This is a genomic window from Pseudomonas sp. IT-93MI4, from assembly GCF_949767635.1.
Classification (GTDB): Bacteria; Pseudomonadota; Gammaproteobacteria; order Pseudomonadales; family Pseudomonadaceae; genus Aquipseudomonas; species Aquipseudomonas putida_A.
The window spans coordinates 344,439-402,109 of the sequence record NZ_CATKPP010000033.1 but is presented as its reverse complement, the minus strand read 5'-3'; the positions used below and the strand labels follow the sequence as shown (position 1 = coordinate 402,109).

Below are 57,671 nucleotides of genomic sequence, written 5' to 3'. Positions count from 1 at the left end.
GCTGATCTGCAACTGGGGATCATGATCGAAGTACCGTCCGCCGCATTGCTGGCGCCGGTATTGGCCAAGGAAGTCGACTTCTTCAGCGTCGGTACCAACGACCTGACGCAATACACCCTGGCCATCGACCGTGGTCACCCGACACTCTCGGCCCAGGCTGACGGCCTGCACCCGGCGGTGCTGCAACTGATCGACATCACCGTGCGCGCCGCACATACCCATGGCAAATGGGTCGGCGTGTGCGGCGAGCTGGCGGCAGATCCGCTGGCGGTGCCGGTGCTGGTCGGCCTCGGTGTCGATGAGCTGAGCGTGTCCGGTCGCAGCATCGCCGAGGTCAAGGCGCGCATCCGCGAACTCAGCCTGACCCAGGCGCAAACCCTTGCTCAACAAGCCCTCACCGTGGGCAGCGCGAACGAAGTGCGTGCATTAGTGGAGGCCCTGTAATGGCCAAGATTCTCACCCTGACCCTCAACCCGGCGCTGGACCTCACGGTCGAGCTGCCACGCCTGGAGGCCGGTCAGGTCAACCGCAGCGACGAGATGCACACCCACGCCGCCGGCAAAGGCGTGAACGTCGCCCAGGTACTCGCAGACCTCGGGCATCAACTGACGGTCAGCGGCTTTCTCGGCGAAGACAATCTGCAAGCCTTCGAGACTTTGTTCGCCAAGCGCGGCTTTGTCGATGCGTTCATTCGCGTGCCGGGGGAGACGCGCAGCAACATCAAGGTCGCCGAGCACGACGGGCGCATCACCGACATCAACGGCCCGGGGCCGGTGGTCGACGCGACGGCGCAGCAGGCGTTGCTTGAGCGTCTGCTGCAGATCGCTCCGGGGCATGACGCGGTGGTGGTCGCCGGCAGTCTGCCGCGTGGCGTCAGCGCGCAGTGGTTGCGTGAGTTGATCGAACGCCTGAACGGTCTCGGCCTGAAAGTCGCCCTCGACAGCAGTGGCGAAGCTTTGCGCGCGGCCATTGAAGGGCGTCCGTGGCTGATCAAGCCGAATACTGAAGAACTCGCCGATGCGCTCGATTGCGATGTGGTTTCGCACGCCGCCGAAGCTCAGGCTGCGGCGTGCCTGCACGCCAAGGGTATCGAGCACGTGGTGATCTCCCATGGCGCCGACGGTGTGAACTGGTTCAGCGTCGGCTCGGCGCTGCATGCCACGCCGCCGAAGGTGACTGTTGCCAGCACGGTAGGGGCCGGTGACTCGTTGCTGGCCGGCATGCTCCACGGTCTGCTCAGTGCCGATACGCCCGAGCAGACCCTGCGCACGGCCACGGCGATTGCCGCGATGGCGGTGACGCAGATCGGTTTCGGCATCAACGATGCGGCGCAACTGGCGCAGCTCGAACAGGGCGTACGCGTGCGTCCCCTGACAGAACAATAAGAGGGTTTGTCATGAAATTAGCCATTGTCACGGCCTGCCCGAACGGCATGGTCACCAGTGTGCTGTGCGCCCGTCTGCTGGACGCGGCGGCCCAGCGTCAGGGCTGGAGCACCAGCGTTGAAGTGGTCGATGCGGCGCACCCGGAACGTGAATTGTCGGCCGCCACCATTGAGGCGGCGGAGTGGGTGTTGCTGGTCGCCACCGGTGATGTCGACATGCGCCGTTTCGTCGGCAAGCGCGTGTTCCGCATCGCCCCGGCGCAAGCGCTGCAGGATGTCGAAGCGGTGCTGCGCCGTGGTGCGCAAGAGGCCGAAGTTTACCTCGCCAGCGAAGCCGTCCCGGTTGCCGCTGCGCCACGTGCGCCACGCATCGTCGCCATCACTGCGTGCCCGACGGGTGTTGCCCACACCTTCATGGCGGCCGAGGCGTTGCAGCAGACGGCCAAGCGTCTGGGCTATGAACTGCACGTCGAAACCCAAGGCTCGGTCGGCGCGAAAACCCCGCTCAGCGCAACGGCGATTGCCGAGGCTGACGTGGTGTTGCTGGCGGCCGACATCGAAGTCGCCACCGAGCGTTTCGCCGGCAAGAAAATCTACCGTTGCGGCACCGGCATTGCCCTCAAGCAATCCGAAGCGACACTGAAAAAAGCCCTCGCCGAAGCTCAGGTCGAGAGCGCTGCGAGCGACGGCAAGGCGCCGGCCAAGCAAGAGAAAACCGGGGTTTACAAACACCTGCTGACCGGTGTCTCGTTCATGCTGCCGATGGTGGTGGCCGGTGGTCTGATGATCGCGCTGTCGTTCGTCTTCGGCATCACCGCGTTCAAGGAAGAAGGCACGCTGGCGGCAGCGCTGATGCAGATCGGCGGCGAAACCGCGTTCAAGCTGATGGTGCCGCTGCTCGCCGGGTACATTGCCTACTCGATCGCCGACCGCCCGGGCCTGGCGCCGGGGATGATTGGTGGCTTGCTCGCCAGCACGCTGGGGGCAGGGTTTATCGGCGGGATCGTCGCCGGGTTTATCGCCGGTTATGCGGCCAAGGCCATCAGTCGTTATGTGGCATTGCCGCAGAGCCTCGAAGCGCTGAAACCGATTCTGATCATTCCGTTGTTCGCCAGCCTGATCACCGGTCTGGTGATGATTTACGTGGTCGGTAAACCGGTCGCCGGGATGCTCGCGGCGCTGACGCATTTTCTCGACAGCATGGGCACCACCAACGCGATCCTGCTCGGCGTGTTGCTCGGCGGCATGATGTGCGTCGACCTTGGTGGACCGATCAACAAAGCCGCGTATGCCTTCTCGGTGGGGCTGCTGGCTTCGCAGAGTTACGCGCCGATGGCCGCGACCATGGCCGCCGGCATGGTGCCGCCAATTGGGCTGGGCATTGCCACTTTCATTGCTCGCCGCAAGTTTGCCCAGACCGAGCGCGAGGCCGGTAAAGCGGCGCTGGTGCTGGGGCTGTGCTTCATCTCCGAAGGGGCGATTCCGTTTGCCGCGAAAGACCCGCTGCGAGTGATTCCGGCGAGCATCGCCGGTGGTGCATTGACCGGCGCGTTGTCGATGTACTTCGGCTGCAAACTGATGGCGCCGCACGGTGGCTTGTTTGTGCTGGCGATCCCGAATGCGATCAATCATGCGTTGCTGTATCTGCTGGCGATTGTCGCGGGGAGTCTGTTGACTGCTGTTGTCTATGCGACGGTCAAGCGTCCGGAAGCCGTTGAGTTGGCGATGGAACCGGCGAAGGCCTGACGGGCAACGCAGATCCCCTGTGGGAGCGAGCCTGCTCGCGAATGCAATCTGCCAGCGACATGTATGTTGACTGGCACATCGCTTTCGCGAGCAGGCTCGCTCCCACAATGGTTAGTGGTGTCATGGCGAGTTCATATAGCCGTGCTTAAGTTTTCCTTTTTTCAGGGAGAACACGCATGAGCGATTTCAATATCGGTCGCCGACGGGTCATGCAGGTGGTCGGTGCCGGGCTGCTGATGCCGGGGCTGGCGCCGGCGGTGATTGCGTCGGTCAAGGATCGGCCGCAACTCACCGACGGCGTGCAGTCCGGCGACTTGCAAGGCGACCGCGCGATGATCTGGAGCCGCAGCGATCGCCCGGCACGGATGGTGGTCGAGTGGGACACCCGTAGCCAGTTTCGCCACCCGCGCCGAGTAGTCTCGGCACTGGCCGATGCGCGCACCGACTTCACCGCCCGCGTCGAACTCACCGGGCTGCCCGCTGATCAGGCGATTTTCTACCGGGTGTATTTCAAGGACGTACAATCCGGCGTCGCCAGCGAGCCGTGGCTCGGCCATTTGCGCAGCGCTCCGAAGGCGCGGCGCAATATCCGTTTCGTCTGGAGTGGCGACACCGTCGGCCAGGGCTTCGGCATCAACCCGGACATCGGCGGCATGCGCATCTACGAATCCATGCGCCTGCGCCTGCCGGACTTCTTTATCCACAGCGGCGACACCATCTACGCCGACGGCCCGGTGCCGGCGCAACTGACCACCGAAGGTGGACGTATCTGGCGCAACCTCACCACTGAGGCCAAGAGCAAAGTCGCGCAGACCCTTGACGATTATCGCGGCAACTACCGCTACAACCTGATGGACGAAAACATCCGCCGCTTCAACGCCGAAGTACCGCAGATCTGGCAGTGGGACGACCACGAAGTGGTCAACAACTGGTCGCCGGGCAAGCAGCTCGACGAACGTTATCAGGAAAAAGATATCCACACCCTGGTCGGCCGTGCACGCAAGGCCTGGCTGGAATATTCGCCGATGCGTTTGCAGGCGGCCGACGGCGGCGGGCGAATTTATCGCAAGCTCAGCTACGGGTCGATGCTCGATGTGTTCGTGCTCGACATGCGCAGCTATCGCGGGGCCAACGACGACAACCTCGGCGCGGCCAAACCGTTTTTGGGGCGTGAGCAACTGGACTGGCTCAAGCGTGGCTTGAAGCATTCCAAGGCGCAGTGGAAGGTAATCGCCGCCGACATGCCGATCGGCCTCGGCGTGCCTGACGGTGAAGTCAGCCCGGGTGTGGCGCGCTGGGAGGCGGTGGCCAACGGTGATCCCGGCCCGGCTCAGGGACGAGAGCTGGAAGTCGCCGAGTTGCTCGGTTTTCTGCGCGCGCAGCAGGTGCGCAATTTCGTGTTTCTCACGGCGGACGTGCATTACTGTGCGGCGCATCACTACCACCCGGACCGCGCGGCGTTTCAGGACTTCGAACCGTTCTGGGAGTTTGTCGCCGGGCCATTGAATGCCGGGAGTTTCGGGCCTAATCCGCTGGACAAGACCTTCGGCCCGGAAGTGGTGTTCCAGAAGGCCCCACCCACGCAGAACGCTTCACCGTTTGCCGGCTTTCAGTTCTTTGGCGAGGTGAACATCGAAGGGCAGAGCGGGGAGATGAGTGTGGTGTTGCGGGATTTGAATGGGGTAGCGGTTTTCGAGCAGAAATTGCAGCCAGTTTAGACGCTGAGAACCTGTGGGAGCGGGCTTGCTCGCGAAGACGGTGTGTCAGCGAAGTCGATATCGACTGGCACGGCGCCTTCGCGAGCAAGCCCGCTCCCACTGGGTAATGATGGGTGTCAGTACACGTCGCGGCGATAGCGGCCCTGTTCGATCAGACGTTCGACTTCGGTGGTACCGAGGATGTCGTTGAGTGCCTGATCGACGCCGGCGGCCATGCCCTGCAGGCTGCCGCAGATGTAGATCACCGCACCGTCAGCCAGCCATTTCTTCAGTTCGTCAGCGGATTCGCGCAGACGATCCTGCACGTAAATCTTTTGCGCCTGATCCCGCGAAAACGCCAGGTCCAGCCGCGCCAGATCACCATTGATCAACCACTCTTCCAGCTCCGCCCGGCAGAGGAAATCGTGCTGACGATTGCGCTCGCCGAACAGCAGCCAGTGACGCTGCTGACCGTCGGCGATGCGTGCCTTGAGCAGACTGCGCAACCCGGCGAGGCCGGTGCCGTTGCCCAGCAGAATCATCGGCACCGGTTCGTTCGGCAAGTGGAAGCCACTGTTGCGCCGCACGCGCAGGCTGATGCTGCCGCCCACGGGCGCATGCTCGGTCAGCCAGCCGGAGCCGATGCCGAGGCTGCCGTCGCTGTGTTGTTCCTGACGCACGATCAGTTCCAGCACGCCGTCGGCGGCAATCGAGGCGATCGAGTATTCGCGCATGGCCAGCGGCACCATCGCATCCACCAGCGCTTGTGCATGCAGGCCGACCAGATGCGCGCGATGCTCGGGCAACTGGCGGCTGGCGAGGGCGACTTCCAGTGGCTCTTCGAGGCCGTTGATCTTCACCGTGGTTTCGCCACGAATGCCGAGGCCGTCGAGGAAGTGTTCGATAGCCCACGGGCAGTTGCGCGGCAGCACTTCCACCAGATCACCGGCCAGCCAGCTGCTGGTGCTCGGCGCCCTCAGGCCCAGCAGGTACACCGGCGCGCCGCTGCTGTCGGGGTTCATCAGCTCGCGGCTGACCAGCGTCCAGTTGTCGTAGCTCGGCGCTTGCCAGGTGTCGACCGGCGCTTGCCCGGTCAACTGTCCGAGCTGGGTTTGCCAGTGACGCAGGGCGTAGGGGTCGCCGCTGTCGACTTCGACCGGGGCAAACAGGGTCTTGCCGCCGTGCTCGCCCAGCCACTGATGCAGGCGTCGGGCGAAGCCGCAGAAATTCTGGTACTGGCGGTCGCCGAGGCCCAACACCGCATAGTTCAGGCCGTCGAAGCTTGCAGCGTTGCTCAGCACTTTGCGCTCGAAACCACGCGCGCTGTCCGGTGCTTCGCCGTCGCCGAAGGTGCTGACCACGAACAGAGCGTTATTCGATTCACGCAGATCCTGCGCGCTGACGTTCGCCAGCGGCTGCACCTTCACCGGCAACCCGGCGGCTTGCAATTGCCCGGCGGTCTGCCACGCCAGTTGCTCGGCAAAACCGCTCTGGCTGGCGAAACCCACCAGCCATGCCGGTGTATCTGCGTTCGGTGCCTGAAGACCTTTGCGTGCGTCCTGAATCTGCTTTTTCTTGCGACGGCGATCCAGATACAGCAGCCATCCGGTGATGAAAAATAGCGGCATGCACACCGCCGCGAGAGTGACGATGATCCGTCCGACGAGGCCGAAATAGCTGCCGACGTGCAGCGCGTAAATGCTGGTCAACAGCTGCGCCTTGAAGCTCTTGTCAGCGTAGCGGTCGACACGTTTGACCACGCCGGTGGCCGGGTCGAGGGTGATCTGGTTCAGCGCGCGATCATGCGGCGAGCTGTCGAGCAGGTAGAACACGGTCGCTGGTTGCCCGGCCACAGGCGGCATGCGGATGTTGTAGGCCGACAGGCCCGGGCCGGCGGCGCTGTAGATGCTGCTCCACATCGCCGCATAGTCGGCGGTCGGTGCCGGACCTTCCGGCGCCGGCCCGCGACCGCCGCGCACACGCTCGTTTTGCGGCGTGTCGGAAAGCAGTCTGGTCAGGCCCTTGTTGTACCACTCGTACGACCAGGACAACCCGGTCAATGCCAGCAGCAGATACACCAGCAGGCACCAGGTGCCGGCCACCGAGTGCAGATCCCAGTTGAAGCTGCGGCCCTTTTTCTTCCAGTCGAGGGTCAGCCACACGCGCCAGCTGTTCCACTGGCGTGGCCAGCGCAGGTACAGCCCGGAGAGGCAGAAGAACACCAGGATTAGGGTGCAGGCGCCGGTGATGTTGCGCCCGGTATCGCCCATGGTGAGGAAGCGGTGCAATTGCAACATCAGGCCGAAGAAGTCTTGGCCCACGGCGTCGCCCATGAACTCGCCGGTGTACGGGTCGAAGTAGCGCATCTCGCCACGACGTTCGCCTTTGGGCGGGGTGAAGTAGACGCGTGCAGCGTTGCCGCTGTCGGTCTCGACCCAGAGCATCCCGACTTTCTTGCCGGAGTTCGCTTCGATGTGTTCCACCAGCTCGACGGGGGGCAGGACGCCAGCGACCTGTTTTTCCACCTGCAACACCGACGGGTTCAGTGCCCGCAGGATTTCGTCCTGGAACGAGTAGGCGGCACCGGTAATGCCCATCAGGGCCAGCACCAGCCCGGCAGTGATGCCGAAAAACCAGTGCAACTGGAACAGGGTTTTCTTCAACACGTCGCTCGCCTTGTCCGTTCGAAAATTGTCATCACGGCGCGCATTATGCCGTGGGTTGTCGAGAGCTTCTTTGATTACGCACAAAGGCCCCGTTCAATCTAATGAACGGGGCCGGATCTGCTGATTGCATTAACTGTGGGAGGGGGCTTGCTCCCGAATGCGTCGTGTCAGTCGATATCTATTTCACTGACACATCGCCTTCGCGAGCAAGCCCGCTCCCACATTTACCGCATCAATCAGAAGTGGAAGTTGGTGCTCAACAGCGCCGTACGGCCCGCCGCCTGGTTGGCGAAGTGGGTCGAGAAGGCTTTGTCGTAGTAGGTTTCATTGGTCAGGTTTTGCACGTTGAGTTGCAGGTCGACGTTCTTGCTCAGCTTGTAGGCGGCCATCGCGTCGTAACGTACATAGGAATCGACCATGGTGGTGTTGGCCACGCTGCCGTAAACGTCGTCGACGTAGAACGCGCCGCCACCGAGGGTCAGCTTCGGTGTGACCTGATAAGTGGTCCACAGGCTGGCGCTGTTTTTCGGCGTGTTGGGCAACTCGTTACCGTTGTTGATTTTGTTGGCTGGCAGGTCACCGCCGTCCACCTGTTCGCTGTCCATGTAGGCGTAGCCGGCGAACACTTGCCACTTGTCAGTGATCTTGCCGCTGGCCGACAGCTCGATACCTTGCACGCGGGTCTTGCCGGCGTTCTCGTAGGAGGTGGTGTCGACTTGTACGCGAGCGTTTTCTTTCTCGGTGCGGAAGATGTCAGCGGTCAGCGACAGGCGATCGTTCAACAGATCCCACTTGGTGCCGATTTCGTAGTTCTTGGTGGTTTCCGGCTCCATGTCGCTCTTGAGCAGGTTGCCGTTGCGATCCGGGGTGCCGCCCAGCGGGTTGCCTTCCTGGCCTTCACCGAGGGTGTTGCCCGGTGGCGTCGCGGAGGTCGCGTAGGAGGCGTAGATGCTGCCGTTCGGTGCCGGTTTGTAGACCACGCCGAACTGACCGGTGACGAATTCGCTGGTGTCATCACCCTTGGAGGTGGTGGTGCCGGCGTTGTTGTAGGTCTTGTAGTCGGTGTCGAAGTGGTCGTAACGCAGGCCCATGTTCACCAGCCACTGCTCGGACAACTCCAGGGTGTCGAACGCATACAGCGCGTAAGTGTTGGCCTTGGTGTCGGTGCCGGCGTAGTTGCGCGAGATCGCGCCGTTCCACGGATCGTTCGGGTTCGGGTTCGACAGCGAGGTGCAGTTGTAGCCGCTCGATGCGCCAATCATCGACGGGGTGCAATTGGTGGTCGCAGCGCTGGTGCGCGGCGTGGTGTCAGTGTTGACGTTGTACGAGGACTTCTGGCCTTCCTCGCGGGTGTATTCGACACCGGTGGAGAAGCTGTTCTTGAAACCGGCGACGTAGAAATTGCCGAACAGGTCAGTCTGGTTGGTGGTGGTCTCGGTGTTGCTGACTCGCGTGTTGGCACGGCGCCAGACGCTGCCATTGTTGACGTTGCCCTTGCTGTCGTCCGGCTGAGTCAGGATGTAATCCTGCATGCTGGTGCCGTGGCGCAGGGTGTTCTTGATGGTCAGCGAGTCGCTCAGGTCATGCTCGATGGCGAAGGTCGCGGTGTCGGTGCGGCCCTTGCGGAAGTCGCGATCCAGACCGTAGAAGTTGCTGTGATCACCACCGGCGTACGGCTTGTCCGGGTTGGACTTGGTGCGTGCTGCCGAACCGCCAGCCGGAATGGTGTAGGGAATGCCCGAGTCCGGGGTGTCGTTGCTTTCCAGATGGTAGTAGTCGAGGTTGACGCGGGTGTCGGTACCCAGGCCAAACGCCAGGGACGGCGCGATACCCCAGCGATCGTAGTCGACCTTGTCGCGACCGGCGACATTGCTCTCGTGGCTCATCAGGTTCAGGCGGCCGGCAGCGGTGTCGCTGAACTGGTAGTTGCCGTCCAGGGTGTAACGCTGGGTCTGGTCGGAACCCCAGGTGAAACCACCATCAAACGAATTGCCCAGGTGCGCTTTCTTGCTCACCAGGTTGATGCTGCCGCCAGCCGCGCCGCGACCGCCGATGGCGGAGTTCGGGCCCTTGCTGACTTCGATGTTTTCCACGGCAAAGATTTCGCGACTTTGCGAACCGGTGTCGCGCACGCCGTCGAGGTAGGTGTCGCCCTGGGCATCGAAACCACGAATGAACGGGCGATCGCCCTGCGGGTTGCCGCCTTCACCGGCACCGAAGGTGATGCCCGGCACGGTGCGCAGCGCGTCCTGCATGTTCAGGGCGCCGGTATCTTTCAGGACTTGTTGCGGAATGACGGTGACCGAGCGCGGCGTGTCGACTAGCGGCGCGGTGTACTTGGGCGAGGAGGCTTTTTCGACCTGGTAGGACGTCGAGTCCTGCGCTTCGCCGGTGATGGCGGTAGCGTCCAGAGCGATGGCATTGCCGGAAGCTTTGCTGTCGGTCTTTTCCGCGGCGAAGACCATGTGCCCAGCAGAGCCGGCGGTGATGGCAACACCAATGGCCGAAGCAAGCAAACGTGGTGAACTGACCGGCAATTGAACCTGTTGACGTGACATTTTTATTCCCCTCCCCAAGGATTTGAGGTCGCGGAATATAGGGTAAACAGGTATTCGTATCAATTGCGAAACATTGTTATTCGCGACGAATTTACATTCTTTACAATTTAACCTTACGGTTTTTGCCGATTCATCCGTCGTGCGGGTTTTACACAGCCAATAAGAATCAATACCATTGGCATCCCTTTACCATCAGGTACGATCGCCATGCTGCTGCACATCCCCGGCCTGTTCGCCAAAGCAGAAGTGCAGCGCATCCGCGAGGCGCTGGAGCAGGCGGATTGGGCCGATGGCAAGATCACCGCCGGCTATCAGTCGGCGAAGGCCAAGCACAATCTGCAGCTCCCGGAAGGCCACCCACTGGCCAAAGAAATCGGCGCAGCGATGCTCGAACGGTTGTGGAAAAATCCGCTGTTCATGTCGGCCGCGCTGCCGCACAAAGTATTCCCGCCGTTACTCAACTGCTACACGGCGGGCGGCAGTTTCGACTTTCACATCGACAACGCCGTGCGTCAGCCCAAAGGCAGCATCGAGCGGGTGCGCACCGATCTGTCGGCCACACTGTTTTTCAGCGAACCCGAGGATTACGACGGCGGCGAGCTGGAGATCCAGGACACTTTCGGCACGCAACGGGTGAAACTGCCCGCCGGCGATATGGTGCTGTACCCCGGCACCAGCCTGCACAAGGTCAATGCCGTCACCCGCGGCGCGCGTTATGCGTCGTTCTTCTGGACGCAAAGTCTGGTGCGCGAAGACAGCCAGCGCGCTCTGCTGTTCGAGATGGACGGGGCGATCCAGCAGCTCACTCAAGACATGCCCGATCACCCGTCGCTGATCCGCCTCACCGGCACCTATCACAATCTGTTGCGGCGCTGGGTCGAGGTATGAGTTTTCAACTGCGACGCGAAGAAGTACTCGACGGCGCCCAGCTCAACGCCATGCTTGAAGAAAGTCCGGCGCGTGCGGCGCAGGCGATTCTGCTCGCGGCCGGCCAGGGCATTGTTGAAGCGCAGGCGCTGCTCGGGCAGATCCTGCTCGATGGCCGTGGCATCGCCCAGGATCAACCCTTGGCACTGCGCTGGTTTGGTATCGCTGCCGGGCAAGGGCACTTGATGGCGCGCAACATGCTGGGGCGTTGTCATGAACATGGCTGGGGGTGTGTGGCGAATGCCGCGATTGCCGCGCAGCATTATCGAATCGCCGCTGACGCGGAGCTGGATTGGGCGATGTACAACCTGGCCAACCTGCTGGGTACCGGGCGCGGAGTGACGTTGGATCATGCTCAGGCCCTGGGGTTGTATCAGCGCGCCGCTGAAGCCGGCCACGCCAAGTCGATGAACCTGCTGGGGCGTTATCTGGAAGAAGGGCTGGTCTGTCGGGCCGACCCGGTCGCCGCGCGCGACTGGTACCGACGCTCGGCCGAGGGCGGAGATTTTCGTGGGCAGTTCAGTTATGCCGCAATGCTGGCTGATGCTGGATTGATCGAGGACGCACTGGGCTGGTTGCGCAAGGCACTGGCTACAGGGAACGTGAATTTTCTGCGGGTGAGCATGGGTTCATTATCGAGCGCCCGTCATCCGTCGATTCGCCAGATGGCCGATGCTTATCGGCAGCGGCTTGGGGAATTGCTCGTCGCTTGAGTCATTAAAAAGTCTTTCGGTTGGCCACTGGTTAGTTGGCTTTTCTGCTTCTTGTATTTAATTTTAATAGTTAATAACTTGGCGAATTAGTTGTATCTGCCTACTGTCGGGTTCGATGTTGTTCAAGTGATTGGAAGTTTCTTGTCGACATCGAAAATAAAATAGCCGTTATTAATATCCACGGAAGACAAGGAGTCTTTGATGGAACTCAAGTTAAATGACAAGGTGGTCGAGGCCGCCGCGAAAGCGCCTCTGGCATTTGTAAATGCCTCGCTGGGCGTGGGTGAGGAATATAACCGGGGTACCGGTATACAACTGACCAAAGAGCAAATTATCAGTCTCAGGAAGTATGAAGTTCTCGGCCTCTCGCTGCCCGTCCGGTTGCAAGATGTTATTGCCTATCTAAACTATGGTGCGGGTGATGAAGGCGGCGTGGGCCTGAAAGCGGGAGATTTCCTGCGTACCTTCAGCATGACCTATGATCACGCCAAACGCTGGTCGCCATTGCGCGAAAAGATCATGTTGACCGGTAACGATCTGAGAATCTTTGCTGGCAGTATTATCCGCACGGGTAACGCCATTGTTGAAGTGTATGAGGATCTCAAGGCCTCGAGGTATCTCGAAGAGCACAACATCAATACGCCTGAGGAATACCTGAATCTGCAACGGCAGATTCCGGGTCTGCCTGATCTTGACCTGTCTTCGGAAGATATCCTGGATATCAAGGCGTATCTCAATGACCTGTTGGCTAAAGTAGCGCATTGTCATCAGGAAGCCGAGCGCGTTCGGGCCCTGCTGGACAGTTTTGGCGCCGATATGCGTGAAAAGGTGCTGCCGGAAATTGCCTTGCGACTGCAGTTCGTCTCCAGGAACACTTATCAGAACGATACCAAGGCGCTGCAGGAAGTCATTGATCAGCGCGCAAAAGAAATTGATGAACTGAACAAACAGTACGATCAACTGGTGCAGGAAGCGATCAAGTCGGCGGCCACCCTGAATATTGGCGGATTGATTCTTGGCATTTACCAAGGCGTCAAGGCCGAGAAAATCCGCTCTGAACGTAATCGCCTGAAGCAACTGCAGCAGGTCGATAACCAGAGTATGGCAAGCAAGAACCAGACGCTGAGTTCGTTGAACAAGGTTCGAGATGATTTGCAGAATTTGAGTTACGTGGCGATTGAAGCCGAGGTCGCGACTCAGAACCTGATGCTGGTATGGAATGCCCTCAGTGATTACGTCGAGGCGTCGTTCAAGGAAGTTGACGGTATTTTCGAAGCGACTTCGCTACGCCGTTTCAAGATTCAATTACTGAGTATCATCGATCCCTGGGAGCAGATAAAAGTCAGCTCTGATCAGTTGCTGAAAGTGTTTGAAGAGGCTGACAGGGAATATGAAAGAAGTGGGCTGGTTGTTCGGAGTGGGTCAATGATGTCTTTGCTATCGGTTAGTTCGGCTGTACCCGCATTCAACATGCCCCGCCTGCGTGAGCATAATGCGGGTGTGCAGGGTCTTAATACCACGGCTCAGATGCTCTTCGAGCAATTCGATTACATGCCTGGAACTGTCGGGGCCATGAACAATCTGGCGCTCGCCATCAACAAGGCCACCTACGATCTGCGGAGTCAGGCACAGGCCACCAGCATTTACCTGGAACGCGCCGATAAAAAACTGCGCAGCTATCAAGCTGAGCTGGAGTATCCGGACGACGCGGACGAAGTTCGCGAGGATATGGAGGTCGAGCTGAAGAATATCTTCAACAAGGTGGCGGTGCAGAACGAAGATCTGAAAGCTGTGCACAAGAGCATCAGCGCTTATTACGATCGCAGCGCCTCGGCCGAGTGGATCGTGACGCTCAAGGCCGAGCGTGTCACCACGATCGAGCTCAAGGCCAGATCCGACAAAAAACTCGCAGACCTGACGATCGAAATGAAGTCTGTTTCCGAGGGTATTGATCTGATCGCCAAGGCTGGCATCGAGAAAATTGGCGAACAAGCGCAGTTGTCTCTGGAAAACCTCAAGGCATTGGGACTGGCGCCACCTCAGGTGCAAGTTGCCCTGCTGGCTATCGAGACGCTGAAGAAACTGATTTCCGGCATTGGCGAGGCCGTTTCCTTTCTCAATATGCTGGCAGCGTACAACCGGCTGAATGAACAGGCAGGTGATCTGCGCACACAGATCAACAAATACAGCAAAGACCTCGCGCGCATTGAAGGCCGGATCGAGCTGGTCGAAACCCTGGATCAACTGGACGACGGCCGTGCGGCTTACGCTGGAGAGTTCAGCGTTCTGATCGATGACTTTACCCGCTTCGCCAATGATTTCAGACAGAACACTGCGCTTCCCGTTGAAACCCGGGCGCAAGCAGCGATTGATCGAGTCGCCGAAGTCGTCAGGCATCTACAGAGCATTCATCAATAACAAGGAGCTGGAAAGGTGGGCGAATAGCCTGCCTTTCCTGAAACGGCATGAATGCTTTGGCTTATGAATTTTCAGCGATGCAACGGCGTGTACTGGACCGTTACGGGCGATTTCTCGGCACCTTGCCGACGACATTCAATGCGATACCGCTGGTCTTCGAGCGCCGGAGAAAGGCAGGGCATCAATTGGCCGTCCTGGCCAAAGACTCGCGTCTGGAGAACGCCCGGTTCAATCAGCGCTATCTGCAGGATTTCTGGGCGCGTACCGAAGCGTCGAGGCGTCTTGGCGCAGGGTATCTAGGGGATCTGCAAGTGTTTACCCGCGAAGCCCTGGATATCACAGGCAACACCTCCAGACACGAGCCTGTCAGCCAGGTGGACTTTCGGCTGTTCAGCCTTTCGCGGTCGACCAGCTGGCAGTTGTTCCCAGCAGAGGATGTGCCTGACCTGATCCACGAACTGGCACTGCGTTTCTATGCGCTGCAGGCCGAGATACGGCAGCTGAAATACACAGTCGTGGAAGTGTACGACGAGTCATTTGGCTTGAAGTCAGTGTTTCTCGGCGCTATGGATCACCGCTCCTGCCTGTGTCATGCGACGCCAACCGTTGCCGAAGGGTTGTTTGGCGATTCATTGACGACGCCTGTCTGGGATCTGGCTTATGCATCGACCGATCCGGCCATCAGGGCGGCTGAATACCAGGCTGATATCGCGGCGTTATTCAATGGGTTCGTGTCGGTGAATACGCAGATGGGGCTATTCATCGAAGCGCTTTATCAGCGCCTCGACAACGTGTGCAATCAACTCTTGCAGGCGAAGGCTGCGGTGAAACTGAGTGAGCTGAATTTCAAACTCGCCGCGATGACCGAGAGCGCCAATGAGTGCATGGCAATGCTCGATCATCTTGAGGCGTGGCTGCGCCCATAAAAAAAGGCCCATGATTGCTCATGGGCCTTTTTCTCAATCGCTACGTATTACACGTAGAACGATTTCAGCGGCGGGAAGCCATTGAATTCGACGGCGCTGTAGCTGGTGGTGTAAGCACCGGTCGACAGCCAGTACAGACGATCACCGATGGCCAGGTTCAGCGGCAGACCGTACTTGTAGTTCTCGTACATGATGTCGGCGCTGTCGCAGGTCGGGCCGGCGATGACCACTTCTTCCATCTCGCCTTTCTTCTCGGTCCAGATCGGGAACTTGATCGCCTCGTCCATGGTTTCGATCAGGCCGGAGAACTTGCCCACATCGGTATAAACCCAGCGCTCGACGGCGGTGCGGGATTTACGCGCAACCAGTACCACTTCGCTGACCAGAATACCGGCGTTGGCAATCAGCGAACGGCCCGGTTCCAGAATGATTTCCGGCAGGTCATCGCCGAAGTCTTCCTTCAGGAAGCGGATGATTTCTTCGGCGTAGGTTTCCAGGCTGTTGGTGCGGGTGATGTAGTTGGCCGGGAAGCCGCCACCCATGTTGATCAGCTTCAAGTGAATGCCGTCTTCTTCTTTCAGGCGTTCGAAGATCACTTTGACCTTGGCGATCGCCGCGTCCCAGACACTGATGTCGCGCTGTTGCGAACCGACGTGGAACGAGATGCCGTACGGCACCAGGCCCAGGTCGCGGGCGAGGATCAGCAGGTCCATGGCCATGTCGGTCTGGCAGCCGAACTTGCGCGACAGTGGCCAGTCAGCGGTGGTCGAGCCTTCGGTGAGGATACGTACATAGACTTTTGCACCCGGCGCAGCCTTGGCAATGTTGCGCAGGTCGGCTTCGGAGTCGGTGGCGAACAGGCGCACGCCCTTCTCGAAGAAGTAGCGGATGTCCTTGGACTTTTTGATGGTATTGCCGTAGCTGATCTGGTCCGGGCTGACGCCACGGCTCAGCACTTTGTCCAGCTCATAGATGGAGGCGATGTCGAAGCTCGAGCCTTTCTCTTTGAGCAGGTCGATGATCTCGACAGCCGGGTTGGCCTTGACCGCGTAGTAGACCTTGGCGAATTCGAAACCGGCGCGCAAGTCATCGTAGGCCTGGCTGATCATCGCGGTGTCGATCACCACGAACGGGGTTTCCTGTTTGTCGGCGAACGCCTTCATTTTCTGAAAGGTTTCGCGCGCGAAATAGTCTTCGACCTGGATCGACATGCTGGAGTGCTCCTATGGGCAAACGGGTAAAAACATGGGTGTAAATGAACGTCCTCCGTATCCCCACTTTGGTTCGCCTACTTCCCAAGGCATGTCGCCGAAAGCAAAAAGGCCACGGGCGTTTTTGCCCTTGGCCTTGCTGTCTCGTCGTCAGTACTTGAGCCGGATGGATCGTTTCCAGCATGGACGTTCGGCGCGAACTTTAGGGCGTGAGGGGCCTGAGATCAACTAAAAATGTCGCGTTTTTGCACGCTTCTGACGTACGTCGCGGATATCACTCTTTGTAGCCGACCCAGATGACGGACAGATGTTCCCGGGGAATTTTCATGTGTTAAAAATACCTGCACGTTCGCGGCTTTTGTCGGCTAACTCTTGGGTAAGTGCGATAGGCGCAACATCGGCGACGTTGGCGGCGAGAGGCGGGTGTGAGGGGGATTTTGGTTGTTTGTGCGGGTGTCTTTGCAGAGGTGCTGCGGACATTGCTGTTGAGATTCTTTTCCGCCCTGTGAATGCCCCCAAAGATTGCGCGAATCCTGTGGGAGCGAGCCTGCTCGCGAAGACATTTTCACAGCCAACATCATTGTTGCCTGTTATTGCGCATTCGCGAGCAGGCTCGCTCCCACAGGTCAGGTGTTTTTACGCGACCACAGCCTCAGCCGGCGAGACGATATTGGTCTTCATCCCGCGCGAACGACCCGAGCTCAGGTAAGCCGCAATCGACTCCTGCGTCACCTCACCAAGGAACACCCGCTCGGCATCCATCACCGGCAGCCACGAACGGTTGAACTCGTACATGCGCGACAGCAGGATGCGCAGGTGTTCGTCGTACGCCGCGGTGGCGTTGAACTCACGCAGATACTGCGCGCAGGTGCCGGTCTGGCGGTGCAGGTCGCGACGACGCACATAGCCCAGCGCCTTGTTCTCGGCACAGGTGACCACCACATAGCGTCGGTCATGCTCGTCCATCAACTCCAGCGCATCGGCCACCGGGGTTTCGGGGCTGACTGACGGCGCGTTGTCCGCTGCGTCTTCAGCCTTCACCAGCAGCAGGCGTTTGAGGGTGCTGTCCTGGCCGACGAAGTTGCTGACGAAATCATCTGCCGGATGCGCGAGCAGGGTGTCCGGATGATCGATCTGCAGCAGTTTGCCGGCGCGGAAGATCGCTATCTTGTCACCGAGTTTGATCGCTTCGTCGATGTCGTGGCTGACCATGATCACGGTCTTGTTCAGCGCGCGCTGCATCTCGAAGAACTCGTTCTGGATCATCTCGCGGTTGATCGGGTCGACTGCACCAAACGGCTCGTCCATCAGCAACAGCGGCGCATCCGCCGCCAGTGCGCGGATCACGCCGATGCGCTGCTGCTGGCCGCCGGACAGTTCACGCGGATAGCGATGCAGATACTGTTTGGGTTCCAGTTTGATCATGCTCATCAGTTCGCGAGCGCGGTCGTGGCATTTCTGTTTGTGCCAGCCGAGCAGTTTCGGCACCACGACGATGTTCTCTTCGATGGTCATGTTCGGGAACAGGCCGATCTGCTGGATCACGTAGCCGATGTTGCGGCGCAGGGTGACTTCGTCGAGGTCGGTGGTGTCTTCGCCGTTGATCAGGATCTTGCCCGAGGTCGGCTTGATCAGGCGGTTGATCATTTTCAGCGTGGTGCTTTTGCCGCAACCCGATGGCCCGAGGAACACACAGATTTCGCCTTCATTGACGGTCAGGCTCACCGAGTCCACGGCTTTGACATCTTTGCCGTTGCTCTGGAAGGTCTTGCTGAGGTTTTGAAGTTCGATCATTTGAGGAGTCCTTTTGGAGTCAGCGTACGTTGCAGCCACTGCAGGAGAAGGTCGGCGAAGATCGCCAGAAGACTGACCAGCAGCGCGCCGACGATCAGCATCGACATGTCGCTGCGGCTGATGGAGGCGAGGATCAGCACGCCAAGGCCACCGGCGCCGATGGTCGCGGCGATGGTCATCACGCCGATGTTCATCACCACCGCGGTGCGCACCCCGGCGAGGATCACTGGCACTGCAATTGGCAACTCAACCATGCGCAGGCGCTGGCCGAAGGTCATGCCGATGCCGCGTGCGGCTTCACGAATGCCCGGTTCGACGCCCGTCAGGGCGAGGTAGGTGTTGCGCATGATCGGTAGCAGTGAGTAAAGGAACACTGCGGTAATCGCCGGCATCGGCCCCAGGCCCTGGCCGAACTTGGAGTAGAACGGCAGCAGCAGGCCGAACAGAGCAATCGACGGCACGGTCAGCAGCACCGTGGCGCTGGCCTGCAAGGGACCGGCGAGGCTCGGGAAGCGCGTCATCAGAATGCCCAGCGGCACACCGATGAGAATCGCCAGCGTTACCGCGATGCCGACCAGGGTGATGTGCTGCCAGGTCAGGTGCATCACCTGCTGCCAGTCGAGGTGGGAAAAGGCGTTGAGAAATTCCATGACTTTTCCTCCTTAGTTGAGTGGGTGCTGGCGCAGGAAATCCGCGGCCACTTTCGATGGGCTTTCGTGATCGACATCGACCCGCGCGTTGAGCTGGCGCATGGTTTCGTCGTCGAACAGTTGCGCCAGCGGCTTGAGTTGCTCGGCCAGTTGCGGGTGCGCATCGAGGTAGGCCTGACGCACCACCGGCGCGGCGGTGTAGTCGGGGAAGTAATGCTTGTCGTCTTCCAGCAGCTTCAAGCCGAAGGCGTTGAGGCGGCCGTCGGTGGTGTAGACCAGACCGGCAAACACCTGGCCGTTGCGCAGCGCGGTGTAGACCAGCCCGGCGTCCATCTGGCGGATGTTCTTGCGGGTCAGGTTCATGTCGTAGAGCTTGACCATGCCGTCCAGACCGTCGGAGCGGTTGGCGAACTCGGTGTCCAGCGCCACCAGGTGATTGGTCTTGGCTTCATCGCGCAGCACCTTGTTCAGGTCGCTGATGGTGTTGATCTGCGGGTACTCCTCGGCGACTTTTTTCGGCAGGGCGAGGGCGTAGGTGTTGCTGAATTTCGACGGGGTCAGCCAGATCAGGCCTTTTTTCGCGTCGAGTTCTTTGACCCGGGCGTAGGACTGTTCGCTGTCGAGTTTTTCGGTGACATGGTTGTAGGCCACCAATGACACGCCGGTGTATTCCCAGAGCATGTCCAGTTGTCCGCTTTCGTGGGCGCTGCGGGCGAGGTTGCTGCCCAGACCGCCGGTGATCTGCGCGTCGTAGCCTTTGCTGCGCAGGTATTGCGCGGTGATTTCCGCGAGCAGGGTCTGCTCGGTGAACACCCGGGCGCCGAGGCGAATAACCGGTTTTTCGGCGGCTTGGGCCAATCCTGCAAACAGCAGGACGCAGCTTAAGATCAAGCTAAATCGTTTCATATTCATTCCTTCGCAAGAGCCTTAAGACGGGCGCAAACCGCGTTCCAGCCAGAGACGGCTGGCGAGGGTGACCACGCCATCGAGCAGCAGGGCCAGCAGCGCAGTGCACGCGGCGCCGAGCAGCAGTTGCGGCTGATTGTTCAGGGCGATGCCAGGGAAGATCAGGCTGCCGAGGCTGTTGGCGCCGATCAGGAAGGCCAGCGGCGCGGTGCCGACGTTGATCGCCAGTGCCACGCGCACGCCACCGATGATGATCGGCACGGCGTTGGGCAATTCGACTTTCCACAGCACCTGGCGCGGGGTCATGCCGATGCCGACGGCGGCTTCCTTCAGCGAACCCTGAACGTTTTTCAGGCCTTCGTAGGTGTTGCGCACGATCGGCAACAGGGACGCGAGGAACAAAGCGAAGATCGCCGGACCACTGCCGATGCCGAGAACCCCCAGGGCAATCGCCAGTACAGCCAGCGGTGGCACGGTGTTGCCGATATTGAAGATCTGCATGAAGCGTTCAGCGCGGCCGACCATGGTCGGGCGACTGAGGAAGATACCGGCGGGGATGCCCACGACCAGGGCGGCCAGCATTGAAGCGAGGACGAGAATCAGATGAGCTTGCAGGTAAAACAACAAATCGTCGCGGTAGTGTTCGATCGTGTTGATGCCGATCCAGTGAACCAGCAGGGCCAGGAGCGCGATAACCACCGCACCTCCCATCAGCCCTTTGCCATAGCGGATAGCCACAGGCGGACTCCTTTTCTTGTAGTCGGCGAACGCTCTCCCGTGTGGCATGCCAAGCCTTGGCTGCCGGGAAATAAACGTTCGCGAGAAGCAGCTCCTTCAGCACCGGCAACAAGCGGTCTGAAAGCGAGCCATGAGCGCAGCCTCGTCAGGCTAACTTGCTGATTTTTCAGCCCCTGACGAAATGTCGTAACAGGGGATGGACGTCTCCATGCTTTAAAAGGTTCCCATCTGGGGCAGCATTTGGCCACCCTTAATGTGCTCAACGGTTCGGTTATTGCATCGAGTTGGGCTATAATCGCGGCCCTTTTTTGAATCACCGCCAGGCGATTTCCCATGACCAACCAGGCCGCCGAAGTCGCGAAACGCCGCACTTTCGCCATTATTTCCCACCCCGATGCCGGTAAAACCACGATCACCGAAAAGCTCCTGTTGATGGGCAAGGCGATTGCAGTGGCCGGTACGGTGAAATCCCGTAAATCCGACCGCCATGCGACATCCGACTGGATGGAGATGGAGAAGCAGCGGGGTATTTCCATTACCACGTCGGTCATGCAGTTCCCGTATCGCGAACACATGATCAACCTGCTCGACACCCCGGGCCACGAAGACTTCTCCGAAGACACCTACCGCACCCTGACGGCGGTCGACTCGGCGCTGATGGTGCTCGACGGCGGTAAAGGCGTTGAGCCACGGACCATCGCCCTGATGGACGTCTGCCGTCTGCGTGACACGCCGATCGTCAGCTTCATCAACAAACTCGACCGTGACATCCGCGACCCGATCGAACTGCTCGACGAAATCGAAGCCGTTCTGAAGATCAAGGCTGCGCCGATCACCTGGCCGATCGGCTGCTACCGCGACTTCAAGGGCGTGTACCACCTGGCCGACGACTACATCATTGTCTACACCGCCGGTCACGGTCACGAACGCACCGAAACCAAGATCATCGAGAAGCTCGACTCCGACGAGGCGCGCGCGCACTTGGGCGACGAGTACGATCGCTTCCTCGAACAGCTGGAACTGGTGCAGGGCGCCTGCCACGAGTTCAACCAGCAGGAGTTCCTCGACGGTCAACTGACTCCGGTGTTCTTCGGCACTGCATTGGGCAACTTCGGTGTCGACCACGTGCTCGACGCTGTAGTTGACTGGGCCCCGCGTCCGCTGGCCCGTGTCGCCAACGAACGTACCGTGGAGCCGGTGGAAGAGAAGTTCTCGGGCTTCATCTTCAAGATCCAGGCGAACATGGACCCGAAGCACCGCGACCGCATCGCCTTCATGCGTATCTGCTCCGGCAAGTACGAGAAAGGCATGAAGATGCGCCACGTGCGTACCGGCAAGGATGTGCGCATCGGCGACGCCCTGACGTTCTTCTCCTCCGAGCGTGAACAGCTGGAAGAGGCGTACGCCGGCGACATCATCGGTCTGCATAACCACGGCACCATCCAGATCGGCGACACCTTCAGCGAAGGTGAAGTCCTCGGTTTTACCGGTATCCCGCACTTCGCCCCGGAGCTGTTCCGTCGTGTGCGTCTGCGTGATCCGCTGAAGTCCAAGCAGTTGCGTCAGGGTCTGCAGCAGTTGGCCGAAGAAGGCGCGACCCAGGTGTTCTTCCCGGAGCGCAGCAACGACATCATTCTTGGCGCCGTCGGTGTGCTGCAGTTTGATGTGGTCGCCAGTCGTTTGAAGGAGGAATACAAGGTTGAGTGCTCGTATGAGCCGATCACTGTTTACTCCGCGCGCTGGATCGAGTGCAGCGACAAGAAGAAGCTTGAGGAATTTTCCAACAAGGCGGTGGAGAACCTCGCACTGGATGGTGGTGGGCACCTGACCTACCTCGCTCCGACGCGGGTTAACCTGGCGTTGATGGAAGAGCGGTGGCCGGATGTGAAATTCCGTGCGACGCGTGAGCATCACTAAGCGCTGAGTTGGTTTGTTCGAAAGCCCCTGAGGTGTAGGCCTTGGGGGTTTTTTTTGGCGCTTTGTCTTGGCGGCCTTTGGGCCGACCAGGTTCTTGGTTTTTTTTGTACATATCCGTTTTTTTGGTAACGGCTACTTAGGGTTTCGCCCTTACGGCGAGTCACCTTTTCCAAACGCCGAAAAGGTAACCGAAAAGGCTTGCTCCTACGTTCGGCCCGCTCGCTGGGGCTCGGGGTCCCTTCGCTCCGGGATTGATCCGGGCGCAGCGCCTCCGGTTTGCTTCGCTGCACCTCCTCTCGCTGTGTTTGGCTGCGCCAAACGGTCGCTGCGCTCCCACCCCCGGATCAATCCCTCCACTCAGCCTTCCGACGTCGCCCGTGGATCAAGATCAAAAGCTTTCGGCGAGCTGACACTCGGCCATTTGAGTGGTGAAAAGCATGCGCCTGGCTTTAGCTTTTTCTGTGGGAGCTGGCTTGCCAGCGATGGCGGCCTGATAGCCCACCAAGCTCTACCTGAATGCACCGGGTCCAAACTGTGGGAGCGGGCTTGCTCGCGAAGGCGGCCTGACAGCCGACCAATTTCTACCTGAATACACCGGTTTCAAACTGTGGGAGCGAGCTTGCTCGCGAAGGCGGCCTGACAGCCGACCAGTCTCCAGCTGAGCGCACCCATTCCCACTGTAGGAGCCAGCCCGCTGGCGATGACGATCTGACAGCAGACCATTTTTTCTAATCCAATTGAGCGACTGAAGGAAGCTCCTTGCAGGGACTGTAGGACGAATCCGTATTTTGAGATCTCGAGGTTCTTGAGCGCGACAACCGGCGCGCTGGACGTTAGTGTTCAAGGTCATGCCGGTCGCTTTGAGAGGTCAATGGAATGACGCGCAACCTCATCCATCTGCTGCGCCCCAATGGCTATTTCAGTCTGATGGCCTGGGTGCTTGCGGCGTTGCTGTTCATCAATCGTCTGAGCAGCATGGTCAAGTTGTTCATGGCGCTGTATCTGCGCCAGGAGCTGGGGCTGGCGATTGAAACCGTCGGCTGGTTGCTGTCGGCCTATGGTGCCGGGTTGTTGGTCGGTTCGATGCTCGGTGGGCTGCTCAGTGATCATGTGCGCACGGCGCGGCTGACGGCGACGCTGTTCTTTGTTTCGGTGTGGGTGTTGATCCTGCTGGGGCTGGTCACGCAAGTACCGTTGCTTGCGGCATTGCTGTTGCTCAGCGGGACGATCGATGGGGCCATTCGCACCCTGCACCAGCGCCTGATCATGGAGTACTGCGAAGTCGCTCAACGCTCGCGCGCGCAGGCCTTGAGCCGGGTGGCGCGCAACCTTGGCATGGCCGCCGCAGGTGTGGCGGGCGGGGTGTTGGCGCAGACGGATTTTCGCTGGGTGTTTTTCGGCAGCGCGGCGATGACGCTGTTGGCCTTGCTGTGGTTTGTTCGTACTACGTGGCGTCGGCCGGTACTGATCAATGACGCCCCCTCTACAAACGGCGCCGGTGGATCCGTTGCGCCGTTTTACGATAAAGCGTTCCTGTGGTTGCTCGCGGCGACGGCCGTGCTTGGCATTGCATTCGACACGGTCTACAGCACGCTGGGCAATTATCTGCGTGATTACTACCACTTGAGTACCGAGGCGATCGGCTGGCAGTTCGGGCTCAATGCGTTGCTGGTGATCGCCTTGCAGATTCCCTTGTCACACTGCGGCGAGCGTTGGGGCACGCGGCGGCAAATGCTCGCGGGGAGTTTGTTGCTGGCCGGCGGATTGGGCATGTTGCCGTTCGGATCCGGGCTGGCGTTCGTCTGCCTGTCGACGGTGATCTGGACCTTGGGCGAGGCGTTGTTCATGCCGCCGCTGAATGTGCTGGCGATGCAATTTGCCCAGCGCGGCAAAAGCGGCCAGTACTTTGGTCTGTTCTTTATGAGCTGGAGCGCCAGTGCGCTGTTGTCGCCGGTGCTCAGCGGTCAGTTGTACGGCAATTTCGGTGGCCATAGCGTCTGGCTGGGTAGCGCCGTACTGGTGTTGATGTCAATTCCCTTGACGTGGCAAGCGACCCGTCCGCTTAGCTGATTCCGCGATAGGTGTTATTCGAAACCTGTCTGTCTGTGGAGGGCATTTCTGTCTGCTCGTTAGCGTCCTATCTGGTGAACCCGACGGATCGGAACTAGATTTCACACAGCGCCAGTCAGGCACCCATGTCTCACCTGAAAGTGGATGGAGTCAGCTATGAAAAGCAGGTTGCTACGGTTTTTATTGCTATTGAAAGTGATGGTCATGCTGTCCCTCGGCACCGCGACGGCCTGGGCGGAGTGCGAGGATCACGATTCCCAGGCCTTTAACGGCCAGGTCGGACACAGCGGCCTGATGCTCGCCAAGTCCGAATCAGAGCCAGGTGATCAGGGGCAGGGTGGCAGCGCCGATGACGATGACTCGACTACTGATGAACCGGACTCTGATGATCCGGACGACGAAGGCGACAGCCAGACGTAAATCGCAAATAAAAGAAAACCCCTTCTTCCCCGACTGATGCGCAATCGGGGGAGAAGGGGTTTGGTTAACGCTTTAGCGACAACTCAAGTTCCCTGTGGGAGGGGGCTTGCTCTCGAAAGCGGTGAGTCAGTCACCATTATCAGTGACTGTCACACCGCATTCGCGAGCAAGCCCGCTCCCGCACTTTCGTCCGCCGTTAATCAGGCGGCGCCGTCGAGGAATTGCTCGGCGTAGTGGCAGGCCACCTGGCGATTATCCAATTCACGCAACAACGGCTCTTCAGTGCTGCAACGCTCGGTCGCGTACGGGCAGCGCTTGTGGAACGCGCAGCCCGGTGGCGGGTTCAGCGGGTTGGGCAATTCGCCGACGATCTTGATTTTCGGCTTGTTCGGGTCCGGGTGAATGGTCGGGGTCGCCGACAGCAACGCCTGGGTGTACGGGTGCAGCGGACGTTCGTAGATAGCGTCTTTCGGGCCCATTTCCACCGGGCGACCGAGGTACATCACCATCACGTCATCGGCCACATGTTGCACCACCGCCAGGTTGTGCGAGATGAACACGTACGCGGTGTTGAACTCTTGCTGCAGATCCATGAACAGGTTCAGCACCTGTGCCTGAATCGACACGTCCAGTGCCGAGGTAGGCTCATCCGCGACCAGCACTTTCGGTTGCAGCATCATCGCCCGGGCGAGAGCGATCCGCTGGCGCTGACCGCCGGAGAACATGTGCGGATAGCGCTGGTAGTGCTCGGGACGCAAGCCGACCTGCTTCATCATCGCCTGGACTTTTTCGCGGCGTTCAGCGGCGGACAGGTTGGTGTTGATCAGCAGCGGCTCGCCGAGTTGGTCACCGACTTTCTGCCGTGGGTTCAACGACGCGTACGGGCTCTGGAATACCATCTGCACGTCTTTGCGCAGTTGTTTGCGCTGGGCCTTGTCGGCGCCAGCCACTTCCTGACCGGCGATTTTCAGCGAACCGGACGACGGCTCTTCAATCAGGGTCAGGGCGCGGGCGAGGGTGGATTTGCCGCAGCCCGATTCGCCGACCACGGCGAGGGTCTTGCCGGCTTCCAGTTCGAACGACACGCCGTTGAGCGCGCGCACGGTGGCGTGCCCCTTGAACAGGCCACGGGAGACTTCGTAGTGACGGGTCAGGTCGCGGGCGGTAAGTACGACGGCCATTACGCCACCTCCTGGTTCAGCGGGAAGAAGCAGCGGGCGAGGCTGTGGCTTTTCGGATCAAGGGCCGGACGCTGCGCGCGGCAGGTGTCCTGCACGTACGGGCAGCGCGGCGACAGCAGGCAACCCTGCGGACGGTCGTAGCGGCCCGGGACGATGCCCGGCAGTGTCGCCAGACGCTCGGCGCCCTGGCTGTGTTCCGGAATCGCCTTGAGCAACGCTTCGCTGTACGGGTGTGCCGGGATGTCGAACAGTTGCGGCACCTGACCGACTTCGACAGCCTGGCCGGCGTACATCACGCACACGCGCTGGGCGGTTTCGGCCACGACCGCGAGGTCGTGAGTGATCAGCACCAGGCCCATGTTCTGTTCTTTCTGCAACGCCAGCAGCAGATCCATGATCTGTGCCTGAATCGTCACGTCCAGCGCCGTGGTCGGTTCGTCGGCGATCAGCAGTTTCGGTTCGCCGGCAATCGCCATGGCAATCGCGACACGCTGGCTCATACCGCCAGACAGTTGGTGCGGGTAGGCGTCCATACGGCTGGCGGCGCCCGGGATCTCCACTTTTTCCAGCAGTTCGATCGCACGTTTGCGCGCTTGCTTGCCGGACATTTTCAGGTGCAGACGCAGCACTTCTTCGATCTGGAAACCGACGGTGTAGCTCGGATTCAGCGCGGTCATCGGGTCCTGGAACACCATCGACAGGTCTTTGCCGACGATTTGCCGACGTTGACGATTGCTCAGCTTGAGCATGTCTTTGCCGTCAAAGCTGAGCGAGTCGGCGGTGACGATGCCGGGATGCTCGATCAGGCCCATCAGCGCCATCATGGTCACGGATTTACCCGAACCCGATTCGCCTACGATCGCCAGGACTTCGCCTTTGTCGACTTTCAGGTCGAGGCCATCGACAACGGGTGTCGCGGTTTTGTCGCCGAAGCGAACGTTGAGATTCTTGATTTCTAGCAGTGACATGGGAATCTCCTCAGGCGGCGTTCTTGAGTTTCGGGTCCAGCGCATCGCGCAGACCGTCGCCCATCAAGTTGATTGCCAGCACGCTGAGCAAAATGGTCAAACCAGGCAGACTCACGACCCACCAGGCGCGTTCGATGTAATCGCGGGCCGAGGCCAGCATGGTGCCCCATTCAGGGGTTGGCGGTTGTACGCCAAGGCCGAGGAAGCCCAGTGCCGCAGCATCGAGAATCGCCGAGGAGAAGCTCAGGGTGGCCTGCACGATCAGCGGCGCCATGCAGTTCGGCAGCACGGTGATGAACATCAGACGTGGCAGACCGGCACCGGCCAGGCGCGCGGCGGTCACGTAGTCGCGGTTCAGTTCGCCCATCACCGCAGCACGGGTCAGACGCACGTAGGACGGCAGCGATACCACAGCAATGGCGATCACGGTGTTGATCAGGCCAGGGCCGAGGATGGCGACGATCGCCACAGCCAGCAGCAGGGACGGCAGGGCCAGCATGATGTCCATCAGACGCATGATGGTCGGGCCGATCATTTTCGGGAAGAAACCGGCGAACAGACCCAGCAGGATCCCCGGGATCAGCGACATCACCACCGACGACAGACCGATCAGCAGCGACAGGCGCGAACCCTGAATCAGCCGTGACAGCAGGTCGCGACCCAGTTCATCGGTGCCGAGCAGGAATTGCATCTGCCCGCCTTCGAGCCACGCCGGTGGCGTCAGCAGGAAGTCACGGTATTGCTCGCTTGGGTTATGCGGCGCGACCCACGGCGCGAAGATCGCGCAGAAGATGATCAGCAGCATGAACAGCAGGCCGGCAACCGCGCCCTTGTTCTTGGAGAAGGCTTGCCAGAATTCTTTGTACGGTGACGGGTACAGCAGGCTTTGATCCGCGCTTGGGGCGGAAGTGGCTACTGAGGATGTTGGAGTGCTCATGGTATGGACCTCAGCGCTGATGACGGATGCGTGGGTTGGCAAAGCCGTAGAGGATGTCCACTACGAAGTTGACCAGAATCACCAGGCAGGCGATTAACAGGATGCCGTTTTGCACAACCGGGTAGTCCCGGGCGCCGATGGCTTCGATCAGCCATTTACCGATGCCGGGCCAGGAGAAAATGGTTTCGGTCAGGACTGCACCGGCCAGCAGGGTGCCGACTTGCAGGCCGACCACGGTCAGCACCGGAATCAGCGCGTTGCGCAGGCCGTGCACGAACACCACGCGCGAGGGCGACAGGCCTTTGGCCTTGGCGGTGCGGATGTAGTCTTCGCGCAGCACTTCGAGCATCGACGAACGGGTCATCCGCGCGATCACCGCCAGCGGAATGGTGCCGAGCACGATGGCCGGCAGGATCAGGTGATGCAGCGCATCAAGGAATGCGCCCATGTCATCGGCCAGCAGCGTGTCGATCAGCATGAAACCGGTGCGCGGCTCGATGTCGTAAAGCAGGTCGATCCGTCCGGACACCGGGGTCCAGCCCAGGCTCACCGAGAAGAACATGATCAGGATCAGGCCCCACCAGAAGATCGGCATCGAATACCCCGCCAGGGAGATGCCCATCACCCCATGGTCGAACAGGGATCCTCGCTTTAGAGCCGCAATCACCCCGGCCAGAAGACCGAGGATGCCGGCAAACAGCAGGGCGGCCATGGACAGTTCCAGGGTCGCCGGGAAGAGGGAGGTGAACTCGGTCCATACGCTCTCACGCGTACGCAGGGATTCGCCGAGATCGCCGTGGGCCAGTTTGCCGATGTAGTCCAGGTACTGGGCATACAGTGGCTTGTTCAGACCTAGGCGTTCCATTGCCTGAGCGTGCATTTCGGGGTCGACCCGACGTTCGCCCATCATCACTTCCACGGGGTCGCCCGGAATCATGCGAATCAACGCGAAAGTCAGCAAGGTGATGCCGAAAAACGTGGGGATCAACAACCCCAGTCGGCGGGCAATAAAACTAAACATCTTGTGAGGTACCTCATCAGCCGGTTAGGCGTGCCCGGCGACCCTGGGGTCAGGGAGGCCGGGAGTTTCTTATCTACTTCACCTGGGTGGTGGCGAAGTTATTGGTTGTGAGAGGGCTGATGTGATAACCCTCTACGTTGTTGCGCATTGCGGTAAACATCCGGGTGTGGGCCATGCTGATCCACGGTTGGTCCTGATTAAACAGCACCTGGGCCTGTTCGTAGAGTTTGGCGCGTTCGGCCGGATCTACTTTAGCCCGTGCTTCGTCGAGCAGGGTCTGGAATTTCTCGTTGCACCAGCGCGCGTAGTTTTCGCCGTTCTTGGCTGCTTCGCAACTCAGCATAGGCGTCAGGAAGTTATCCGGGTCGCCGTTGTCGCCCGCCCATCCGGCCGACACCATGTCGTGCTCGCCGGCCTTGGCGCGTTTGAGCATTTCGCCCCATTCCATGACGCGGATGTCGATCTTGATTCCGACCTTGGCCAGGTCAGCCTGCATCATCTGCGCGCCGAGCATCGGGTTCGGGTTGGTCGGACCGCCGCCGTTACGGGTAAACAGGGTAAACACGGTGCCTTCCGGAACCCCGGCTTCCTTGAGCAGGGCACGGGCCTTGTCCAGGTCGCGTGGCGGGTTCTTCAGGTCGTGGTTGTAGCCCAGAAGGGTCGGCGGGTACGGGTTGACCGCCACACTGGCGTTGCCTTTGCCGAACAGCGCGTTGACGTAGGCTTCCTTGTCGAAGGCGATGTCGATGGCCTTACGCACGCGCACGTCGCTGATGTACTTGTGCTGGGTGTTCATGGCGATGTACGAGACGGTCATCGCGTCCATCTCGTCGACTTTCAGGTTGCTGTCTTTCTTGATGCTCGGGATGTCATCCGGTTTCGGATACAGCGCGATCTGGCACTCGTTGGCCTTGAGCTTCTGCAGGCGCACGTTGTTGTCGGTGGCAATCGCCAGGATCAGCGCGTCAGCCGGGGCCTTGCCACGGAAGTAGTCCGGGTTGGCCTTGAAGCGCACCTGCGCATCCTTGGCATAACGCTGGAAGATGAACGGGCCGGTGCCGACTGGCTTGTTGTTGAGGTCGCCGGTCTTGCCGGACTTGAGCAACTGGTCGGCGTATTCGGCCGGGTAGATCGAGGAGAACGCCATGGCGATGTCGGCCAGGAACGGCGCTTCGCGGCGGGTCAGGGTGAACTTGACCGTGTTGTCGTCGACTTTCTCTACGCTTTTGAGCAGTTCCTTGAAGCCCATGCTTTCAAAGTACGGGAAGCCCACGCTCGACAGTTTGTGCCACGGGTGATTCGGGTCCAGCTGACGCTGGAAGCTCCAGACCACGTCGTCGGCGTTCATGTCGCGGGTCGGCTTGAAGTATTCGGTGGTGTGAAACTTGACGCCTTTGCGCAGGTGGAACGTGTACGTCAGGCCGTCTTCACTGATGTCCCAGGATTCGGCCAGTGCCGGAATCACTTCGGTGGTGCCGGGCTTGAAGTCGGCCAGGCGGTTGAAGATCGTTTCGGCCACCGCGTCGGCAGTGACTGCAGTTGTGTACTGGACCATATCGAAGCCTTCCGGGCTGGCTTCGGTGCAGACCACCAAGGGTTTGGCCGAGACGCCGATGGCGGCGCTCAACAACGCGGCAGCAACGGCCGCACGTAGGGGAAGCATTTTCATCGATAACCCTCTGCAATCGGTTGAAGACAAAAAACCGAACGGCCGACTCGTCATGAGTCAGCCGTCGGTTGGCGGTTTTTACAGGATGTTGAACGGGATGGTGGTCACGAGACGGAACTCGTTGATGTTGCCGTCAGCCTGGTGCTCGCTCGCGCGGTGAGTGGTGTAAGTCGCGCGAATTGCGGTGGCCTTGAGCGGGCCGCTCTGCACGGCGTAGGAAGCACCGACACCGTATTCGTAGTGGCTTTCGCCATCCATCAGGCTCAGGTCGCCGCGCTTGGCGCCCGGATCGGTGTAGGCGGTGCCGGTGTAGTGAGTACCGTCGATACCCCAGCCGCGAGCCTGGTAGATGTTGAACTTCAGGCCTGGCACGCCGTATTCGGCCATGTTGATGCCGTAGGCGATCTGGAAGGATTTCTCGTTCGGGCCGTTGAAGTCCGACAGCAGGGAGTTGGCCAGGTAGATGCCGTTGGTTTCGTGCAGGTAGTCGAAGTACTCGTTACCGTTCACTTGCTGGTAGGAGAAGGTCAGGCTGTGGGCCTGGTGAGTCAGGCCGAACGACAGCGAGTAGGTGTCGTTGTCGATGTTGCCCATCAACTTTTTGCCTTCGTCGACGGTCTTGTAGTAGTTCAGACCGGTGGTCAGGCTTAGTACCTGGCTATCACCCAATTCGTGGGTGCCGCCGAAGTAGTACTGGTTCCAGAAGTCTTCGACGTTGGCTACGTAGAGACTGGTTTTCAGGCTCTTCAGAGGCTGGTAGTTCACGCCAGCGGTGTAAACCTTGTCGGTTTCAACGCCAGTGGCCGAGTACTCGGTGCGGAACTTCGACAGGCTCTGCTCGGTACGTGGCGAAACACGGTCAAAACCGGCCAGATCGAACGACAGGTTGTTCAGTTCTTCGCTGTGCAGGCTGATCCCTTCAAAGCTCGAAGGCAGCGGACGGTTGCCGATGACGTCGACGATCGGGGTGCTGAAGTTTTGACGACCCGCAGTCAGCGTGGTGTTGGAAACACGGAACTTGACGTTGGCCAGACCCAGTTTGCTCCACTGGTCAACAGCGTCGCCGTCGGAGTGCGCCAGGGTGCGGTTGGAGCCGCCGGCGATGTCCTTGCGGTCACGGTCCAGAACGATGGCGTTGTAGGCGGCGACTTCAGTGCTCACGCCAACGGTGCCTTGGGTGAAGCCCGAGGTGTAGTTGACGATGGTGCCTTGAACCCAGTTGATACGACGCGGGGTTGGCGTTTTCACCACTGGCGAAGTGTTCTTGTCGCTGTTCTTCACATAGCTGAAGCGGTCATCCCGACGCTTCAGTTCGTTGGCGTACCAGTTGCGCGTAGTGCCGCCCAGACTTTGTCCTTCGATAAAGCCCTTAGCCTCGCTTTGGGCGCTGCTACCGGCCAGGGTGGTCGGTACGAATTCCTGACTTGCAGGTTCTGCGTACGCCGTAGCGGTGATGCTGCTGATGGCCAGGGCCAGTATCGCGGTGCTGCTCAGTTTCATGGGTGAAGCTCCTTTACTTTCTTTTTATGCCGGCTTTTTTGGGTGGGCCGGTTATTGGTTTAGAACTCATTTCACACATCGCAAACGTTTGCAAAATGCCGGATCGGCGAATTTCGGCAAAGCGCTTGCGTGAGGGGATAGACAGTCCCCTCAGCGTTGCGGCTAATCGGTTGGGTTAATCGATACTGACGCCTGAAAACACATTGCGACCGAAGGGGCTGACCTTGAAGCCTTCAACCCGGGCGCTTAACGGCTGGTTGACCGTCGAGTGGGCGACAGGCGTGATCGGCACTTGCTGCTTGAGCAACTGCTGCGCCTGTTTGTAGAGCGTGGTGCGCTGGTCGCGATCGGTGATGACCTTGGCCTCTTTGATCAGCTTGTCGTACGCCGGATCGCACCACATGGAATAGTTGTTGCCGCCAATGGCGTCGCAGCTGTACAGGGTGCCCAGCCAGTTGTCCGGGTCCCCGTTGTCGCCGGTCCAGCCGATCAGGCTGATATCGTGCTCGCCATTCTTGGTGCGCTTGATGTACTCGCCCCATTCGTAGCTGACGATCTTCACTTTCAGACCGATTTTCGCCCAGTCTGCCTGGAGCATTTCGGCCATCAGTTTGGCGTTCGGGTTGTATGGACGCTGTACCGGCATCGCCCACAGGGTGATCTCGGTGCCTTCTTTCACGCCGGCAGCCTTGAGCAGCTCGCGGGCTTTTTCCGGGTTGTAGGCGGCGTCTTTGATGCTGTCGTCGTAGGACCACTGGGTCGGTGGCATGGCGTTGACCGCCAGTTGCCCGGCGCCTTGATAAACAGCGTTGAGAATCCCCTGTTTATTCACCGCCATGTCCAGCGCCTGACGTACTTCGAGCTGGTCGAAGGGCTTGTGGCGCACGTTGTAGGCGATGTAGCCGAGGTTGAAGCCCGGCTTGGAAATCAGCTGCAGTTTCGGGTCGACCTTCAGTGCTTCGACATCGGCAGGGCGTGGATGCAGGGTGATCTGGCATTCGCCGGCCTTGAGCTTCTGCACGCGTACCGAAGCGTCGGTGTTGATCGCGAAGATCAGGTTCTTCAGCTTGACCCGGCTCGGGTCCCAGTAGTGCTCGTTACCGGTGTAACGGATATTCGAGTCTTTCTGATAGCTCTTGAACACGAACGGCCCGGTGCCGACCGGCTTCTGGTTGATGTCGCTCGGCTTGCCTTCGGCCAGCAGCTTGTCGGCGTATTCGGCGGACAGGATGGCAGCGAAGCTCATGGCGATGTTCTGGATGAACGCGGCGTCGACGCTGTTGAGCGTGAACTCCACGGTCAGCGGCCCGGTCTTTTCGACCTTGGCAATGTTCTTGTTCAGGCTCATCCCGTTGAAATACGGGAATTCGGTCGGATAAGCCTTACGGAATGGCTGTTGCGGATCGAGCATGCGGTTAAACGTGAACAGCACGTCGTCGGCGTTGAAATCGCGCGTCGGTTTGAAGTACGGCGTTGTATGAAATTTCACACCTTCACGCAGGTGAAAGGTGTACTTGAGACCATCCTCGGAAATATCCCACTTGGTTGCCAGTCCCGGTACGACGTTGGTCGCGCCTTTTTCAAACTCGACCAGGCGGTTGTACAGCGGCTCGGCGGCATCGTTATCGGTGGCCGTCGTGTATTGCGCGGTATCAAAACCCGCCGGGCTGCCTTCGGAGCAGAACACCAGGCTGTTGCTGGCGGCGTAACTGGCGGACGTGGCGGCCAACAGGCCGGCGCCCAGCAATGCGGAAAAAATCAAGGTATGGCGCATGACGCTCCCTCTTTTTGTAGTGTTGTTCAATGCACCGCGGTCCCGTCCAGGGACGCTGAGGTGGCATTGAGCTCAATCCAGTGCGTACGGCAAGCCGGTGGCCCACGCAGAAACTGGTCAGAACCCGACGGTAGGGGCCGTGGGTCTGGCAGTAAATGCGTAATTGCCTGAAAACTCGTAGGAAAAGTCGACACGTCCTATGCCACTGCAGTCATCCGCAGCGGAATTGGCTGTAGGCAAATTCCTGACTTCCCGGCAGCTAAAGCAAGGGCGACGTCATGAACGTCGCCCTTGCAATGGCTTAGTTGCTGACGCTGACGCCGTAGAAGGAGTTCAAGCCGAATGGGCTGATCTTGAAGTCCTGCACGTTGGCGCGCATGGGTTGATACACCGTCGAGTGAGCGATAGGTGTCATTGGGACTGCATCTTTGAGGACGTGTTGCGCCTGTTTGTACAGTTCAGTGCGCTTGGCCTGGTCGGTCGTGCGCTTGGCTTCCTTGACGAGACCGTCGAACTTCTTGTCGCACCACTTGGAGAAGTTGTTGCCGCTGAGCGAGTCGCAGCCGAACAGCACGTTCAGCCAGTTGTCCGGGTCACCATTGTCACCGCTCCAGCCAATGATCATGGCCTGGTTCTCGCCACCTTTGGAACGCTTGATGTACTCGCCCCACTCGTAGCTGGTGATCTTCACGTTCAGGCCGATCTTCTTCCAGTCGGACTGGAGCATTTCAGCCATCAGCTTGGCGTTCGGGTTGTACGGACGCTGCACCGGCATCGCCCACAGCACGATCTCGGTACCTTCCTTGACGCCAGCTTCCTTGAGCAGCTGTTTGGCTTTCTCAGGATCGTACTTGGCGTCCTTGATGGTGGTGTCGTAGGACCACTGGGTCGGTGGCATGGCGTTGACGGCCAGCTGGCCGGCGCCCTGGTAAACCGAATCGATGATCTGCGGCTTGTTCACCGCCATGTCCAGCGCCTGACGTACGCGCAGGTCAGCCAGCGGGTTAGCCTCGTTGCTGCCCTTGACCTTGTCCATCACGTTGTAGGCGATGTAGCCCAGGTTGAAACCGGCCTGGTCAGGCATCTTCAGGGTTTTGTCGGCCTTCAGCGCCGCGAGATCCGCCGGACGCGGGAACAGAGTGACCTGGCACTCGTTCTTTTTCAGTTTCTGGATACGTACCGACGGGTCGGTGGTGATGGCGAAGATCAGGTTGTCGATCTTCACGTCCTCAGGCTTCCAGTAATCCTTGTTGCCGGTGTAGCGGATGTTCGAGTCTTTCTGGTAGCTCTTGAACACGAACGGACCAGTGCCGATCGGCTTCTGGTTGATGTCGGCAGCCTTGCCTTCCTTGAGCAGCTGGGCTGCGTACTCGGCGGACTGGATCGAGGCGAAGCTCATGGCCATGTTCTGGATGAACGCGGCGTCGACTTCTTTCAGTGTGAACTTGACGGTGTGGTCGTCGACTTTATCGATCTTGGTGATGTTGGTGTCCATCCCCATGTCGGTGAAGTACGGGAATTCGGTCGGGTACGCCTTACGGAACGGGTCATCCTTGTTAATCATGCGATTGAAGGTGAACAGCACGTCGTCGGCGTTGAACTCACGAGTCGGCTTGAAATACGGGGTGGTGTGGAACTTGACGCCTTCACGCAGGCGGAAGGTGTAAGTCAGGCCGTCCGGGGAAATGTCCCAGCTGGTGGCCAGGCCCGGGATAACGGCGGTGCCGCCACGCTCGAACTGGCTCAGACGGTTGAACATGGTTTCGGCTGAGGCGTCGAAGTCGGTTCCGGTGGTGTACTGGCCTGGATCAAAACCGGCCGGGCTCCCTTCGGAGCAGAACACCAGGTTAGTCGCAGCGGATGCGAAAGGTGCGGAGGCTAACAAGCCTGCGCCGACTAAAAACGGAATGACCGCGTGTTTAAGCATGTTGGCCTCATGATTTGTTGTCATTTTTTAATATTGAGGTACGACCTCGTGAGTCGTGCCTGCGGATACTTATGCAGGGGCCATACCCAATGCAAGATCCAGAGTGTGAGCGAGCGTTAAACGGTGGCACGTACGTACCTTAATGTCGCATCTGTATAACTTTTGACGCATTTGACCGTTTGCGGGTGGATTTTACGGTGCAAACGAAGCCCCAAAACGGTGCGCCGGTCACGTTGTGCGCGCCGCATTGGGGCTCGGTGTTACTTATTTATACCCACGCCGTAGAAGGGCGTAAGGCCAAACGGACTGATCTTGAAGTCGGTCACTTCCTTGCGCAGTGGCTGGAACACCGTGGAGTTGGCGATCGGGGTGATCGGCACCTGCTGTTTAAGGATCAGTTGCGCCTGTTGATACAGTTTTACCCGTTGCGCCTTGTCGGTGGTCACCTTGGCCTGCTGCACCAGTTTGTCGTAGGCCGGGTCGCACCACTTGGCGTAGTTGCTGCCCTTGACCGCGGCGCAGCTGTAGAGCACGCCGAGCCAGTTGTCCGGGTCGCCGTTGTCACCTGTCCAACCATAGATCATCGCGTCGTGTTCGCCATTTTTCGCACGCTTGATGTACTCGCCCCATTCGTAGCTGACGATGTTGGCCTTGATGCCGATTTTCTCCCAATCCTGCTGGATCATCTGCGCCGACATGCGTGCATTCGGGTTTGAGGCGCGCTGCACCGTCATCGCCCACAGGTTGATGGTGGTACCCGGCGCAACCCCGGCTTCCTTGAGTAGCGCCTTGGCTTTCGCCGGGTTGTATGGTGCGTCCTTGATGTTCGGGTCATACGACCATTGCGCCGGCGGCAAGGCGTTCTGCGCCAGTTGGCCGGCACTCTGGTAAACCGCTTTGATGATCGCCGGTTTGTCGATGGCCATGTCCAGTGCCTGACGGACCTTGAGCTGGTCCAATGGCGGGTGAGTGGTGTTGTAGGCGAGGAAGCCGAGGTTGAAACCGGGCTGCTTGAGCACGCGCAGGTTCGGGTCTTGTTGCATCACTTCGATGTCGGCCGGGCGCGGGTAGCCGCTGACCTGGCATTCGCCGGCCTTGAGTTTCTGCAGGCGTACGGCGGCGTCGGGGGTGATCGAAAAGATCAGGTTGTCGATCTTCACGTCTTCCGGTTTCCAGTAGGCCGGGTTGGCGGCGTAGCGGATCTGCGAGTCTTTCTGGTAGCGCTTGAATACGAACGGGCCGGTGCCCACCGGTTTCTGGTTGAGGTCGGCGGCTTTGCCTTCCTTTAGCAGTTGCGCGGCGTATTCGGCCGATTGCACCGAGGCGAAGCTCATGGCGAGGTTTTGCACGAACGCGGCGTCGACGTTGTTGAGGTTGAAGCGCACGGTCTGATCGTCGATTTTTTCTACCGATTTGATCGTGGTGTTCAGGCCCATGTCGGTGAAGTACGGGGACTCGGCGGGGTAGGCCTTGCGAAAGGCGTTGTCGGGGTCGAGCAGGCGCTGGAAGGTGAACAGTACGTCGTCGGCGTTGAAGTCGCGGGTCGGGGTGAAATATTCCGTGGTGTGGAATTTCACGCCTTGCCGTAGGTGGAAGGTGTATTGCAGGCCGTCGCTGGAGACGTCCCATTTTGTCGCCAGGCCGGGTTCGATGTCGGTGCCGCCGCGCTGGAATTGGGTGAGGCGGTTGAAGACGGTTTCGGCGGAGGCGTCGAAGTCGGTGCCGCTGGTGTATTGGCTGGGGTCGAAGCCTGCCGGGCTGGCTTCGGAGCAGTAGACCAGGGTTGTGGCGGCGTTGGCGATCGGGGCTATGGCGGTTAGTGCGAGGGTGATTAGTAGTGGTTTTAGGGTGAATCTTTCCATGGAGTCCCCGGGATTTGGAGGTGGTTGTTTTTTCAGGTTAGCGGGGATTTGGGTGTGTTCGGAAATATCGTTTTTCTTGTTGGGGTGTCTATCTCGGTATATCTGGGGCTTTTGGGTGCATATCCGTTGCTGCGGTAACGGCGGCTTGGGGTTCCGCCCTTACGGCGGGTCACTTTTTCCAGACGCCGAAAAAGTAACCAAAAAGGCTTGCTCCTGCGTTCGGCCCGCTCGCTGGGGCTCGGGGTTCCTTCGCTCCGGGATCGATCCGGGCGCAGCGCCTCCGGTTTGCTTCGCTGCACCTCCTCTCGCTGTGTTTGGCTGCGCCAAACGGTCGCTGCGCTCCCACCCCCGGATCAATCCCTCCACTCAGCCTTCCGACGTCGCCCGTGGATCAAGATCAAAAGCGGTACTCGAGCTAACGCTCATCGTGTTGAGTGGTGAAAAGCGGGTGCGGCGACTGGCTAAGTGATGGCGGCCTGACAGCCGACCAATCTCTAACGGCCTGCACGCCATCCACTGTGGGAGCGGGCTTGCTCGCGAAGAGGCCCGTCCAGTCACCTGATAAAATTGGCTTGTTTAAAGTCGTTTCAAATAACCAGAACCTTCCCACAAGGTTTTCAGGTTGTCCCTCGGACGCCAGCTCTCTAGCCTTGAACTGTCGCTGAAAACTCAGCGATCGGGTGTGAGAACCCGCAGGAACTGTTAATCCACAATCAGTACCACCATAATTGCCGCCAGCATTTCTGCTGCTGCAATGTTCTATGGCGGCTGTGTGCGGGCGGGCTTCGGTCCGGCCGGGCTTGTTCCTACCGGTTTCTCACCCCGCACATTGCTGCCACCACTCCGCCGCGTGAGAAACGGCGAGTGAATGGCTTTTGATTAGGAACGCTATCAATGTCCAAGCCTGTCCCCGATCCACCCCCAGAAACAACCCCACTCACCGAAGCCCTCCACGCCGAAGACCTCGCGAAAAACCGCGAAGCGATCAAGCGCGCCCTCGACTTCTACCTCAGCCCCGAAGCCACAAAACCGCGTCCGCCCAGTTCGATGTTCCTCGTCCATCCGGGCATCGACACGGAAAGTCTGCTGGCCCACGCCTGCGAGTCCCTGGCCTCGGCCAACATCATGGCCAGCGATTTCGCCGATCAGCTCAGTCGCCCGCAGCGCAATACGGCGCTGGCGATTCCGCAGACCTGAGACCGCGTTATCGTTCATCGCGAGCAGGCTCACTCCTACAGGGAACGCATTCCAAATTGTAGGAGTGAGCCTGCTCGCGATGGCGGCGGAACATTCACCACAAAATCCAGGCACAAAAAAACCGGCGATCATTCACTGATCGCCGGTTTCTCATTCAGCCCACATCAATTCACTGCATCAGCACTTCGATCGAGCCATCGGCGGTCAGGCTGACCTGGCTGGTGCCGGCTTCAACTTCTGGTGTGACCGGTGCCGAATCCGCCATGCCGGCGGCTTTCATCATCATCGGGGCGCGCATGTACGGTTGTGGATAACCGTTGCTGTTGAGGTTCAGGTTGACGATTTTGTACCCCTTGCCGCCCAGTGCGTCAGTGGCCAGTTGCGCGCGGGCCTTGAAGGCGCTGACGGCTTCTTTCAGCAACTTGTCCTCGCTGGCCTTGCGGGTCGGCTCGGCGATGGCGAAGTCCATGCCGCCCATTTTCAGGTCGGTCAGCAGTTCGCCGGTGAGTTTGGACAGGGCGGCGAAGTCGGCGCTTTCCAGGCGCAGTTCGGCGCGTTCACGCCAGCCGGTGATCTTCTGGCCTTTGGTGTCGTAGATCGGGTAGCTGTTGCGGCTGCCCTGGCGCAGGGTGATGTCTTTGACTTGCTTGGCCTGTGCGAGTGCCTTGTTCATGGTGGTGCTGACGTCCGCGGCGAGTTTGGCCGGGTCGGTGTTTTGCGCTTCGGTGTAGAGCGTCACGATCATCAGGTCGCGGGCCACTTCCTGGCTGACTTCGGCGCGCAGGGAAATCTGGTTGTAGTGCAGCTCATCGGCGGCCAGCGCCGGAAGGCTGGCGATGCTGCCGACGGTCAGGGCGAGAAGGGCGGCGCTGCGGCGAAAGGTGTGCATGAAGGCTCCTTGAATAATGCGCAGGTGTTGGTTCGTCCCTGCGTGAAACCATCAGACTCTAGCTTCTGCGATCCGGTTCGCCCAGTTACAACTTCTATACAGATGCAGCGAGCCGCTGCGCGGCCATTCGCGAGCAGGCTCGCTCCCACTTTTGAAATGCATTCCTCTGTGGGAGCGAGACTGCTCGCGAAGGCGCCCTTATAGCCTCCGAAAATGTTTTCGCCATGTGGTCATTTGCCGCACTTTCGCCTCTCAAAGGCGCGGCTTGGTTATACTCCGTGCGATCCGCCTGGAGCGCTCATCAGGAGAGCTCATGCTCGCCCCCGTACAACTGACTTCCGCCACTCGCCAGAACCTCTGGCGGCTGACCTTCATTCGCACCCTGGTGCTCGCCGCGCAGGCCGGTTCTGTAGGCCTGGCCTACTGGCTGCAACTGCTGCCGTTGCCGTGGGTGCAACTGGCGATGACCCTCGGCTGCTCGATTCTGCTGTGCGTGTTCACCGCCGTGCGCCTGCGCACTTCATGGCCGGTGACCGAGCTCGAATACGCCCTGCAACTGGCCTGCGATCTGGTGATCCACAGTGCGCTGCTGTATTTTTCCGGCGGTTCGACCAACCCGTTCGTTTCCTACTACCTGGTGCCGCTGACCATCGCGGCGGTGACGCTGCCGTGGCGTTATTCGGTGATTCTGTCGGGTATCGCGCTGGCGCTGTACACCGTGATGCTCACGCGTTTCTATCCGCTGGAAACCCTGCCGGTGGCCCGCGAGAACCTGCAGATCTACGGCATGTGGCTGAGCTTCGCGCTGGCCGCTGCGGTCATCACGTTTTTCGCTGCGCGCATGGCGGAAGAGCTGCGTCGTCAGGAAGAATTGCGCGCGATTCGTCGTGAAGAAGGCTTGCGCGATCAGCAATTGCTCGCCGTCGCCACTCAGGCGGCCGGCGCCGCGCATGAACTCGGCACGCCGCTGGCGACCATGAGCGTACTGCTCAAGGAGATGCAGCAGGATCACCCCGACGCGATGCTGCAAGACGATCTGAAGGTGCTGCAGGATCAGGTCAAACTCTGCAAAGAAACCCTGCAGCAACTGGTGCGTGCCGCCGAAGCCAACCGCCGTATGGCCGTGGAGATGCAGGACGTCACCCAATGGCTCGACGAAGCGCTGAACCGCTGGCACCTGATGCGTCCGGAAGCCAGTTATCGCTTCCAGCGTCTCGGCCAAGGCACCGTGCCGCGCATGGCACCGCCGCCGGACCTGACCCAGGCGCTGCTCAATCTGCTGAACAACGCCGCCGACGCCTGCCCGGAAAACCTTCAGGTGACGCTGGACTGGGATGCGGAAACCGTGACCATCAGCATTCGTGACCACGGCGCCGGTGTGCCGCTGGCCATCGCCGAGCAGATCGGCAAACCGTTTTTTACCACCAAGGGCAAAGGTTTCGGCCTGGGCCTGTTTTTGAGCAAGGCCAGCGTGACACGCGCCGGCGGCTCAGTGAAACTCTATAGTCATGAGGAAGGCGGCACGCTCACCGAGCTGCGCCTGCCCCACGGCGCCCGAGGAGACCAACATGAGTGACGAAATCCAAGTCGAAGGCGAAGAACTGCCGCATTTGCTGCTGGTCGACGACGACGCAACGTTCACCCGAGTAATGGCCCGTGCCATGGCTCGTCGTGGCTTTCGCGTCAGCACCGCAGGTTCCGCCGAAGAAGGCCTGACCATCGCCCAGGCTGACCTGCCGGACTACGCCGCGCTGGACCTGAAAATGGACGGCGACTCCGGCCTGGTGCTGCTGCCCAAGCTGCTGGAGCTGGACCCGGAAATGCGCGTGGTGATCCTCACCGGTTATTCGAGCATTGCCACCGCGGTCGAAGCGATCAAGCGCGGCGCCTGCAACTACCTGTGCAAACCGGCCGACGCCGATGACGTACTGGCCGCGCTGCTCTCCGAGCACGCCGACCTCGACAGTCTGGTGCCGGAAAACCCGATGTCGGTCGATCGCCTGCAGTGGGAACACATCCAGCGCGTGCTGACCGAACACGAAGGCAACATCTCTGCGACTGCCCGTGCCCTGGGCATGCACCGCCGCACCCTGCAGCGCAAACTGCAGAAGCGCCCGGTTCGTCGTTGAAAGGTTTTCTGGCCAAATGAGCTGGATTGAATGAAACAGGCGCTACCCTGCATTCGGGTAGCGCCTGGGTTCAAGCTACGACCGTGAAGAACATTTTTGGCGATGAGTATTTTTTTCCACCCAGAGTCGCTTCGCATTGCGCGTAGAGATCCAGCCCCAACCAGCTTTTCACGGTAGCTTTTGATACCGGGAGAATGAGCTCGTTGTTTTTACCGCCTTTCTGTTCGGATTTCTTTTCGGAGGCATATCCGATCCAGGCAAGATGGATATCAACCTTGGGGTTATCGGAACTGAATTTGACTGTAATCCCCGAATCACTCACCTCACTGATAGACAGTTTGCCATTCTTGATCGAATCGCTGGTTGGAGCATTAAGCGGGTTTTCTTCTTTGTTCATGACCAATTCCTTTCGTTGTCAGAGGGGTAACCTGCTCTCCTGATTCACAGCGAATTCCTTGCAGGAGGCCAGCCCAGTTGATCAGCCTGAATCGCCCCCCTCTACTGTCAACTCTGACAGTCCCGATGAACGGTACGTGCGCTCGCTGCGATACTGAAACCCCCATCAATCTGAACAATCCCTGAATGAGCCAGTCCCACTCTGGCGATAAAACGAACCGATCAACTATGATCGGTGCGTGTCTGTTCTTTTCTTTATCGAGCCTTTTCCATGAATCAGAACGCTGAATATTCCGCGGTCAACGATGCTGTGCGCGGGCAGTTTTTTCGCAAGGTGTGGGCGATCATCACGCCTTACTGGCGCAGCGAAGAGAAGGGCAAGGCCTGGACGTTGCTGATTGCGGTGATCGCACTCTCGCTGCTGAGTGTGGGTATCTCGGTGTGGTTCAACACCTGGTACAAGGATTTCTACAACGCGCTGCAAAAGAAAGATGAGGCGGCGTTCTGGCGCTTGATTCTGTATTTCTGCGGGATTGCAGCGGTGGCGATTGTCGGTGCCGTGTACCGGCTTTATCTGACCCAGATGCTGACGATTCGCTGGCGGGCGTGGCTCACCGAAAAGCATTTCTCCCGTTGGCTCGCCGACAAGAATTACTACCAGCTGGAGCAGGGTGGTTACACCGATAACCCGGACCAGCGGATTTCCGAAGACCTCAATAACTTCACCTCCAACACCCTTGAACTGGGGATCGGCCTGCTGCGCAATATCGTCAGCCTGGTGTCGTTCTCGATCATTTTGTGGGGCGTGTCGGGCAGCATCGAAGTCTATGGCATCACCATTCCCGGCTACATGTTCTGGTGCGTGCTGGTCTACGCCGTGGTGGGCAGCTGGCTGACGCATTTGATCGGTCGTCGCCTGATCGGCCTGAATAACCAACAACAACGCTTCGAAGCCGACCTGCGTTTTTCCATGGTGCGGATTCGCGAGAATGCCGAAAGCATCGCGTTGTATAACGGCGAACCGAATGAGAACCGTCGCTTGAGCAACCGTTTCGGCATGGTCTGGCATAACTTCTGGGACATCATGAAAGTGTCCAAGCGCCTGACATTTTTCACTGCCGGTTACAGCCAGGCTGCGATCATTTTCCCGTTTATCGTTGCGTCGCCGCGTTACCTCGCCGGCAAGATCGAACTGGGTGAGCTGATGCAGATCAGCTCGGCATTCGGCAACGTCCAGGAGAGTTTCAGCTGGTTCATCAGTGCTTATCAAAGCCTCGCGTCCTGGCGTGCCACCTGTGATCGTCTGCTGAGTTTCCGTCAGGCCATGACCGATAACGAACAGCGCACCCCGGCCATCGATGTGCAGAATCAGGGCAGCGAACTCAAAGTGCACAATCTCGGTCTGGACTTGGCTGATGGTCGTCACCTGCTGACCAATGCCGACATGACGGTGGAGCCGGGCGAGCGGGTGATGCTCAGCGGCCGATCCGGCAGCGGCAAGTCGACATTGCTGCGAGCGATGGGGCATCTGTGGCCGGCGGGCCACGGCAACATCCGGCTGCCAGCGGCGCGCTACCTGTTCCTGCCGCAGAAACCGTATCTGCCGATCGGCACCTTGCGCGAGGCCTTGAGTTATCCACAACCGGGCGATACCTATGCGCCGGAGCGCTACGCCGAGGTGCTGGAAACTTGCCGACTGCCGCATCTGGTCGCGCGTCTCGATGAAGCCAATCACTGGCAGCGCATGCTGTCGCCGGGTGAGCAGCAACGCCTGGCTTTCGCCCGCGCCATGCTTTACGCACCGCAATGGCTGTACATGGACGAAGCGACGTCGGCGATGGATGAAGAGGATGAGGCAACGTTGTATCAGGCGCTGATCGATCAGTTGCCGGGCCTGAGCATCGTCAGCGTCGGCCACCGCAGCAGCCTGAAGCGTTTCCACCCTAGACATGTGCGGATCGACAGCGGGCATCTGGTGGAGCAGGCCGTGACCGCTTGATCACCACAACCCCCGTGGGAGCGGGCTTGCTCGCGAAGGCGTCCATTCAGTCGACAAATCGGTTGCCTGACACACCGCCTTCGCGAGCAAGCCCGCTCCCACATGGGGTATTGTGAGGCGGGATGTGATCGTACAACCCGCCTGCGCTATGATGCCCACCAAGCCGAATTTTCGAGACCAGACGTTGACCATGGAAAACCCGATCGACACTCCACGCCTCCCACGCAAGCGCCGCAGCCTGGCTCAGGAGCTGGTGACGGTGCTGACCGAGCAGATCCGCGACGGTCTGCTCAAGCGCGGCGACAAATTGCCCACCGAGTCGGCGATCATGCAGGAGCACGGCGTCAGCCGCACCGTGGTGCGCGAGGCGATCTCCCGTTTGCAGGCCGCCGGCCAGGTGGAAACCCGCCACGGCATCGGCACCTTCGTGCTCGACACGCCGAGCCCCAGCGGTTTTCGCATCGACCCGGCCACGGTCGTCACCCTGCGTGACGTGCTGGCGATTCTCGAATTGCGCATCAGCCTGGAAGTGGAGTCCGCCGGCCTCGCCGCGCAACGCCGCAGTCCCGAACAACTGGCGACCATGCGCGCCGCCCTCGATGCGCTGAACGACAGCGTCGCCCACGCCAGCGATGCGGTGGCCTCGGACTTCGCCTTCCACCTGGAAATCGCCCTGTCCACCGGCAACCGCTACTTCACCGACATCATGACCCACTTGGGCACCAGCATCATTCCGCGTACGCGGCTGAATTCGGCGCGTCTGGCCCATGATGATCAGCAGCACTACATGAACCGCCTGAGCCGCGAGCACGAGGAAATCTACGATGCGATTGCCCGTCAGGATTCCGATGCGGCGCGAGCGGCAATGCGTCTGCACTTGACCAACAGCCGCGAAAGACTGCGCCAGGCCCATGAAGAGGCGCAGGCGCAGCGGGGATGAGTTTGCAGGTTTGATTCATATGTTGACTGATCTACCGCTTTCGCGAGCAAGCCCGCTCCCACCCTGGATTTTCGGTAAGCCCGGATTTTGAGTTCAGCCGAGATCCATTGTGGGAGCGGGCTTGCTCGCGAAGGGGCCCGTGAATTCAGCGCGGCAATATCGAGCGATCCACCCTCACCGCCAGTTTCGCTTTACCCGGCTTGGCAGCAAACGCCACCTCGCCTGATTGATCCACAATACCCCGCGCAATCGGCTTGCCATCGGCCAGCAACTCCAGCGGCGCGCCTTTAAGCGGCTGCCCCGACGCCAGTTCCAGTTTCAATTTGATCGTCATGCTCATTCTCCTTAATTGACGTTGCCCGTCGGGTGGTAATCCTTGAGCAGCAGGTACGTGCTCCAGCCCCACCAGTCGTCGACGGTGGCGGTGTCGTTGAGGTTGTTCACATCTTTGCGCCGCAGCACCTTGCCGCCTTCGACGCGGAACAGCGGCGCGAAGTTATTCGAAAGATTCAGCACCGCCGTCAGATCCGGCAGGCGTTGCAGTGCGGCAAACGTCGAAGGGGCGGGCACGTTGCCGCTGAGGTAGGCAGCAAAGATTTCGTCCGCTGAAGCTTGCACCGCCAGATTGACCTGGGTGCGGTTGTCCGCATCGCTGGCCTCGAAGTAGCGTTTGTCGCCGTAGGCGCGCCATTGATCGCCATGGACGTTGCGCACTTTGAGGCCGAATTTGCTGTCCTCGTCGTGCATGAAACGGGTCACCAGCGAGCCGAGATCGCTCGGCGTGACCACCGCCGCCATCTCCTTGCGCGGCACCCGCAGATGGCCGGCAGAGAACAGGTCAGTGAGGAAGTGGTCGGCAAACGCGTTCATCGCGTAGGCCCGTTCCAATCGTTGTTCATCGTGAGTGGCGCGGGCCGCGACGGCGGTTTGCAGGGCGGCGGTGTGGCCGGCGATGTAGGCCAGTCTGGCCCATTCGCCGAAGTGGTCGGCGTTGTTCGCCGCCAGTTTCAGATAACGCCCAAGCGGGAACAGCGCGGAGACAAAACTGCCGCCGCCGGTGATCTTGTTCCACTCTTCGGACAACGTATCTCCGAGCGCGTCGTAGGCTTGGTGCGGTGCTTTGCCGTCCTTGATCGCCTGCTTAACCGCGTCGATCTCTTTTTGCATGACCGCGAGAATCTGTGTGGCTTCGGCGCGGGAGGCCGGCAGCACGGCGAGAGAGTCGAAGGCGGCATTGAAACGGTTCAGGCGATCAGCCGGGGTCGCGCCTTCGTTGATCGGTCGATCGACCACGCCGTAGAAATCTCCAGCCAGCGCCACCACCTGGCCGTAGGTCAGTGCGAGGCCATTGGGCAAGTGCAAGGGCTTGGTTTGCGCGCGGATCGGTTCGGCGGTTTCGCTGAAGCGCAGCAGGGTGTTGTCGCCGATGGCCGTGTGTTCAGCGCCTTCAAAGCGCAGTGGCGGTCGAATGTTCAACGCTTTGCCGGGGAGGGCGATGGCCGGTTCGACATCGCTGTGGGCGTCGGCGATGTGCAGCAGCAGACGCGGATTGTCGGTGCTGAAGTGGATGCCGTTTACAGTGAAAAGATCTTCGAATCGGGCGATGACCAGTGTGGGTCTTTCCTGTGGTTTTGCATGCAGTCCGGACATTTCTGGCTCCTTGATATGTCGTCGGTGGATTTATTTTTAGCTGTATGTATATACAGTTAAATCGAGCCTAGACCAGATTTTTCCTACGTCAAGAAGGAATCTTGTCCGACAAAAAGTGCGGGGCAACGATGAAATGCAGTTGACGGTTATCTTTTAAGTTGTACGATGACCTACAACTTCAGCGCTGGCTGAACCATAAAACTCACAAAAAAATGTTGCTACCCAGGGTGTTCGAAAAATGAATCCACAAGAACTGAAGTCCATCCTCTCCGCCGGTCTGCTGTCGTTCCCGGTCACCGATTTCAATGCCCAGGGCGATTTCAACCGCGCTGGCTACATCAAACGTCTGGAATGGCTGGCCCCGTACGGCGCGTCGGCACTGTTCGCCGCCGGCGGCACCGGTGAGTTCTTCTCCCTGGCAGCCAGCGAATACTCGGAAATCATCAAGACTGCCGTCGACACCTGCGCCAGCAGCGTGCCGATTCTGGCCGGTGTCGGCGGCTCGACCCGTCAAGCCATCGAGTACGCCCAAGAAGCCGAGCGCCTGGGCGCCAAAGGCCTGTTGCTGCTGCCGCACTATCTGACCGAGGCCAGCCAGGACGGCGTTGCCGCCCACGTTGAAGCGGTGTGCAAATCGGTGAACATCGGCGTGGTGGTCTACAACCGCAACGTCTGCCGCCTGACCGCGCCACTGCTGGAACGTCTGGCCGAGCGTTGCCCAAACCTGATCGGCTACAAGGACGGTCTGGGCGATATCGAGTTGATGGTGTCGATCCGTCGCCGCCTCGGTGATCGCTTCAGCTACCTCGGTGGCTTGCCGACCGCCGAAGTCTACGCCGCTGCCTACAAGGCTTTGGGCGTCCCGGTTTACTCCTCGGCGGTGTTCAACTTCATCCCGAAAACCGCGATGGATTTCTACCACGCGATTGCTCGCGAAGATCACGCCACCGTCGGCAAGATCATCGACGACTTCTTCCTGCCGTACCTCGACATCCGCAACCGCAAAGCCGGTTATGCCGTGAGCATCGTCAAGGCAGGCGCCAAGATCGCCGGCTATGACGCAGGCCCGGTGCGGGCGCCGCTGACCGACCTGACCGGCGAAGAGTACGAAATGCTCGCTGCGCTGATCGACAAGCAAGGCGCGCAATAAACACCGACCCACAAGGCCGCTGAGCAATCAGCGGCTTTTGCGTAGAGAGGAGAATTTTCTGTGGCTGATTCCAAGCGTTACGACAACTACATCAACGGTGAATGGGTCGCCGGTGCCGATTACTCGGCGAACATCAATCCGTCCGAGTTGAGCGACACCATCGGCGACTACGCCAAGGCTGACCTGACTCAGGTTCACGCCGCCATCGATGCGGCCCGCGCCGCGTTCCCGGCGTGGTCGACTTCGGGCATTCAGGCCCGTCACGATGCGCTGGATAAAGTCGGCACGGAAATCCTCGCCCGTCGCGAAGAACTCGGCACCCTGCTGGCCCGGGAAGAGGGCAAGACCCTGCCCGAAGCCATCGGCGAAGTGACCCGCGCCGGCAACATTTTCAAGTTCTTCGCCGGTGAATGTCTGCGTCTGTCCGGCGACTACGTGCCGTCGGTGCGCCCGGGCGTCAACGTCGAAGTGACCCGCGAAGCCCTCGGCGTGGTCGGCCTGATCACCCCGTGGAACTTCCCGATTGCGATCCCGGCCTGGAAGATCGCCCCGGCGCTGGCCTACGGCAACTGCGTGGTGCTGAAACCGGCGGATCTGGTGCCGGGTTGTGCCTGGGCGCTGGCGGAAATCATCTCCCGCGCAGGCTTCCCGGCTGGTGTGTTCAACCTGGTGATGGGCAGCGGCCGGGTGGTTGGCGAGGCGCTGGTCAACAGCCCGAAAGTCGATGGCATCAGCTTCACCGGTTCGGTGGGCGTGGGTCGGCAGATCGCCGTTAATTGCGTGTCGCGCCAGGCCAAGGTGCAGCTGGAAATGGGCGGCAAGAACCCGCAGATCATTCTCGACGACGCCGACCTCAAACAAGCGGTCGAGCTGTCGGTACAGAGCGCGTTCTACTCCACCGGTCAGCGTTGCACGGCGTCGAGCCGCCTGATCGTCACCGCCGGGATTCACGACAAATTCGTCGAGGCCATGGCCGAGCGCATGCAGTCGATCAAGGTCGGCCACGCGCTGAAATCCGGCACCGACATCGGTCCGGTGGTTTCCCAGGCGCAGCTTGAGCAGGACATGAAGTACATCGACATCGGCCAGTCCGAAGGTGCACGTCTGGTCAGCGGCGGTGGTCTGGTGACCTGCGACACCGAAGGCTACTTCCTCGCGCCAACGCTGTTTGCCGACAGCGAAGCGTCGATGCGCATCAGCCGTGAAGAGATCTTCGGCCCGGTGGCCAACGTCGTTCGTGTGGCCGATTACGAGGCGGCGCTGGCGATGGCCAACGACACCGAGTTCGGTCTGTCGGCTGGTATCGCCACCACGTCGCTGAAGTACGCCAACCACTTCAAGCGTCATTCGCAGGCCGGGATGGTGATGGTCAACCTGCCGACCGCCGGTGTCGATTACCACGTTCCGTTCGGTGGCCGTAAGGGTTCATCCTATGGCTCACGTGAGCAAGGGCGCTATGCACAAGAGTTCTACACCGTGGTGAAAACCGCCTACATCGGTTCCTGATACACGCAATACCTGTGGGAGCTGGCTTGCCAGCGATGCGGACGACGCGATATGTCCTCGTACCGCGGTGATACCATCGCTGGCAAGCCAGCTCCCACAAAAGCAACACCAAAGAAGATTCACCCGCGCATAAAAATAATCAGTGGGAGTACATCTACATGCAATCGTCCAAGCCGACTCACGTCCGCTATTTGATCCTGCTCATGCTGTTCCTGGTGACCACGATCAACTACGCCGACCGCGCGACCATCGCCATCGCCGGTTCCAGCCTGCAAAAAGACCTCGGCATCGACGCGGTCACCCTCGGCTACATCTTCTCTGCTTTCGGCTGGGCCTACGTTGCCGGGCAGATTCCCGGTGGCTGGCTGCTCGATCGCTTCGGCTCGAAAAAAGTCTATGCCCTGAGCATTTTCACCTGGTCGCTGTTCACCGTGCTGCAAGGCTTTGTCGGTGAATTCGGCATGTCCACGGCGATCGTTGCGCTGTTCATGCTGCGCTTTCTGGTGGGCCTGGCCGAGGCGCCATCGTTCCCCGGTAACGCGCGGATTGTCGCGGCCTGGTTCCCGACTGCAGAACGCGGTACCGCCTCGGCGATCTTCAACTCGGCGCAATATTTCGCCACCGTGCTGTTTGCACCGCTGATGGGCTGGATCGTGTATCGCTTCGGCTGGGAGCACGTGTTCATCGTCATGGGCATCCTCGGTATCATCTTCTCGCTGGTCTGGCTCAAGGTTATCCACAGCCCGCGTCAACATCCGCTGGCCAACGAAGCCGAAGTGCAGTTCATCGCCGACAACGGCGGCATGGTCGACATGGACGTCAAGCAAGGCAAAAAATCCGACGGTCCGAAGTGGGATTACATCCGTCAGTTGCTGACCAACCGCATGATGCTCGGTGTATATCTGGGTCAGTACTGCATCAACGGCATCACCTATTTCTTCCTGACCTGGTTCCCGGTGTACCTGGTGCAGGAGCGTGGCATGACCATCCTCAAGGCCGGTTTTATCGCCTCGTTACCGGCGATCTGCGGTTTCATTGGTGGCGTGCTTGGCGGGGTGATTTCCGATTACCTGCTGCGCAAGGGACACTCGCTGACCTTTGCCCGCAAGGCACCGATCATCGCCGGTCTGCTGGTATCCAGCAGCATCGTCGCTTGCAACTATGTTGATGTGGAGTGGATGGTGGTTGGCTTCATGGCTTTGGCATTCTTCGGCAAAGGCGTGGGCGCGCTCGGTTGGGCAGTGGTGTCCGACACTTCGCCAAAACAGATCGCCGGTCTGAGCGGTGGCCTGTTCAATACCTTCGGCAACATCGCCTCGATTACTACGCCGATCGTGATTGGCTACATCATCAGTTCCACCGGTTCGTTCAAGTGGGCGCTGGTGTTCGTCGGTGCCAACGCACTGGTTGCGGTGTTCAGCTACCTGGTGATCGTCGGCCCGATCAAACGTGTGGTGCTCAAAGAGCCGCCAACCAACGGTGGTTCTGAAATCACCGGCAAATTGTCTCAAGCGCATTCCTGAGGAGCGGCGTCATGCAGTTGATTGAACATTCCGACTCGCCGCGCTACATCCGCCTGCACGAGCGGGACAACGTAGTGATTGTGGTCAACGACCAGGGCGTACCGGCCGGCACCGAGTTCCCGGACGGTCTGGTGACCGTGGATTTTGTGCCGCAGAGCCACAAGGTCACCCTCGAGGACATTCCCGAGGGCGGCCAGGTGATTCGCTACGGCCAGACCATCGGCTACGCGTTGCAGCCGATCCCGCGTGGCAGCTGGGTCAAGGAAGATCAACTGCGCATGCCGACCGCGCCGCCGCTGGACAGCCTGCCGCTGTCCACCGAAGTGCCGGCCGCGCAGGCCCCGCTGGAAGGCTTCACGTTCGAGGGTTATCGCAACGCCGACGGCACCGTCGGTACGCGCAATATTCTCGGGATCACCACCACAGTGCAGTGCGTGACTGGCGTGCTCGATCACGCGGTGAAACGCATCAAGGACGAGTTGCTGCCGAAGTATCCGCATGTCGATGACGTGGTGGCGCTGACCCACAGTTACGGCTGCGGCGTGGCGATCACCGCCACCGACGCCTACATCCCGATCCGCACCGTGCGCAACTTGGCGCGCAACCCGAACCTGGGTGGCGAGGCGTTGGTGATCAGTCTGGGTTGCGAGAAATTGCAGGCCGGGCAGGTAATGCACGAGGACGACGCCTCGGTCGATCTCAGCGAGCCGTGGCTCTATCGCCTGCAGGATTCCAGTCACGGTTTCACCGAGATGATCGAGCAGATCATGGCGCTGGCCGAAGTCCGTTTGAAGAAGCTCGACCAGCGCCGCCGCGAAACCGTGCCGGCCTCCGAGCTGATCCTCGGCATGCAGTGCGGCGGCAGCGATGCGTTCTCCGGCATCACCGCCAACCCGGCGCTGGGGTATGCCTCGGACTTGCTGCTGCGCGCAGGGGCGACGGTGATGTTTTCCGAAGTCACCGAAGTGCGCGATGCGATTTATCTGCTGACTTCGCGTGCCGAAACCAAAACCGTGGCGCAGGAACTGGTGCGTGAGATGGACTGGTACGACCGCTATCTGGCCAAGGGCGAAGCGGATCGCAGTGCCAACACTACGCCGGGCAACAAGAAGGGTGGGTTGTCGAACATTGTCGAGAAGTCGCTGGGTTCGATCGTCAAATCCGGCAGCAGCGCGATCAATGGCGTGCTCGGCCCGGGCGAGCGTTTCAAGCAGAAGGGTTTGATTTTCTGCGCCACGCCGGCGAGCGATTTTGTCTGCGGCACCTTGCAGTTGGCAGCGGGAATGAACCTGCATGTGTTCACTACCGGGCGAGGTACGCCTTATGGTTTGGCGATGGCGCCGGTGGTGAAGGTCTCGACGCGTACGGAATTGGCGCAGCGCTGGCCGGACCTGATTGACATCGATGCCGGACGGATCGCCACCGGGCGCGCGACCATCGAGGAGTTGGGCTGGGAGTTGTTCCACTACTACCTGGATGTTGCCAGTGGCAAGCAGCAGACCTGGGCGGAGAAGCACAAGCTGCATAACGACATCACCCTGTTCAATCCGGCGCCGATTACCTGATACCGCGGTCATCGTTCTTCGCGAGCAGGCTCGCTCCCACATTTGAAATGCATTCCCCTGTGGGAGCGAGCCTGCTCGCGAAAGCGATCCAACAGACGCCAAAGGATCGGGTGGCTTATCATTAAGCCCTGACGACGCTCACCCAAAGGCTCCCCCGGCATGCTGGCAATCTTCCTCGAAACCCTGAACATCACCGCGCCGGTGTTCACCATGTTGTTCCTCGGGGTGTTGCTCAAGCGCATCGACTGGATCAACGACAACTTCATCCACACCGCCTCGGCGCTGGTGTTCAACGTCAGCATGCCGGCGCTGCTGTTTCTCGGGATTCTGCATGCGGATCTGCACGCCGCACTGCAACCGGCGCTGCTGATCTATTTTGCGATCGCGACGCTGGTGAGTTTTGCCCTGGCCTGGGGCTGGGCGATCATCAAGTGCCCGCGTGAAGATCGCGGCATCTACACCCAGGGCGCGTTTCGCGGCAACAACGGGGTGATCGGTCTGGCGCTGGCGGCGAGCATGTACGGCGACTACGGGATTTCCCTCGGGGCGATTCTCGCGGCGCTGGTGATCCTGTTCTACAACACGCTGTCGACCATCGTGCTCGCGGTGTACAGCCCGGTGATCAAGTCCGATCCGTGGAGCATTTGCAAAAGCGTGTTCAGCAACCCGCTTATCATCAGCGTGATTGCCGCCGCGCCGTTCGCCTATTTCCAGATCAGCCTGCCGGGCTGGCTGGAAACCTCCGGCCAGTATCTGGCGCAAACCACCTTGCCGCTGGCGCTGATCTGCATTGGTGGCACGCTGTCACTGGCGGCGCTGCGCAAGAGCGGCAGCATGGCGCTGAGTTCGAGTCTGGTGAAGATGATCGGCCTGCCGGTGCTGGCGACGCTGGGGGCGTGGTTGTGGGGCTTTCGTGGCGCAGAGCTGGGGATTCTGTTTCTGTACTTCGGCAGCCCGACGGCGGCGGCCAGTTTCGTCATGGCCCGGGCGGCGCAGGGCAATCATGAGCTGGCGGCAGCGATTATCGTGATGACCACGCTGATGGCGGCGGTGACCACCAATATCGGGATCTTTCTGTTGCAGTGGGGTGGGTGGATCTGACTGACAGATCTTCAGTGGCTGACAGGGCCTCTTCGCGAGCAGGCTCGCTCTCACAGGGAAATGCATTCCCAATGTGGGAGCGAGCCTGCTCGCGAAGGCGTCAGTTCGATCACTCAGGTTTCTGATAGTTATCGATCACTTCCTGCGCCGCACGAAACGCATCAATCGCCGCCGGCACCCCGGCGTACACTGCGCAATGCAGCAGCGCCTCGCGAATCTCTTCGACCGTGCAGCCGTTGTTCAGCGCACCGCGCACGTGGCCCTTCAATTCCTGCGGGCACTTCAACGCGGTCAGCGCAGCAAGGGTGATCAGGCTGCGGGTTTTCAGCGGCAGACCTTCGCGATTCCACACCCCGCCCCAAGCGTGTTCATTGACGAAATCCTGCAGCGGCTGAGTGAACTCGGTGGCATTGCCCAGCGCGCGATCAACGAACGCATCGCCCATTACCTGACGGCGGATTTCAACCCCGGTTTTCTGCGAATCGGTCATGGCACATCCCTCTTGTGGTGTTGGCGGCGCCAGGCGCGTACGGACGTGAACAACAGAAACGCCAGCAGCGTCGGCAGCACGTAGAACAGCATCAGTTTTTCCAGTTTGCCGGCCAGCGGCATGCCGGTGGTGAACGACACCACGTGCAGCCCGTAAGCCGCGTACAAACCGAGCAACAACAAACCTTCGGCGCGGGTCACGCGGTAGCCGGAATAGAACACCGGCAGGCACAGCGCGGCGACGCCGAGCATCACCGGCAAGTCGAAATCCAGCGCGTTGGGCGAGACCGACAACGGCGTCGGCGCAATCAACGCAGTGACCCCGAGCACCCCGAGCAGGTTGAACAGGTTGGCGCCAATCACGTTGCCCACGGCGATATCGCGTTGTCCGCGCAATGCCGCGATCAGCGAGGTGGCGAGTTCCGGCAGCGAGGTGCCGACCGCAACCACCGTCAGGCCGATCACCCGTTCGGAGAAGCCCAGATCGGTCGCCACCGCCACCGCTGCGCCGAGCAGCAAATGCCCGGCGAACACCAACAGCGCCAGGCCGACAACGATCATCAGCAGACTGCTGAACCACGGCACCTGCGGAGGTTGTGGCGATTCCGAATGCGGGCGCGCCGAGTGCCGCGACTGGCGCAGCAACAGGCCCAGATACAACGTCAATGCCGCGAGCAACAGCACGCCGTCGAAGCGGCCGATCTGTTCATTCCAAGCGAGGACGAACACCAGCAGGCTGGCGCCGATCATCAGCGGAATGTCCAAGCGCACCAGTTGCCGCGACACCCGCAGCGGAATGATCAGCGCCGACAGGCCGAGGGTCACGAGGATGTTGAAGATGCTGCTGCCGATCACGCTGCCGACGGCAATGTCGGGGTTGTGCGCCAGGGTCGCTTGCAAGCTGACCGCCATCTGTGGGGCGCTGCTGCCGAGGGCGACGATGGTCAGGCCGATGATCAGCGGTCGCACATGCAGGCGCGCGGCGAGACGCACGGCGGCGCGCACCATCAGTTCGGCGCCGAGGATCAGCAGGATCAGGCCGCTGAGCAACTCGATCACGTTGATCAGCGGTAAGTCGGCTAGAGCAAAAATGGTCAGCGCTCCATCAGTCGTCGAGGGCCTGAATGCGCAGCCGCGCCGTGCCGCTACCGAGCATGCCGAGGCGTTCGGCGGCTTCACGCGAGACATCGATCAAGCGGCCGCGGGTGTGCGGGCCGCGATCGTTGATGCGCACAACGCAGGATTTGTCGTTTTTCAGGTTGGTGACCTTCACCCGGGTGCCGAATGGCAATTGGCGGTGGGCGGCGGTCAGGGAATGCTGGTTGAACGGCTCGCCACTGGCGGTGCGTTTACCGTGGTGCCTGGCACCGTAATAGGAGGCGACGCCGGTCTGGTCGTACCCGTGCGGGTCGATGATGTCGTTGCTGGCGCAACCGGCGAGCAAGGAGAGCAGGGCGCAGGCGCCGAGCAGACGTTTCATTCAAAGGCTCCACAAAACAAATGTGGAAACAACCCAATGTGAAGATCAGCTTCTGTGGTGAGGGGATAAATCCCCTCACCACAAACCCCCTTCAGCCATGGATTGTTCCCACAGGGGATGGAGCCAGGCTTCAGGTCTGGCCCCATTTGCATCAGCCTTCGAGCTTGCTTTTCAGCAGTTCGTTCACTTGCTGCGGGTTGGCCTTGCCTTTCGAAGCCTTCATGGCCTGGCCGACGAAGAAGCCGAACATCTTGCCGCGTTTGGCTTCGTCTGCCGCACGGTATTGTTCGACCTGCTCGGCGTTGGCCGCGAGCATTTCGTCCAGCACCGCGGAGATCGCGCCGCTGTCGGTCACTTGCTTCAGACCGCGCTTGTCGATGATCTCGTCCGCCGTGCCTTCGCCGTTGGCCATCGCTTCGAACACCACTTTGGCGATCTTGCCGGAGATGGTGTTATCCTTGATGCGTTGCAGCATGCCGCCCAACAGTTCAGCGGAAACCGGCGATTCGTCGATGTCCAGGCCTTGCTTGTTGAGCAGGCTGCCCAACTCGACCATCACCCAGTTCGCCGCCAGTTTGGCGTCGCCGCCGATGGCTGCGACCTTCTCGAAGTAGTCCGCTTGCTCACGGCTGGTGGCCAGCACGTTGGCGTCGTAGGCCGACAGACCGAACTGGCTCTGGAAGCGCTCGCGTTTTTGCGGTGGCAGTTCCGGCAGGGTGGCGCGCACCTCGCCGAGGAACGACTCTTCGATGACCACCGGCAGCAGGTCCGGGTCGGGGAAGTAACGATAGTCGTTGGCTTCCTCTTTGGAGCGCATCGGACGGGTCTCGTCCTTGTTCGGATCGTACAGACGGGTCTGCTGGATCACTTTGCCGCCGTCTTCGATCAGCTCGATCTGCCGCTGGATCTCGGAGTTGATGGCCTTCTCGATGAAACGGAACGAGTTGACGTTCTTGATCTCGCAGCGGGTGCCGAACTCGACCTGGCCTTTCGGCCGTACCGAGACGTTGCAGTCGCAACGCAGCGAGCCTTCGGCCATGTTGCCGTCACAGATGCCCAGATAACGTACCAACGCGTGGATCGCCTTGACGTAAGCCACGGCTTCCTTGGCGCTGCGCATGTCCGGCTCGGAAACGATTTCCAGCAGCGGCGTGCCGGCACGGTTCAGGTCAATGCCGGTGGCACCGTTGAATTCTTCGTGCAGGCTCTTGCCGGCGTCTTCTTCCAGGTGCGCGCGGGTGATGCCGACACGTTTGACGGTGCCGTCTTCCAGCGCGATGTCCAGGTGGCCCTTGCCGACGATCGGCAATTCCATCTGGCTGATCTGGTAGCCCTTCGGCAGATCCGGGTAGAAGTAGTTCTTGCGGGCGAATACGTTGTGCTGACCGATCTCGGCGTCAATCGCCAGACCGAACATCACCGCCATGCGCACCGCTTCCTGGTTCAGCACCGGCAATACGCCGGGCATGCCCAAGTCGATCAGACTGGCCTGGGTGTTCGGCTCGGAGCCGAACTGGGTGGAACTACCGGAAAAGATTTTCGACCGGGTAGTGAGCTGAGTGTGAATCTCCAGCCCGATCACGACTTCCCATTGCATGTGTGTCTCCTCAGAAGCCGGTTGGGGTGCGGGTGTGCCAGTCAGTGTTCAACTGATACTGGTGCGCAACGTTGAGCAAACGGCCTTCCTGGAAATACGGCGCAAGCAACTGCACGCCCACCGGCAGACCGTCGACAAAGCCGGCCGGCATCGACAGGCCCGGCAGGCCCGCGAGGTTGGCGGTGATGGTGTAGACGTCTTCCAGATAGGCAGCGACCGGATCGCTGTTCTTCGCGCCGAGTTTCCAGGCCGGGTTCGGCGTGGTTGGGCCGAGGATGATGTCGACTTCATTAAAGGCTGCCATGAAGTCGTTTTTCACCAGACGACGGATCTTCTGCGCTTTCAGGTAGTAGGCGTCGTAGTAACCGGCGGACAGCGCGTAGGCGCCGACCATGATCCGGCGCTGCACTTCCGGCCCGAAGCCTTCGCCGCGGGAGCGCTTGTACAGGTCGATCAGGTTTTCCGGGTTTTCGCAGCGAT

Annotated in this window: 46 protein-coding genes (2 of these 46 cut by a window edge); 21 read left to right on the top strand and 25 right to left on the bottom strand. The window is 60.0% G+C overall.

From position 1 onward, the window contains the following. The 4 genes from ptsP to ACM6I7_RS16375 all read left to right on the top strand — a co-directional run. A protein-coding gene (ptsP, locus tag ACM6I7_RS16390) for a phosphoenolpyruvate--protein phosphotransferase (RefSeq protein ID WP_096795321.1) crosses the window boundary here: on the top strand, positions 1-444 show its end. It extends 2,418 nt beyond the left edge of the window; only the last 444 of its 2,862 coding nucleotides appear in the window; its start codon lies off the left edge, out of view; the stop codon is at positions 442-444. Next, a complete protein-coding gene (gene pfkB, locus ACM6I7_RS16385) occupies positions 444-1,385 on the top strand; it encodes a 1-phosphofructokinase (protein WP_027610794.1) in 942 nt (313 codons plus the stop codon). The genes ptsP and pfkB overlap by 1 nt, the downstream gene beginning before the upstream one ends. A gap of 11 nt (positions 1,386-1,396) precedes the next feature. Then, positions 1,397-3,130, top strand: a complete 1,734-nt coding sequence (locus ACM6I7_RS16380; protein ID WP_414888883.1) for a PTS fructose-like transporter subunit IIB — start codon at positions 1,397-1,399, stop codon at positions 3,128-3,130. Between the two features lie 176 nt (positions 3,131-3,306). Continuing rightward, the gene (locus ACM6I7_RS16375) at positions 3,307-4,848 is read left to right on the top strand and encodes an alkaline phosphatase D family protein (protein ID WP_414888882.1); all 1,542 of its coding nucleotides are present in this window, start codon (positions 3,307-3,309) and stop codon (positions 4,846-4,848) included. Positions 4,849-4,964: 116 nt separating this feature from the next. On the opposite strand, the gene ACM6I7_RS16370 is transcribed toward ACM6I7_RS16375, so the two are convergent. Next, positions 4,965-7,493 (bottom strand): PepSY domain-containing protein, encoded by a 2,529-nt coding sequence (locus ACM6I7_RS16370; protein WP_414888881.1) that lies wholly within the window; start codon positions 7,491-7,493, stop codon positions 4,965-4,967. A gap of 236 nt (positions 7,494-7,729) precedes the next feature. Then, positions 7,730-10,051, bottom strand: a complete 2,322-nt coding sequence (locus tag ACM6I7_RS16365) for a TonB-dependent receptor (protein WP_096795326.1) — start codon at positions 10,049-10,051, stop codon at positions 7,730-7,732. Positions 10,052-10,258: 207 nt separating this feature from the next. Here ACM6I7_RS16365 and ACM6I7_RS16360 point away from each other — a divergent pair, with 207 nt between their 5' ends. The 4 genes from ACM6I7_RS16360 (at position 10,259) to ACM6I7_RS16345 (ending at position 15,035) form a co-directional block, all read left to right on the top strand. Next, positions 10,259-10,939 (top strand): Fe2+-dependent dioxygenase, encoded by a 681-nt coding sequence (locus tag ACM6I7_RS16360; RefSeq protein WP_027610799.1) that lies wholly within the window; start codon positions 10,259-10,261, stop codon positions 10,937-10,939. Further along, positions 10,936-11,691, top strand: coding sequence for a tetratricopeptide repeat protein (locus ACM6I7_RS16355; RefSeq protein ID WP_414888879.1), 756 nt, complete (start codon positions 10,936-10,938; stop codon positions 11,689-11,691). Before ACM6I7_RS16360 ends, ACM6I7_RS16355 begins: the two co-directional genes overlap by 4 nt. 201 nt (positions 11,692-11,892) lie before the next feature. Next, on the top strand, positions 11,893-14,109 hold the full coding sequence (locus tag ACM6I7_RS16350; RefSeq protein WP_414888877.1) for an alpha-xenorhabdolysin family binary toxin subunit A: 2,217 nt from the start codon (positions 11,893-11,895) through the stop codon (positions 14,107-14,109). Positions 14,110-14,156: 47 nt separating this feature from the next. After that, a complete protein-coding gene (locus ACM6I7_RS16345; RefSeq protein WP_097090484.1) occupies positions 14,157-15,035 on the top strand; it encodes a hypothetical protein in 879 nt (292 codons plus the stop codon). A 47-nt stretch (positions 15,036-15,082) separates the two neighbouring features. Here ACM6I7_RS16345 and ACM6I7_RS16340 read toward each other — a convergent pair whose 3' ends face one another. From ACM6I7_RS16340 to ACM6I7_RS16320, 5 genes are all read right to left on the bottom strand, one after another. After that, the gene (locus ACM6I7_RS16340) at positions 15,083-16,246 is read right to left on the bottom strand and encodes a type III PLP-dependent enzyme (RefSeq protein WP_150370265.1); all 1,164 of its coding nucleotides are present in this window, start codon (positions 16,244-16,246) and stop codon (positions 15,083-15,085) included. Positions 16,247-16,882: 636 nt separating this feature from the next. Beyond that, a complete protein-coding gene (locus ACM6I7_RS16335) occupies positions 16,883-18,040 on the bottom strand; it encodes a betaine/proline/choline family ABC transporter ATP-binding protein (RefSeq protein WP_414888876.1) in 1,158 nt (385 codons plus the stop codon). Then, positions 18,037-18,690: an ABC transporter permease gene (locus tag ACM6I7_RS16330; protein WP_007965673.1), complete on the bottom strand. Its 654-nt coding sequence runs from the start codon at positions 18,688-18,690 to the stop codon at positions 18,037-18,039. Before ACM6I7_RS16330 ends, ACM6I7_RS16335 begins: the two co-directional genes overlap by 4 nt. Positions 18,691-18,702: 12 nt before the next feature. Next, positions 18,703-19,596: a glycine betaine ABC transporter substrate-binding protein gene (locus ACM6I7_RS16325; protein ID WP_096795329.1), complete on the bottom strand. Its 894-nt coding sequence runs from the start codon at positions 19,594-19,596 to the stop codon at positions 18,703-18,705. A gap of 21 nt (positions 19,597-19,617) precedes the next feature. Then, positions 19,618-20,307: an ABC transporter permease gene (locus ACM6I7_RS16320; protein ID WP_169843207.1), complete on the bottom strand. Its 690-nt coding sequence runs from the start codon at positions 20,305-20,307 to the stop codon at positions 19,618-19,620. 360 nt (positions 20,308-20,667) lie between these two features. Here ACM6I7_RS16320 and ACM6I7_RS16315 point away from each other — a divergent pair, with 360 nt between their 5' ends. The 3 genes from ACM6I7_RS16315 (at position 20,668) to ACM6I7_RS16305 (ending at position 24,741) form a co-directional block, all read left to right on the top strand. Further along, complete coding sequence (locus ACM6I7_RS16315) at positions 20,668-22,251, top strand: peptide chain release factor 3 (protein ID WP_027610807.1); 1,584 nt, start codon at positions 20,668-20,670, stop codon at positions 22,249-22,251. 876 nt (positions 22,252-23,127) lie between these two features. After that, on the top strand, positions 23,128-24,321 hold the full coding sequence (locus ACM6I7_RS16310; protein ID WP_027610808.1) for an MFS transporter: 1,194 nt from the start codon (positions 23,128-23,130) through the stop codon (positions 24,319-24,321). A gap of 156 nt (positions 24,322-24,477) precedes the next feature. After that, the gene (locus ACM6I7_RS16305) at positions 24,478-24,741 is read left to right on the top strand and encodes a hypothetical protein (protein ID WP_027610809.1); all 264 of its coding nucleotides are present in this window, start codon (positions 24,478-24,480) and stop codon (positions 24,739-24,741) included. Between the two features lie 200 nt (positions 24,742-24,941). Here ACM6I7_RS16305 and ACM6I7_RS16300 read toward each other — a convergent pair whose 3' ends face one another. The 9 genes from ACM6I7_RS16300 to ACM6I7_RS16260 form a co-directional block, all read right to left on the bottom strand. Then, positions 24,942-25,922 carry a peptide ABC transporter ATP-binding protein gene (locus ACM6I7_RS16300; protein WP_027610810.1) on the bottom strand — a complete coding sequence of 327 codons (981 nt, stop codon included), beginning with the start codon at positions 25,920-25,922 and terminating at the stop codon, positions 24,942-24,944. Further along, positions 25,922-26,890, bottom strand: coding sequence for an ABC transporter ATP-binding protein (locus tag ACM6I7_RS16295; RefSeq protein WP_027610811.1), 969 nt, complete (start codon positions 26,888-26,890; stop codon positions 25,922-25,924). The genes ACM6I7_RS16300 and ACM6I7_RS16295 overlap by 1 nt, the downstream gene beginning before the upstream one ends. Before the next feature lie 10 nt (positions 26,891-26,900). Continuing rightward, positions 26,901-27,827, bottom strand: coding sequence for an ABC transporter permease subunit (locus ACM6I7_RS16290; RefSeq protein ID WP_027610812.1), 927 nt, complete (start codon positions 27,825-27,827; stop codon positions 26,901-26,903). A 10-nt stretch (positions 27,828-27,837) separates the two neighbouring features. Beyond that, a complete protein-coding gene (locus ACM6I7_RS16285) occupies positions 27,838-28,848 on the bottom strand; it encodes an ABC transporter permease subunit (protein ID WP_007953665.1) in 1,011 nt (336 codons plus the stop codon). Positions 28,849-28,921: 73 nt separating this feature from the next. Then, positions 28,922-30,517, bottom strand: coding sequence for an ABC transporter substrate-binding protein (locus ACM6I7_RS16280; protein ID WP_150370269.1), 1,596 nt, complete (start codon positions 30,515-30,517; stop codon positions 28,922-28,924). 78 nt (positions 30,518-30,595) lie between these two features. After that, positions 30,596-32,017: an OprD family porin gene (locus tag ACM6I7_RS16275; protein ID WP_123587278.1), complete on the bottom strand. Its 1,422-nt coding sequence runs from the start codon at positions 32,015-32,017 to the stop codon at positions 30,596-30,598. A gap of 175 nt (positions 32,018-32,192) precedes the next feature. Beyond that, entirely contained in the window at positions 32,193-33,791 is a 1,599-nt protein-coding gene (locus ACM6I7_RS16270) for an ABC transporter substrate-binding protein (RefSeq protein ID WP_414888875.1), read from the bottom strand. Positions 33,792-34,092: 301 nt separating this feature from the next. Further along, positions 34,093-35,718, bottom strand: coding sequence for an ABC transporter substrate-binding protein (locus ACM6I7_RS16265; RefSeq protein ID WP_414888874.1), 1,626 nt, complete (start codon positions 35,716-35,718; stop codon positions 34,093-34,095). Positions 35,719-35,978: 260 nt separating this feature from the next. Beyond that, complete coding sequence (locus ACM6I7_RS16260) at positions 35,979-37,580, bottom strand: ABC transporter substrate-binding protein (RefSeq protein WP_414888873.1); 1,602 nt, start codon at positions 37,578-37,580, stop codon at positions 35,979-35,981. An 894-nt stretch (positions 37,581-38,474) separates the two neighbouring features. Here ACM6I7_RS16260 and ACM6I7_RS16255 point away from each other — a divergent pair. Beyond that, complete coding sequence (locus tag ACM6I7_RS16255) at positions 38,475-38,777, top strand: DUF6124 family protein (protein WP_414888872.1); 303 nt, start codon at positions 38,475-38,477, stop codon at positions 38,775-38,777. Positions 38,778-38,946: 169 nt separating this feature from the next. Here the strand turns inward: ACM6I7_RS16255 and ACM6I7_RS16250 are convergent, their stop codons facing one another. After that, positions 38,947-39,666, bottom strand: coding sequence for an SIMPL domain-containing protein (locus ACM6I7_RS16250; protein WP_027610819.1), 720 nt, complete (start codon positions 39,664-39,666; stop codon positions 38,947-38,949). A 313-nt stretch (positions 39,667-39,979) separates the two neighbouring features. Between ACM6I7_RS16250 and ACM6I7_RS16245 the strand changes: the two genes are divergently transcribed. Continuing rightward, a complete protein-coding gene (locus tag ACM6I7_RS16245) occupies positions 39,980-41,242 on the top strand; it encodes an ATP-binding protein (protein WP_027610820.1) in 1,263 nt (420 codons plus the stop codon). Continuing rightward, complete coding sequence (locus tag ACM6I7_RS16240; RefSeq protein ID WP_003221630.1) at positions 41,235-41,795, top strand: response regulator transcription factor; 561 nt, start codon at positions 41,235-41,237, stop codon at positions 41,793-41,795. The genes ACM6I7_RS16245 and ACM6I7_RS16240 overlap by 8 nt, the downstream gene beginning before the upstream one ends. Before the next feature lie 70 nt (positions 41,796-41,865). Here ACM6I7_RS16240 and ACM6I7_RS16235 read toward each other — a convergent pair whose 3' ends face one another. Further along, on the bottom strand, positions 41,866-42,192 hold the full coding sequence (locus tag ACM6I7_RS16235; RefSeq protein WP_027610821.1) for a hypothetical protein: 327 nt from the start codon (positions 42,190-42,192) through the stop codon (positions 41,866-41,868). 270 nt (positions 42,193-42,462) lie between these two features. On the opposite strand from ACM6I7_RS16235, the gene ACM6I7_RS16230 reads away from it, so the two are divergent. Next, complete coding sequence (locus tag ACM6I7_RS16230; RefSeq protein ID WP_414888870.1) at positions 42,463-44,190, top strand: ABC transporter ATP-binding protein/permease; 1,728 nt, start codon at positions 42,463-42,465, stop codon at positions 44,188-44,190. A gap of 190 nt (positions 44,191-44,380) precedes the next feature. Next, positions 44,381-45,130 carry a FadR/GntR family transcriptional regulator gene (locus ACM6I7_RS16225; protein ID WP_178085273.1) on the top strand — a complete coding sequence of 250 codons (750 nt, stop codon included), beginning with the start codon at positions 44,381-44,383 and terminating at the stop codon, positions 45,128-45,130. Between the two features lie 145 nt (positions 45,131-45,275). Here ACM6I7_RS16225 and ACM6I7_RS16220 read toward each other — a convergent pair whose 3' ends face one another. Then, on the bottom strand, positions 45,276-45,464 hold the full coding sequence (locus ACM6I7_RS16220; protein ID WP_103369615.1) for a hypothetical protein: 189 nt from the start codon (positions 45,462-45,464) through the stop codon (positions 45,276-45,278). Positions 45,465-45,475: 11 nt separating this feature from the next. Then, positions 45,476-46,780, bottom strand: a complete 1,305-nt coding sequence (locus ACM6I7_RS16215; RefSeq protein WP_414888869.1) for a phospholipase — start codon at positions 46,778-46,780, stop codon at positions 45,476-45,478. A gap of 238 nt (positions 46,781-47,018) precedes the next feature. Between ACM6I7_RS16215 and kdgD the strand changes: the two genes are divergently transcribed. From kdgD to ACM6I7_RS16190, 5 genes are all read left to right on the top strand, one after another. Beyond that, positions 47,019-47,930, top strand: a complete 912-nt coding sequence (gene kdgD / locus ACM6I7_RS16210) for a 5-dehydro-4-deoxyglucarate dehydratase (protein ID WP_011332448.1) — start codon at positions 47,019-47,021, stop codon at positions 47,928-47,930. Positions 47,931-47,990: 60 nt separating this feature from the next. Further along, positions 47,991-49,436: an aldehyde dehydrogenase family protein gene (locus ACM6I7_RS16205; RefSeq protein WP_096795340.1), complete on the top strand. Its 1,446-nt coding sequence runs from the start codon at positions 47,991-47,993 to the stop codon at positions 49,434-49,436. 158 nt (positions 49,437-49,594) lie between these two features. After that, the gene (locus ACM6I7_RS16200; RefSeq protein WP_027610828.1) at positions 49,595-50,959 is read left to right on the top strand and encodes an MFS transporter; all 1,365 of its coding nucleotides are present in this window, start codon (positions 49,595-49,597) and stop codon (positions 50,957-50,959) included. Between the two features lie 11 nt (positions 50,960-50,970). Further along, the gene (garD, locus tag ACM6I7_RS16195) at positions 50,971-52,524 is read left to right on the top strand and encodes a galactarate dehydratase (RefSeq protein WP_027610829.1); all 1,554 of its coding nucleotides are present in this window, start codon (positions 50,971-50,973) and stop codon (positions 52,522-52,524) included. A 159-nt stretch (positions 52,525-52,683) separates the two neighbouring features. Beyond that, positions 52,684-53,625, top strand: a complete 942-nt coding sequence (locus ACM6I7_RS16190) for an AEC family transporter (protein WP_414888868.1) — start codon at positions 52,684-52,686, stop codon at positions 53,623-53,625. Positions 53,626-53,734: 109 nt separating this feature from the next. Here ACM6I7_RS16190 and ACM6I7_RS16185 read toward each other — a convergent pair whose 3' ends face one another. The 5 genes from ACM6I7_RS16185 to gatA all read right to left on the bottom strand — a co-directional run. Next, positions 53,735-54,115 (bottom strand): carboxymuconolactone decarboxylase family protein, encoded by a 381-nt coding sequence (locus tag ACM6I7_RS16185; RefSeq protein ID WP_414888867.1) that lies wholly within the window; start codon positions 54,113-54,115, stop codon positions 53,735-53,737. Continuing rightward, the gene (locus ACM6I7_RS16180; protein ID WP_183784655.1) at positions 54,112-55,173 is read right to left on the bottom strand and encodes a calcium/sodium antiporter; all 1,062 of its coding nucleotides are present in this window, start codon (positions 55,171-55,173) and stop codon (positions 54,112-54,114) included. The genes ACM6I7_RS16185 and ACM6I7_RS16180 overlap by 4 nt, the downstream gene beginning before the upstream one ends. A 46-nt stretch (positions 55,174-55,219) precedes the next feature. After that, positions 55,220-55,594, bottom strand: coding sequence for a septal ring lytic transglycosylase RlpA family protein (locus tag ACM6I7_RS16175; RefSeq protein ID WP_414888866.1), 375 nt, complete (start codon positions 55,592-55,594; stop codon positions 55,220-55,222). Between the two features lie 151 nt (positions 55,595-55,745). Further along, positions 55,746-57,191, bottom strand: coding sequence for an Asp-tRNA(Asn)/Glu-tRNA(Gln) amidotransferase subunit GatB (gatB, locus tag ACM6I7_RS16170; RefSeq protein ID WP_007961565.1), 1,446 nt, complete (start codon positions 57,189-57,191; stop codon positions 55,746-55,748). 10 nt (positions 57,192-57,201) lie between these two features. After that, on the bottom strand, positions 57,202-57,671 hold the 3' portion of the coding sequence (gatA, locus tag ACM6I7_RS16165) for an Asp-tRNA(Asn)/Glu-tRNA(Gln) amidotransferase subunit GatA (RefSeq protein WP_414888865.1). The gene runs 982 nt beyond the window's last position; the window shows 470 of its 1,452 coding nt (coding positions 983-1,452); its start codon lies beyond the right edge, outside the window; its stop codon occupies positions 57,202-57,204.

What these genes read in the sequence shown, in the direction of transcription:
- ACM6I7_RS16320 (WP_169843207.1), bottom strand. Translation starts at nt 20,307, where the DNA reads ATGGGAGGTGCGGTGGTTATCGCGCTCCTGGCCCTGCTGGTTCACTGG.
- gatB (WP_007961565.1), bottom strand. Translation starts at nt 57,191, where the DNA reads ATGCAATGGGAAGTCGTGATCGGGCTGGAGATTCACACTCAGCTCACT.
- ACM6I7_RS16220 (WP_103369615.1), bottom strand. Translation starts at nt 45,464, where the DNA reads ATGACGATCAAATTGAAACTGGAACTGGCGTCGGGGCAGCCGCTTAAA.
- ACM6I7_RS16325 (WP_096795329.1), bottom strand. Translation starts at nt 19,596, where the DNA reads ATGAAACGATTTAGCTTGATCTTAAGCTGCGTCCTGCTGTTTGCAGGA.
- ACM6I7_RS16245 (WP_027610820.1), top strand. Translation starts at nt 39,980, where the DNA reads ATGCTCGCCCCCGTACAACTGACTTCCGCCACTCGCCAGAACCTCTGG.
- ACM6I7_RS16235 (WP_027610821.1), bottom strand. Translation starts at nt 42,192, where the DNA reads ATGAACAAAGAAGAAAACCCGCTTAATGCTCCAACCAGCGATTCGATC.
- ACM6I7_RS16295 (WP_027610811.1), bottom strand. Translation starts at nt 26,890, where the DNA reads ATGTCACTGCTAGAAATCAAGAATCTCAACGTTCGCTTCGGCGACAAA.
- ACM6I7_RS16230 (WP_414888870.1), top strand. Translation starts at nt 42,463, where the DNA reads ATGAATCAGAACGCTGAATATTCCGCGGTCAACGATGCTGTGCGCGGG.
- ACM6I7_RS16355 (WP_414888879.1), top strand. Translation starts at nt 10,936, where the DNA reads ATGAGTTTTCAACTGCGACGCGAAGAAGTACTCGACGGCGCCCAGCTC.
- ACM6I7_RS16250 (WP_027610819.1), bottom strand. Translation starts at nt 39,666, where the DNA reads ATGCACACCTTTCGCCGCAGCGCCGCCCTTCTCGCCCTGACCGTCGGC.
- ACM6I7_RS16345 (WP_097090484.1), top strand. Translation starts at nt 14,157, where the DNA reads ATGAATGCTTTGGCTTATGAATTTTCAGCGATGCAACGGCGTGTACTG.
- ACM6I7_RS16330 (WP_007965673.1), bottom strand. Translation starts at nt 18,690, where the DNA reads ATGGAATTTCTCAACGCCTTTTCCCACCTCGACTGGCAGCAGGTGATG.
- ACM6I7_RS16365 (WP_096795326.1), bottom strand. Translation starts at nt 10,051, where the DNA reads ATGTCACGTCAACAGGTTCAATTGCCGGTCAGTTCACCACGTTTGCTT.
- ACM6I7_RS16285 (WP_007953665.1), bottom strand. Translation starts at nt 28,848, where the DNA reads ATGTTTAGTTTTATTGCCCGCCGACTGGGGTTGTTGATCCCCACGTTT.
- ACM6I7_RS16225 (WP_178085273.1), top strand. Translation starts at nt 44,381, where the DNA reads ATGGAAAACCCGATCGACACTCCACGCCTCCCACGCAAGCGCCGCAGC.
- ACM6I7_RS16315 (WP_027610807.1), top strand. Translation starts at nt 20,668, where the DNA reads ATGACCAACCAGGCCGCCGAAGTCGCGAAACGCCGCACTTTCGCCATT.
- ACM6I7_RS16240 (WP_003221630.1), top strand. Translation starts at nt 41,235, where the DNA reads ATGAGTGACGAAATCCAAGTCGAAGGCGAAGAACTGCCGCATTTGCTG.
- ACM6I7_RS16305 (WP_027610809.1), top strand. Translation starts at nt 24,478, where the DNA reads ATGAAAAGCAGGTTGCTACGGTTTTTATTGCTATTGAAAGTGATGGTC.
- ACM6I7_RS16265 (WP_414888874.1), bottom strand. Translation starts at nt 35,718, where the DNA reads ATGCTTAAACACGCGGTCATTCCGTTTTTAGTCGGCGCAGGCTTGTTA.
- ACM6I7_RS16215 (WP_414888869.1), bottom strand. Translation starts at nt 46,780, where the DNA reads ATGTCCGGACTGCATGCAAAACCACAGGAAAGACCCACACTGGTCATC.
- kdgD (WP_011332448.1), top strand. Translation starts at nt 47,019, where the DNA reads ATGAATCCACAAGAACTGAAGTCCATCCTCTCCGCCGGTCTGCTGTCG.
- ACM6I7_RS16360 (WP_027610799.1), top strand. Translation starts at nt 10,259, where the DNA reads ATGCTGCTGCACATCCCCGGCCTGTTCGCCAAAGCAGAAGTGCAGCGC.
- ACM6I7_RS16275 (WP_123587278.1), bottom strand. Translation starts at nt 32,017, where the DNA reads ATGAAACTGAGCAGCACCGCGATACTGGCCCTGGCCATCAGCAGCATC.
- ACM6I7_RS16310 (WP_027610808.1), top strand. Translation starts at nt 23,128, where the DNA reads ATGACGCGCAACCTCATCCATCTGCTGCGCCCCAATGGCTATTTCAGT.
- ACM6I7_RS16175 (WP_414888866.1), bottom strand. Translation starts at nt 55,594, where the DNA reads ATGAAACGTCTGCTCGGCGCCTGCGCCCTGCTCTCCTTGCTCGCCGGT.
- ACM6I7_RS16280 (WP_150370269.1), bottom strand. Translation starts at nt 30,517, where the DNA reads ATGAAAATGCTTCCCCTACGTGCGGCCGTTGCTGCCGCGTTGTTGAGC.
- ACM6I7_RS16380 (WP_414888883.1), top strand. Translation starts at nt 1,397, where the DNA reads ATGAAATTAGCCATTGTCACGGCCTGCCCGAACGGCATGGTCACCAGT.
- ACM6I7_RS16190 (WP_414888868.1), top strand. Translation starts at nt 52,684, where the DNA reads ATGCTGGCAATCTTCCTCGAAACCCTGAACATCACCGCGCCGGTGTTC.
- ACM6I7_RS16290 (WP_027610812.1), bottom strand. Translation starts at nt 27,827, where the DNA reads ATGAGCACTCCAACATCCTCAGTAGCCACTTCCGCCCCAAGCGCGGAT.
- ACM6I7_RS16350 (WP_414888877.1), top strand. Translation starts at nt 11,893, where the DNA reads ATGGAACTCAAGTTAAATGACAAGGTGGTCGAGGCCGCCGCGAAAGCG.
- ACM6I7_RS16340 (WP_150370265.1), bottom strand. Translation starts at nt 16,246, where the DNA reads ATGTCGATCCAGGTCGAAGACTATTTCGCGCGCGAAACCTTTCAGAAA.
- garD (WP_027610829.1), top strand. Translation starts at nt 50,971, where the DNA reads ATGCAGTTGATTGAACATTCCGACTCGCCGCGCTACATCCGCCTGCAC.
- ACM6I7_RS16270 (WP_414888875.1), bottom strand. Translation starts at nt 33,791, where the DNA reads ATGCGCCATACCTTGATTTTTTCCGCATTGCTGGGCGCCGGCCTGTTG.
- ACM6I7_RS16260 (WP_414888873.1), bottom strand. Translation starts at nt 37,580, where the DNA reads ATGGAAAGATTCACCCTAAAACCACTACTAATCACCCTCGCACTAACC.
- ACM6I7_RS16300 (WP_027610810.1), bottom strand. Translation starts at nt 25,922, where the DNA reads ATGGCCGTCGTACTTACCGCCCGCGACCTGACCCGTCACTACGAAGTC.
- ACM6I7_RS16255 (WP_414888872.1), top strand. Translation starts at nt 38,475, where the DNA reads ATGTCCAAGCCTGTCCCCGATCCACCCCCAGAAACAACCCCACTCACC.
- ACM6I7_RS16185 (WP_414888867.1), bottom strand. Translation starts at nt 54,115, where the DNA reads ATGACCGATTCGCAGAAAACCGGGGTTGAAATCCGCCGTCAGGTAATG.
- pfkB (WP_027610794.1), top strand. Translation starts at nt 444, where the DNA reads ATGGCCAAGATTCTCACCCTGACCCTCAACCCGGCGCTGGACCTCACG.
- ACM6I7_RS16200 (WP_027610828.1), top strand. Translation starts at nt 49,595, where the DNA reads ATGCAATCGTCCAAGCCGACTCACGTCCGCTATTTGATCCTGCTCATG.
- ACM6I7_RS16375 (WP_414888882.1), top strand. Translation starts at nt 3,307, where the DNA reads ATGAGCGATTTCAATATCGGTCGCCGACGGGTCATGCAGGTGGTCGGT.
- ACM6I7_RS16335 (WP_414888876.1), bottom strand. Translation starts at nt 18,040, where the DNA reads ATGATCGAACTTCAAAACCTCAGCAAGACCTTCCAGAGCAACGGCAAA.